The organism is Microvirga arabica, from assembly GCF_016811235.1.
GTDB lineage: Bacteria > Pseudomonadota > Alphaproteobacteria > Rhizobiales > Beijerinckiaceae > Microvirga > Microvirga arabica.
This window is the reverse complement of sequence record NZ_JAFBID010000051.1, coordinates 1-44,170: the sequence shown is the minus strand read 5'-3', so window position 1 is coordinate 44,170 and position 44,170 is coordinate 1. Positions and strand designations below refer to the sequence as shown.

General features: G+C 59.9%; 43 protein-coding genes and 3 pseudogenes. 27 read left to right on the top strand and 19 right to left on the bottom strand.

Annotated features, from left to right (window positions below; translation table 11 throughout):
• Positions 1-3: 3 nt before the first annotated feature.
• Positions 4-561, top strand: coding sequence for a hypothetical protein (locus tag JQC81_RS21460; protein WP_312887562.1), 558 nt, complete (start codon positions 4-6; stop codon positions 559-561).
• Between the two features lie 85 nt (positions 562-646).
• On the opposite strand, the pseudogene JQC81_RS34425 reads toward JQC81_RS21460, so the two are convergent.
• Positions 647-883 (bottom strand): annotated as a pseudogene (locus tag JQC81_RS34425) (GcrA family cell cycle regulator); the annotation flags it as partial.
• 417 nt (positions 884-1,300) lie between these two features.
• Between JQC81_RS34425 and JQC81_RS21450 the strand changes: the two are divergent.
• Together JQC81_RS21450 and JQC81_RS21445 are read left to right on the top strand one after the other, a co-directional pair.
• The gene (locus tag JQC81_RS21450) at positions 1,301-2,269 is read left to right on the top strand and encodes a P-loop NTPase family protein (RefSeq protein WP_203273797.1); all 969 of its coding nucleotides are present in this window, start codon (positions 1,301-1,303) and stop codon (positions 2,267-2,269) included.
• The gene (locus tag JQC81_RS21445; protein ID WP_203273796.1) at positions 2,262-2,774 is read left to right on the top strand and encodes a hypothetical protein; all 513 of its coding nucleotides are present in this window, start codon (positions 2,262-2,264) and stop codon (positions 2,772-2,774) included. Before JQC81_RS21450 ends, JQC81_RS21445 begins: the two co-directional genes overlap by 8 nt.
• A gap of 818 nt (positions 2,775-3,592) precedes the next feature.
• On the opposite strand, the gene JQC81_RS21440 is transcribed toward JQC81_RS21445, so the two are convergent.
• Positions 3,593-4,018 (bottom strand): hypothetical protein, encoded by a 426-nt coding sequence (locus JQC81_RS21440; protein ID WP_203273795.1) that lies wholly within the window; start codon positions 4,016-4,018, stop codon positions 3,593-3,595.
• A gap of 131 nt (positions 4,019-4,149) precedes the next feature.
• On the opposite strand from JQC81_RS21440, the gene JQC81_RS21435 reads away from it, so the two are divergent.
• The 3 genes from JQC81_RS21435 to JQC81_RS21425 all read left to right on the top strand — a co-directional run bounded on the left by JQC81_RS21435 (position 4,150) and on the right by JQC81_RS21425 (position 12,097).
• The gene (locus JQC81_RS21435; RefSeq protein ID WP_203273794.1) at positions 4,150-5,784 is read left to right on the top strand and encodes a MobA/MobL family protein; all 1,635 of its coding nucleotides are present in this window, start codon (positions 4,150-4,152) and stop codon (positions 5,782-5,784) included.
• 142 nt (positions 5,785-5,926) lie between these two features.
• Positions 5,927-10,879: a PDDEXK-like endonuclease domain-containing protein gene (locus tag JQC81_RS21430; RefSeq protein ID WP_203273793.1), complete on the top strand. Its 4,953-nt coding sequence runs from the start codon at positions 5,927-5,929 to the stop codon at positions 10,877-10,879.
• A 162-nt stretch (positions 10,880-11,041) separates the two neighbouring features.
• Positions 11,042-12,097, top strand: a complete 1,056-nt coding sequence (locus JQC81_RS21425) for a type I restriction endonuclease (RefSeq protein WP_246520567.1) — start codon at positions 11,042-11,044, stop codon at positions 12,095-12,097.
• Between the two features lie 59 nt (positions 12,098-12,156).
• On the opposite strand, the gene JQC81_RS21420 is transcribed toward JQC81_RS21425, so the two are convergent.
• Complete coding sequence (locus JQC81_RS21420; protein ID WP_203273792.1) at positions 12,157-13,068, bottom strand: DUF2971 domain-containing protein; 912 nt, start codon at positions 13,066-13,068, stop codon at positions 12,157-12,159.
• Positions 13,069-13,722: 654 nt separating this feature from the next.
• On the opposite strand from JQC81_RS21420, the gene JQC81_RS21415 reads away from it, so the two are divergent.
• Both JQC81_RS21415 and JQC81_RS21410 read left to right on the top strand, forming a co-directional pair.
• Positions 13,723-14,835, top strand: a complete 1,113-nt coding sequence (locus JQC81_RS21415) for an MBL fold metallo-hydrolase (RefSeq protein WP_203273791.1) — start codon at positions 13,723-13,725, stop codon at positions 14,833-14,835.
• On the top strand, positions 14,832-15,503 hold the full coding sequence (locus tag JQC81_RS21410) for a hypothetical protein (RefSeq protein ID WP_203273790.1): 672 nt from the start codon (positions 14,832-14,834) through the stop codon (positions 15,501-15,503). Before JQC81_RS21415 ends, JQC81_RS21410 begins: the two co-directional genes overlap by 4 nt.
• A 651-nt stretch (positions 15,504-16,154) precedes the next feature.
• Here JQC81_RS21410 and JQC81_RS21405 read toward each other — a convergent pair.
• The 3 genes from JQC81_RS21405 to JQC81_RS21395 all read right to left on the bottom strand — a co-directional run bounded on the left by JQC81_RS21405 (position 16,155) and on the right by JQC81_RS21395 (position 19,248).
• Positions 16,155-16,559, bottom strand: coding sequence for a VOC family protein (locus tag JQC81_RS21405; protein WP_203273789.1), 405 nt, complete (start codon positions 16,557-16,559; stop codon positions 16,155-16,157).
• 123 nt (positions 16,560-16,682) lie between these two features.
• Entirely contained in the window at positions 16,683-17,852 is a 1,170-nt protein-coding gene (locus tag JQC81_RS21400) for an MFS transporter (protein WP_203273788.1), read from the bottom strand.
• A gap of 484 nt (positions 17,853-18,336) precedes the next feature.
• On the bottom strand, positions 18,337-19,248 hold the full coding sequence (locus tag JQC81_RS21395; RefSeq protein ID WP_203273787.1) for a LysR family transcriptional regulator: 912 nt from the start codon (positions 19,246-19,248) through the stop codon (positions 18,337-18,339).
• Between the two features lie 104 nt (positions 19,249-19,352).
• Here JQC81_RS21395 and wrbA point away from each other — a divergent pair, with 104 nt between their 5' ends.
• From wrbA to JQC81_RS21340, 11 genes are all read left to right on the top strand, one after another.
• A complete protein-coding gene (wrbA, locus tag JQC81_RS21390; protein ID WP_203273786.1) occupies positions 19,353-19,979 on the top strand; it encodes an NAD(P)H:quinone oxidoreductase in 627 nt (208 codons plus the stop codon).
• Complete coding sequence (locus tag JQC81_RS21385; RefSeq protein WP_203273785.1) at positions 19,979-21,178, top strand: MFS transporter; 1,200 nt, start codon at positions 19,979-19,981, stop codon at positions 21,176-21,178. The genes wrbA and JQC81_RS21385 overlap by 1 nt, the downstream gene beginning before the upstream one ends.
• Positions 21,179-21,201: 23 nt before the next feature.
• Positions 21,202-21,846 carry an MBL fold metallo-hydrolase gene (locus JQC81_RS21380; RefSeq protein WP_203273784.1) on the top strand — a complete coding sequence of 215 codons (645 nt, stop codon included), beginning with the start codon at positions 21,202-21,204 and terminating at the stop codon, positions 21,844-21,846.
• A gap of 122 nt (positions 21,847-21,968) precedes the next feature.
• A complete protein-coding gene (locus JQC81_RS21375) occupies positions 21,969-22,322 on the top strand; it encodes a hypothetical protein (protein WP_203273783.1) in 354 nt (117 codons plus the stop codon).
• Between the two features lie 35 nt (positions 22,323-22,357).
• On the top strand, positions 22,358-22,921 hold the full coding sequence (locus JQC81_RS21370; RefSeq protein WP_203273782.1) for an AAA family ATPase: 564 nt from the start codon (positions 22,358-22,360) through the stop codon (positions 22,919-22,921).
• A gap of 8 nt (positions 22,922-22,929) precedes the next feature.
• Positions 22,930-24,192 (top strand): glycosyltransferase, encoded by a 1,263-nt coding sequence (locus JQC81_RS21365; protein ID WP_203273781.1) that lies wholly within the window; start codon positions 22,930-22,932, stop codon positions 24,190-24,192.
• Positions 24,192-24,641 (top strand): DUF1772 domain-containing protein, encoded by a 450-nt coding sequence (locus JQC81_RS21360; RefSeq protein ID WP_203273780.1) that lies wholly within the window; start codon positions 24,192-24,194, stop codon positions 24,639-24,641. Before JQC81_RS21365 ends, JQC81_RS21360 begins: the two co-directional genes overlap by 1 nt.
• Before the next feature lie 182 nt (positions 24,642-24,823).
• Positions 24,824-25,192: a VOC family protein gene (locus JQC81_RS21355; RefSeq protein WP_203273779.1), complete on the top strand. Its 369-nt coding sequence runs from the start codon at positions 24,824-24,826 to the stop codon at positions 25,190-25,192.
• Between the two features lie 108 nt (positions 25,193-25,300).
• Positions 25,301-26,332, top strand: a complete 1,032-nt coding sequence (gene gap, locus JQC81_RS21350; protein WP_203273778.1) for a type I glyceraldehyde-3-phosphate dehydrogenase — start codon at positions 25,301-25,303, stop codon at positions 26,330-26,332.
• A gap of 699 nt (positions 26,333-27,031) precedes the next feature.
• Positions 27,032-27,496: a carboxymuconolactone decarboxylase family protein gene (locus JQC81_RS21345; protein WP_203273777.1), complete on the top strand. Its 465-nt coding sequence runs from the start codon at positions 27,032-27,034 to the stop codon at positions 27,494-27,496.
• Positions 27,483-28,382: a sigma-70 family RNA polymerase sigma factor gene (locus tag JQC81_RS21340; protein WP_203273776.1), complete on the top strand. Its 900-nt coding sequence runs from the start codon at positions 27,483-27,485 to the stop codon at positions 28,380-28,382. Before JQC81_RS21345 ends, JQC81_RS21340 begins: the two co-directional genes overlap by 14 nt.
• Positions 28,383-28,460: 78 nt before the next feature.
• Here JQC81_RS21340 and JQC81_RS21335 read toward each other — a convergent pair whose 3' ends face one another.
• Together JQC81_RS21335 and cml are read right to left on the bottom strand one after the other, a co-directional pair.
• Positions 28,461-28,790, bottom strand: coding sequence for a cupin domain-containing protein (locus tag JQC81_RS21335; protein WP_203273775.1), 330 nt, complete (start codon positions 28,788-28,790; stop codon positions 28,461-28,463).
• A gap of 401 nt (positions 28,791-29,191) precedes the next feature.
• On the bottom strand, positions 29,192-30,391 hold the full coding sequence (gene cml / locus JQC81_RS21330; RefSeq protein ID WP_203273774.1) for a CmlA/FloR family chloramphenicol efflux MFS transporter: 1,200 nt from the start codon (positions 30,389-30,391) through the stop codon (positions 29,192-29,194).
• A 765-nt stretch (positions 30,392-31,156) separates the two neighbouring features.
• Between cml and JQC81_RS21325 the strand changes: the two are divergent.
• A pseudogene (locus JQC81_RS21325) lies at positions 31,157-31,848 on the top strand (IS6 family transposase).
• 149 nt (positions 31,849-31,997) lie between these two features.
• On the opposite strand, the gene JQC81_RS21320 reads toward JQC81_RS21325, so the two are convergent.
• Together JQC81_RS21320 and JQC81_RS21315 are read right to left on the bottom strand one after the other, a co-directional pair.
• Positions 31,998-32,300: a hypothetical protein gene (locus JQC81_RS21320; protein WP_203273773.1), complete on the bottom strand. Its 303-nt coding sequence runs from the start codon at positions 32,298-32,300 to the stop codon at positions 31,998-32,000.
• 59 nt (positions 32,301-32,359) lie between these two features.
• Positions 32,360-32,617 carry a hypothetical protein gene (locus JQC81_RS21315; RefSeq protein ID WP_203273772.1) on the bottom strand — a complete coding sequence of 86 codons (258 nt, stop codon included), beginning with the start codon at positions 32,615-32,617 and terminating at the stop codon, positions 32,360-32,362.
• Between the two features lie 190 nt (positions 32,618-32,807).
• Between JQC81_RS21315 and JQC81_RS21310 the strand changes: the two genes are divergently transcribed.
• Positions 32,808-33,452: a metallophosphoesterase gene (locus JQC81_RS21310; protein ID WP_203273771.1), complete on the top strand. Its 645-nt coding sequence runs from the start codon at positions 32,808-32,810 to the stop codon at positions 33,450-33,452.
• 163 nt (positions 33,453-33,615) lie between these two features.
• Here JQC81_RS21310 and JQC81_RS21305 read toward each other — a convergent pair whose 3' ends face one another.
• Positions 33,616-34,800: a hypothetical protein gene (locus JQC81_RS21305; protein WP_203273770.1), complete on the bottom strand. Its 1,185-nt coding sequence runs from the start codon at positions 34,798-34,800 to the stop codon at positions 33,616-33,618.
• A 236-nt stretch (positions 34,801-35,036) separates the two neighbouring features.
• Here JQC81_RS21305 and JQC81_RS21300 point away from each other — a divergent pair, with 236 nt between their 5' ends.
• Complete coding sequence (locus JQC81_RS21300; protein WP_203273769.1) at positions 35,037-36,479, top strand: patatin-like phospholipase family protein; 1,443 nt, start codon at positions 35,037-35,039, stop codon at positions 36,477-36,479.
• 202 nt (positions 36,480-36,681) lie between these two features.
• Positions 36,682-36,903 carry a hypothetical protein gene (locus tag JQC81_RS21295; protein ID WP_203273768.1) on the top strand — a complete coding sequence of 74 codons (222 nt, stop codon included), beginning with the start codon at positions 36,682-36,684 and terminating at the stop codon, positions 36,901-36,903.
• 159 nt (positions 36,904-37,062) lie between these two features.
• Here JQC81_RS21295 and JQC81_RS21290 read toward each other — a convergent pair whose 3' ends face one another.
• The 6 genes and pseudogenes from JQC81_RS21290 to JQC81_RS21265 all read right to left on the bottom strand — a co-directional run bounded on the left by JQC81_RS21290 (position 37,063) and on the right by JQC81_RS21265 (position 40,262).
• Positions 37,063-37,281, bottom strand: coding sequence for a hypothetical protein (locus JQC81_RS21290; RefSeq protein ID WP_203273767.1), 219 nt, complete (start codon positions 37,279-37,281; stop codon positions 37,063-37,065).
• The gene (locus tag JQC81_RS34420; protein WP_203273766.1) at positions 37,278-37,580 is read right to left on the bottom strand and encodes a DUF433 domain-containing protein; all 303 of its coding nucleotides are present in this window, start codon (positions 37,578-37,580) and stop codon (positions 37,278-37,280) included. Before JQC81_RS34420 ends, JQC81_RS21290 begins: the two co-directional genes overlap by 4 nt.
• Positions 37,577-37,756: pseudogene (locus JQC81_RS21280) on the bottom strand (MbcA/ParS/Xre antitoxin family protein); the annotation flags it as partial. The gene JQC81_RS34420 and the pseudogene JQC81_RS21280, both read right to left, overlap by 4 nt.
• 136 nt (positions 37,757-37,892) lie before the next feature.
• A complete protein-coding gene (locus JQC81_RS21275) occupies positions 37,893-38,612 on the bottom strand; it encodes a DUF1016 domain-containing protein (protein ID WP_203273765.1) in 720 nt (239 codons plus the stop codon).
• A 13-nt stretch (positions 38,613-38,625) separates the two neighbouring features.
• Entirely contained in the window at positions 38,626-39,792 is a 1,167-nt protein-coding gene (locus JQC81_RS21270) for an ATP-binding protein (protein ID WP_203273764.1), read from the bottom strand.
• An 89-nt stretch (positions 39,793-39,881) separates the two neighbouring features.
• Positions 39,882-40,262 (bottom strand): antitoxin Xre/MbcA/ParS toxin-binding domain-containing protein, encoded by a 381-nt coding sequence (locus JQC81_RS21265; RefSeq protein ID WP_203273763.1) that lies wholly within the window; start codon positions 40,260-40,262, stop codon positions 39,882-39,884.
• A 131-nt stretch (positions 40,263-40,393) separates the two neighbouring features.
• On the opposite strand from JQC81_RS21265, the gene JQC81_RS21260 reads away from it, so the two are divergent.
• Both JQC81_RS21260 and JQC81_RS21255 read left to right on the top strand, forming a co-directional pair.
• Positions 40,394-40,774, top strand: a complete 381-nt coding sequence (locus JQC81_RS21260; protein WP_203273762.1) for a hypothetical protein — start codon at positions 40,394-40,396, stop codon at positions 40,772-40,774.
• A gap of 105 nt (positions 40,775-40,879) precedes the next feature.
• Positions 40,880-41,068 carry a YodC family protein gene (locus JQC81_RS21255; RefSeq protein ID WP_203273761.1) on the top strand — a complete coding sequence of 63 codons (189 nt, stop codon included), beginning with the start codon at positions 40,880-40,882 and terminating at the stop codon, positions 41,066-41,068.
• A 65-nt stretch (positions 41,069-41,133) separates the two neighbouring features.
• Here JQC81_RS21255 and JQC81_RS21250 read toward each other — a convergent pair whose 3' ends face one another.
• Entirely contained in the window at positions 41,134-41,637 is a 504-nt protein-coding gene (locus JQC81_RS21250; RefSeq protein WP_203273760.1) for a Ros/MucR family transcriptional regulator, read from the bottom strand.
• 302 nt (positions 41,638-41,939) lie between these two features.
• Between JQC81_RS21250 and JQC81_RS21245 the strand changes: the two genes are divergently transcribed.
• On the top strand, positions 41,940-42,233 hold the full coding sequence (locus JQC81_RS21245; RefSeq protein WP_203273759.1) for a hypothetical protein: 294 nt from the start codon (positions 41,940-41,942) through the stop codon (positions 42,231-42,233).
• Between the two features lie 117 nt (positions 42,234-42,350).
• On the opposite strand, the gene JQC81_RS21240 is transcribed toward JQC81_RS21245, so the two are convergent.
• On the bottom strand, positions 42,351-43,784 hold the full coding sequence (locus JQC81_RS21240) for a DUF6880 family protein (protein ID WP_203273758.1): 1,434 nt from the start codon (positions 43,782-43,784) through the stop codon (positions 42,351-42,353).
• 191 nt (positions 43,785-43,975) lie between these two features.
• Between JQC81_RS21240 and JQC81_RS21235 the strand changes: the two genes are divergently transcribed.
• The coding region (locus JQC81_RS21235) for a site-specific integrase (RefSeq protein WP_203273757.1) at positions 43,976-44,170 on the top strand (195 nt) is incomplete at its 3' end.

The following is a 44,170-nucleotide window of genomic DNA, read 5'->3' as shown; positions in this document are numbered from 1 at the left end:
ATTGTGAGGGATAAGGATTCGCTTGAACTCGGCCTCCAAGCCGACCGTATGTCAGAGGCCGAAGTGGCCCTGCGCCTGGCCGAGTTCATCCTGTCGCTTCCTCATTCGGGAGCGATGGCAAGTGTCGCGATCGATGGTGCCAGCATCAAGGTTGGCGACCCAATTGTCTTCGACATCGGCCGCTTCATGGCTTGGACTGGATGGGAGCAGATCAGGGAGCCGCAGTTCGGCCGGAGCGCGCGAACTGGCGCTTACCGACGCAACGACAAGACCATCCGGGTGCACTCGCGACCAGGTGAGGGCGACGTCGTCGCCCAATGCAAGAAGGGTCCACTGGTCCGAAAGCCTGGAGGTCTGGAATATGCATTGCTCACCGCCGCACTCGGGCAGGCGCTGTTGTTCGATGTCTCTGCCGATGACATCGTGGTCACAGCGGTTCCCGACACACCTGTCTTCCGCAAGCTCGCGGAGATTTGGCGAAGCCGTCCACTCGTAAGGCGAGCCGGCATCCGCATTGCCCTTGTGGCCCGTGACGGCGCGGTCTCCGGGCTGGATTTGTGACCGGCACAAGATGCGGTGGCGCACGCTGGAGTGAGCTCTCCCTCGCCCTGACCAGATCTCGGAAGGCTCGTTGTGAATTGCTCGCCTACGACGCCAGAGCGTCACGCCGAATTCTGACGGGTTGCGCCTGGACGTAGACGAGCCTCCGGTGCCAGTCGCACCAGCTTGATCCCTCGGGTGTCGGGGCTCCGCAGCAAATCGCATGACGAGGATCATCAGAGACGATGTAGCGGCACTGCCGCATTCCAATCTTGAGCAGTTTCGTCCGTTGCCTGGGATCTGGCTCTTGCATGACGGACATCTTTGCACGCTCGCTTGTCTCAACGGAAGTCGCGTTTTGCTACACGGATGGCGGGCACCTCAGCCTGCTGCTCGGGGATCCCACTAGGAGGCGCATCGACAATCTTCCTCGGCCCGCCGCGCAAGCGATCGCGTCTCCATCGTTCCCGACGAGAGGATGCCCCGGATGGAGTGAAGCCTGCGCATTCGATAGCGGTGCTGCTTGGAAGAGTCCGGGGAAGGGTCATCATCCCGGAAAGACAATCCCGAGAAGAGACGACTCTGAATGTTCGGGTGGGTGAGGCAGGGAACAAGAAAAATCCCAAAAAGGACATGCCACGGTAAGGCGCCACAGCCGGCGCGGCACGGGTCAGTCCGACCTCGTCACAGTGAGCCCAGGACGTTCGTTCCTGACGAGCGCGGGCTCATCATCCATCAAACCACAGACGAAATGAACTCTATGACCACTGGTGAAAACACCACTGAAGCCCGCCTGCAGGCGTTCCTGGCCAAAGCCAAGGACGGCATCTCCGGGCAGGATGCCGCCATCGATGCGCTCGCGGCCGAACTGTCCCGCCGCCTCGAGACCCGCTCCGACCACCGCCCGCTGGCCGTCCTTCTGCTCGCCGGACCGGATCGGTCCGGAACCAAAGCCGACCTTGTGGAGGTGCTGGCTGACGCGCTGGATGTCCCAATTCACCAGTATGACCTCTCCCCACCCTGGGGCGAGGAAGACGCACTCATCTTTGGGCTCAATCCCGGCGTGCCTGCCTGGCTGTCGCTGCAGCAGAGCCTGACCGACCACCCTCGCGCCATCGTGGCGCTCAAGGCCGTCGAGCAGGCGCATCCGACCGTCCTCAGCCGCCTCCAGGCCGCCTGGACCAGCGGTCGTCTGGTAGAGCCGTCCGGCACGGAGGTGGCGACAACCGGGGCCATCTTCATCCTGACCACCGAGCTGGGGCAGGGAGCGGTGGGCCAGCTGGCCCGCCAGGAGACCGATCCGGATCGGCTGCATGTGGCGGCCGTGAAGCTGCTCGCCGATGCGGGCTTTCCCATTCCGGTGCTGCGCAGCATCGATGCGGTGATCGGCCTGAGGAGCCACACGCCAGGGGAGCTGACGCGGGAGTACCGCCGTCAAATTGCAGAGCAGGTCCGCGCGCATGGCCTGGTGCTGGCAGACGGCGGCATTGATGCCCGCATTGTCACCGATCTCATGGCGCCGGCAATCGGTCCCTATGTGGAAGGGGAGTGGGCGGTGAGAGATCGCCTCGATGCGGATCTTGTCCGCGCCAAGGCTGAGGGTGCCGAGACCGTCCGGCTGGTGCTTGGTGATGACGGCATCCTGGTCGTGCCGGTGGACCGGTCGGTTCAGAAGGAGCCACAATCGTCACCGGGCTCGGCCGGTCAGGAGGGCTCGGGCGATGAGTAGGGTAGACCTCGACGCAGCGGCGCGGCTCGAGGCTCATGCCCTCCTCGACCGGCTCGTTGAGGACGGCGAGACCTTCGCGCGTGACGACGCCGTTCGGCTGATCGGGCTGATTCCGGTGGCGCCGCGCCGGCGCTTTTCGTTCACCGGCGTGTTCAAGAGCCGGGGCCCGGGCTTGCGCGGGCAGGCCGCCGGGATCGGCGATGTCGAGGTGGGCGGGGAGGGCAGGGAGAAGCAGGTGTCCTGGAACGCTCCGTCGGTTCACCGGATCGGGGGCTACCGGGTGACCCACACGCCCGGCCAGATCGCGATCGAGCTGATGTGGGCTGTGACGCAGGAGGAGCAGTCGGGCCAGAGCTGTCTGCTCCTGTACGATCCGGCCACCGGAGAGCCGCAGGCGATGCAGATCGCGGTCCAGAAGACCCTGACGCTGCTGTTCATCCGCCTAGCCTATGTGTCCTATGTGCCCTGGAAGAAGCCGGGCGCCGCGCGGGCAGGGCAGGGCTGATCGGCCAATCACCGGCAGGCTGTTTACGGATCTGCCAGAATCGCCATGTCTGGCCGCTTGGTGTCGCCACCGCGTTCCTCCATGTGCCCGCTTAGATGTGGAGCTACGCCTACCGCCGCCTCCGAAAGCACCTGAGGCAGTGGTGAAGGCCTCAGCCTAACCCACTCACACTGAAAGGCGGCTCGTCTCGCGACGGCCGCCTTTCTTGATGGCTGCTCCCTCAAATCTTAGGGAGGGAAGGGTCTGAACCGAAGACGCTCAGGGAAGTTCTTCGGCTCTCCGGCCCAGGACCGGACATCCGGAACCACGTTGGATACTCGTGAAGCAACTTTGTAACTTACATAGCTGAAGGTTGCTCCAGCTCTTGGCGCAGTTGCCCACCCTATAAATGATCTCAGCTTCTCCTGTCATCCAGCTTCTGGGGAGGTCCTCTTGGCGTACCTCGCGCAGGTCGCGTCGGCCACCGTGGGGGTGACGGAGTGGCTGGCTTATTGGTGCTCGGTAATCTCCTGAGTCGCTGCCTCCGTGAACCCATCTATACTGCTGGGTAGATATTGGGATGTTGTTCTCCTTCATCGCCATGCTGGGCTTGATGTGTACCTGCGGTGCGCCACTGGCTTCACTTAGTCTTCCTGCAGGAGGTCGTTTGGCGTACTACCGAGAATGGCGTCTTGGCCGAGACTTGGCTCGACATCAGCCATCACTCTTAGCAATTTGGAATTTTGGGCTCAGATCCCGGCTGCGGGGAGCTTATTCAGTTCACGCTGCCGGGTGTTTTGATTGTGCGAGAATGATGCCGTCGGAGAGGATTGTCCGCTCTAGGAGGGATCCGTTTCGTCTGGGACTACCGGCAAAGTAAGGTCTTTGCCAGTTAGGTCCTTGTAGAGATCCTTCATGACCTCATGATCGCGTGCCGTTGTCCTGCGCTCAATCAGCTTGACCAGGTAGTCTTTGCGGCTCTGGTGTTCACCAACTTCGTCTAAGAACCAAGTGCCGATGAGAAGCTTCTGTCGTATGGCGTCTTTACGCTGCTGGGATCTATCCTGGCCACGCACACGACGCTCAATCGCTAGCCGCTGCTTGCGCAGGGCTTCCTCTTTCTTTTTATAAGCCTCGGCTCGGTCCTTAAGAGAACGAGCTGGCCTCTCCCTGGAAGCCGTTTTCTTTTTAGGCTTGCCTTCCTGGTCTACCGTACCCTCAGGAGATGCGTCGGTATCGCTCTCCCTTCCCCCTTTGTCTGCCATGATCTACTCCCTGCTTGCCAACACTGCTAAGCTTAGCTATTCTAGCCTAAGGGCGCAGTTATGCAAAGTTGTCGGCATGGTACTTAGTTAAAAGGGCATTGCTCGCCATTGAATTCACTCTGGTAAGACGCATGGCTCTCGCTCGCTATGAACTCGGTACTATCTCCCGGTCTGCTGGTCGTTCCGCGACGGCCTCAGCGGCATACATCTCCTGCGGCCTTCTTCGCGATCGGACAACTGGCGAGATCCACGACTATCGCAAGAAGCGGGGACTGTCCTACGACTTCACTATATTGCCCAGTGGCGATAACACGGATCGTGAGGAATTGTGGAATCTCGCTGAAGCGGCTGAGCATCGCAGCAACTCAGTTGTTGCTCGCTCACTCGATATCGCGCTTCCGCATGAGGCCGACGCGGGGGAACGGCAGATCATAGTGTCTGCTCATGCTCTGTATCTCGCGAAGAAGCATTGCGTGGCGGTCGACGTCGCCATTCACGAGCCGCCTGAGGAGGGTGATCCACGAAATTGGCATGCCCATTTTTTGTTCACGACCCGTAAAGTCGAAGTCGCTCCATCGGGCCAGATAAAGTTCGGGAACAAGACGCGTGAGCTGGACGATCGAAAAACCGGTGCCGAACACCTCAATGAGTGGAAGCGAGCGTGGGAAGAAACGGTCAACAAATGGCTGGAAAAGAAAGGTGTCGTGATCTCACTGAAAAGCCTGAAGGACCAAGGCATCGATCGCACGCCGGGCCAACATCATGGTCCAGCACTCACTGCACTTCGCCGCAAGGAACGTAGGCTTCGGAAGGAGCGCCGCAAACTCTATATCACTGATGATAAATCCCGTCGGGTTGAGCTGGCGAAACTCCGCCGTCTTTCTCACAATCCAAGTGTCGAGGCGCCTATCCTGCCAGATGCATTGCCGGAGCCGACGCAAACCCCTGAGCAGCCTCAGGTCCCTGTCAAGCTCGGAACACCGACACTGTTCTGGGATCCGAAGCCGCTGGCTCAGGCTGCAGGATCTGCCACTCCGGCTGTAACCGGAATGACCCCCAAGCCTAGGCCAGAGCCCGCTCCTGTACCGGTTTCGCCTGCTGCGCTACCCAATCAGGCGCCCGCGCCTTCCACAGTGGCGCCCAATCTCGACCTAAATGTGCAGGCTCAAGAAGTTGCGCCAGACATCCAAGAAGCTGTCCCATCCGTCGCTGTAAAGTCAGTGGTAGCCCCCGCTCCTGAAGCAGACCAGACAGTCGATCAAGCACTGGTACATGAGGACCAGGCGCCAACGGCAGCGACGCCTATTCATGAAAAACGGTTTGTTGCGCCTCAATCGCCGGCACAGATTGAGCGTCCACAAATGTCACGCCCGACCACGCCGCCGCAAGTGGAGCGAACTCAGCCCGATCCGGTAGCAGCGCCACCCGTCTCGTCTAGACCAGCTGTCCCGAAGTTTGATCCACTCTGGAATTCAAATCGCAAACCTCGCAGCCTCCAGATGAAGCAAGCTGCTGCAACTATATTGCTGGCGTCGGAGACTGGGAACAATCACCTGCTTCAAGCTGCAGGAGCTTTGATCGTGGCTCTGCTAAAGCTGAAAGCCGTTACTCGTGCGACTGCTTTGAAGGAAATTATTCCTGGTCTTGTCGAGTGGGCTCGAACCAGCGGAGATCGCTCCAAGCTTCCGAGGCCATACACGACACCTGAACAATGTGATGAAGCGCGCAGAAATTTCGAGCGAAACCAAGGTGGCTTTGGCCGTTGAGCCGGCGTCGCTCCGATTGAGCATCCTCCCAGATCCCCGCTCCATGCCGACACATTAGGCTTGACCAGTCTTGGATGTTCAGACGACTTTCTTAGCAATAGAGCTTCGTTCGAGGGGCTAGGAACGAAGCGAAGCAAAGAACATGATGTCTGCACCTGATACCGTCGCACCTGCCGCTGAGCGCCTTCACAATCTTCTGGGATACGTCGAGCAAGTGGTCCGGCTGGATGAGCGGCCGGCCCTGCGGCTGTCTGAGCATCGGCTTCCGACCGGACAGACCTTTGTGCTGCACCAGCACGAACTGCATGCCATGCCTGGGGTCCGTCATGACCTGGTGGACGAGGATGGCCCGGTGTGGCTGGCCGTGGAGCGCCTCCGGCGCAGTGATCCTCCCGCACCGCCAGAACTCGCGGCAGATTGGCTGGAGATCTCCCCTGATCCAGAGCGAGAGCCGAAACTGCGGGAATACCTGCTTCGGACGGTAACGGAGACGGAGCGGGATGAACTTCTGGCCTCCGGAGCCGTGCGACCGGAGGATGTTACAGAGGCCATCAAGAAGGACGAGGCCATTCCGCGCTGGGACGTGCGCTTGCGCCTGGAGGATCGCCCCGACGTTAGGAGCGCCGCCGAGACGTGGATCACCGAACAATGGTTGCCCTGGTCGATGACTGAACGTCCGGTTCGCCGATCACTGGCGTTGTATCAGAGGCTGTTTGAGGTCACCCAACTCGCCGAACTCGGAGGGGGCGACAAATCCTTCGAACTCGTTTGGGGCATGGGGCTCTCTCGCTGGCTCAGGGATGGCAATGAGGTCGACCTGCCTCTGGTTGAGCATCTCGTGGAAATCGAGATCGACGATCTTGCCGGCGGTGAGATCAAGGTTCGCCCCCGGACCGTCACAGCCAGCGTCAACATGCGCCCGTTCGAAGACCTAGGTGTCGAAGGGGCTTCCCTAGCCTTGGACGCATCCCGGCGGGCGATCGCAGCTGTTGATGCGGACGAAGGTGTTTCGCCTTACCGGCGCGAGGGGTTCGAGCCTATCCTTCGGGCCTGTCAGGCCCGTCTGGATGCCGAAGGCGTATATTTGCCCGATCGCCAGGTAGTGGCACCCGATCAGCCTGTGCCTGTGGCCAGCGAACACCTGACCGTCTCCGACCGTTGGGTTCTGTTTGCCCGCAGACGATCCGACAGCTTCATTCTGGCCGACCTCGAGAACCTGAAGAAGTCGGTCGAGAAGGCTGCCGAAGAGGGTTCGTTGCCGGGACCGGCCCAGACCCTCGTGATGGGGCCCTCCACCGCGAAGCCAGATGATATCTGGACTCCACTGGGAAATCGCGTCGGCGAGACCACCGGCGGGACAGCGGAGGCGGCGCCTCAACCTGAGGCTATGGACCTTTTCTTCCCCAAGCCCTTCAACGATGACCAGATCGAGATCGTCCGGCGCTTGGAAGGCACCGATGGCATTGTCGTCCAGGGACCACCCGGCACGGGCAAGACGCACACGATCTCCAACATCATCTGCCACTACATGGCCACCGGCCGGCGGGTTCTGGTGGTGTCGCATGGGGAGCCCGCCCTTGCAGTTCTGCGAAACCAGCTGCCCGAAGGGGTCCGGGATCTCGCGATCAGCATCACGGCCACAGAGCGTGAAGGGTTCAAACAACTCGAGACGGCCGTGCGCCTCCTGCAGTCGGTCGTCGAGAGCATCAAGCCCAGCGAGCAGTCGCGTCTGATCCGTGACCTGGAAGCCTCCGTGGTCGGGCTCCGGACCCGACTTGAGGAGGTCGACAAGGAAATAGAGCGGTTCGCCCTGTTGCAGCTCGCCCCGACCGGAGCTGGTGAGCGGCCTGCGGAGATTGCAAAACGGATTGTTTCCTCGGCAGAGCAATACAGGTGGTTTGAGGATCGCCCAGAGCAGTCCGCGCAGGACGCCGGTCTGTCCGACGACGAGATCTCCGCTCTTCGAGCGGCACGTGTGACCCTGGGTTCCCGGCTCGAGCACCTGGATGTGGTGCTCCCGTCAGTTGAGGATCTGCCCGACGCGGAGGTCATTGCCCGGCTGCATGAGGACCTCGTCCGGTCCGAGCGCTTCGCGGAGGCGGCTGCACGAGATGGTTCGCTGACAATCCGCATCGGATCCGCTGGTGCCATCGCGCAGGCGCTGCGGGGAGCCGAAGCCCTTGAGACCCTCCAGCGTGTTCAGACGCTCACCCAGGCCAATCCCTGGCTTGAGCCAGTGGCTCAGCATGCGATTGCTGGTGAGCGAGGAGCCGGCGCGCTCGATCTGCTCCTTCGGTTTGCGCAGGACGCGAAGCCGATTGTCGAGGAGCGCAAGCGCTACCTGGCCCAGCCGGTGGAACTGCCTGATACCTTCGAGCTTGCGGCCGGTGAGGCGACCCCATTGATTGGCCGCCTCGCTAACGGAGAGGAAGTCTTTGGCTTCTTTGCCTTTCGCGAGAAGGCACTCCGGCCGGTTGTGCAGGCCATCAAGGTGCAAGGGCGCACACCAGCTGCTCGTGAGGACTGGGATCACATTCGCCAGTACCTCATCTGGCGGGATCAAGTCACTTCATTGAGCGTCCGGTGGCGGGCGCTGGCTGAGGAGATTGGTGCTCCGTCTGCAGGGTCGGCGCGGGAGATCGAACAACTCGTTAGTCTCCTTGGTGCTATCCTCGTGGAGGGAGCTGGCGCCATGCGCGCGCTGGAGGAGGTCTTCGGCCAAGTCGTACCTGGGGCGATCTCGCCTCGGGATCTCTGGCGCAATCCTGCTCGGATGGAATATGTCGAGGAGGCGCTTCGGAATGCGGCGGCCTCCGCACAGCTCGCCGCTGCGCGCGTTGAAGTGTCCCGGCTCGAGGGGCTCTTCTCGGATGCATCAGGCAAGATCGGAAAACTGGCTCGTGACCTGCTGGGCGAGGCGATTGGCCGATCCGATATCGAGGTGGAAACCATCGCCCGCCTCTGGGGTGCCTTAAGGCGTCAGATCGATGACCTGAACCAGCACAAGAACCATCTGGCGCTTGTCCGTACCGTGACGGGCCGGATCCGCGAAGCGGGAACTCCTCTCTGGAGCCGTCGGCTGTCCACAGAACCAGTCGAAGGCGAAACGGATGCCTTGATCCCCGTCGACTGGCGTGAGGCATGGGACTGGGCCGCCGCCTCCGCTTATCTGGCGCGGATCGATGACCGGAACCGGCTGCATAGCCTGGCCGAGGAACGGGTCCGCCTTGATGCGGAAATCAGAAAGACCTTCGAACGGGTAGTGCGCGAGCGGACCTTCTATGAGCTCGGCCGGTCCATGTCTGGGCCGGTTCGCTCTGCGCTGATGATGTTTGCCACAGCTCTGCGCAGGACCGGTAAGGGCACCGGCAAGGGGGCTGTCCGGCACCGCCGCGACGCCCGCAGTGCCATGGCCCAGTGCTACGACGCCATTCCGTGCTGGATCATGCCGACATGGCGCGTTGCAGAGCAGCTACCCGGTGAGGTCGGCTCGTTCGACCTCGTCATCATGGACGAGGCCTCCCAATCAGACATTCGTGAGGTCCCGGCACTCCTTCGTGGCAAGAAGATCCTGGTTGTCGGCGACGACAAGCAGGTGAGCCCGACAGCGGCCTTCATTGAGAATGCCAAGATCGACCGCCTGGAGAACGGCTTTCTCAAAGGGCAGCCCTTCAAGACGCTTCTGCTGCCAGGAGCCTCACTCTACGACCTCGCCAAGGTCATGTTTCCAGACAAGCTGGTGATGCTCAAGGAGCACTTCCGCTGCGTCGAGCCGATCATCCGGTTCTCCATGCAGTTCTACCCTGAGCCGTTGGTGCCCTTACGTGTGCCTACAGCGCATGAGCGGCTCGATCCGCCGCTCGTCGACATCTACGTGCCGGACGGGCGCCGCCAGGGCGACAAGCAGAACCCGCGGGAAGCTGAGGTCATCGTCAGTGAGGTCCGCAAGATTGTTGAGGATCCCGCCCTTGCTCGTATTGAGGCCCAGGACCGCTGGCGTACGATCGGCGTGGTGTCGCTGATTGGAGCAAAGCAGGCTGCCCTCATCAACCGCATGCTTCTCGATGAACTTGGGGAAGATCTGATGATGCGCCACCGTATCGCCTGCGGTGACAGCGCCACCTTCCAGGGCAATGAGCGCGATATTGTCTTCCTGTCCATGATCGCAGATCCCAACAGCAAGCAGGCGCAGACCGCAGCCCAGTTCGAGCAGCGCTTCAACGTCGCGCTCTCACGTGCCCGCGACCGTCTCGTGCTCGTTCGGTCAGTGCGTGAGGAGGAGCTCAAGCCTGAGGACCTGAAGGCGCGGGTGATCCGCCATTTCCGTGACCCGATGGCCGGTGCTGCTACGCCGACGGGTGACCTTGAGGCTATGTGTGAGTCGGACTTCGAGCGGGAGGTGCTGCGGCGTCTTCTGGAGCGCGGCTACCGGGTCACTCCGCAGATCGGTGCCATGGGGTACCGCATTGACCTTGTTGTCGAGGGAGCGAACGGACGGCGCCTGGCCGTCGAGTGTGATGGGGATCAGTACCATGGTCCGGAGCGCTGGGCGGACGATATGCGCCGTCAGCGCATCCTGGAGCGGGTCGGGTGGCGCTTCTGGCGCTGCTGGGCGTCGAGTTTCACGCTCGACCCCGATGGTTGCATGCACGATCTGTTCGCGACCCTGGAACGCCATGGAATTGAGCCAAGCGACAGTGCTGCCAGCGGTGGGGTTTTCACAGCCCACATCACGGCACCGGCAGCACAGGCGAAAGGCATTACGTTTGAGCCAGAGGCCGAGCAGCAATCCCCACCTCAGACTCAGACGCGTAGTGAGATAAACGCCAAGAACAATGAAAAACTCGCCGAATCTTCGCATGGAATCCGTGTGGGAGACCGAGTTGTCATCAGATACCTCGACGATAATAAGTCAGCGACATTAACATTGAGCCCTACCCGTGACGATCTGACGAATGGCTTCTTGGCTGTGAATTCTCCGCTGGGGAGGGAATTGGTTGGGCTGACTGAGGAGGATGAGACTGATTTCGAAGTGAACGGTCGTATGAGGCGTGTCCTCATTGTGCGAACCGAGAGGTCAGTCGCAGGTCACTAGATACCTCGATTGGCTTCCCTCCTGAGGGCGTGTCAGCTCTTGCTCTGCCGGTATGTCGCAATGTTTCACTCAATAGGTGCCCCTTTTTGCCTTAGGACTATATTGGCTTGACGAGTTTCGTAGCTAATGATCGTCTGATCCGATCAATTGACTGGGGGCTCCATGAGCGTAGAAGAAAAGCTCCGCATACTTGCGGAAAGGGTTAAGTCTCATTCAAGCGCGATGATCACTGAGGAGGCCGTTAAGACGGCAGTGATTTTGCCATTCTTGAGCGCTTTGGATTACGACGTCTTCAATCCGCATGAGGTCATTCCTGAGTACACGGCGGACGCGGTCGGGAAGAAAGGCGAAAAGGTCGACTACGCTATCAAGGTTGATGGAGCGATTCGGATATTGATCGAATGCAAACCAATCTCCACCAACTTGGATAAGGTCCACCTCGCACAGCTTTACCGGTACTTCTCTGTAACAGAAGCCAGGTTTGCGATCCTAACTAATGGCCGGACCTTCCATTTCCACACAGACCTTGAGGCGCCCAACAAGCTTGATGAAAGACCGTTCTTAACGTTCGACCTCTCCGATCTGCAGGGACAACTGACTCACGAGTTGAAAAAGTTTGCTAAGAGCGAGTTCAGCATCGACAACATCCTGCAGACCGCCCATCAACTAAAATACACCTCGGCGATCAAGAAGGAGATTGTCGCGCTGATGGAGGCACCTTCGGAAGATTTCGTCCGTCTTGTTACTGCGAATCTACAACTTGGACGTTTCACGGCCGCTATTCGTGAACAGTTCACGCCAATGGTGAAAACGGCCTTCAGAGAGATCATTCGTGACTCCGTGCAGGCACGGTTGTCGACTGCACTTGCGGATACGGAAGCGGCCGATGTAGCTGCCGAACCGCCGCCGGTTGAGGCTGATGAAATCATTGCGACGACGGAGGAAGAGCGGGAAGGCTTCATGATCGTGCGCGCGATCATCCGGGATATCCTTAAGCCAGCTCGGGTAGTGATGCGGGATCAAAAGAGCTACTGCGGGATCTTAGTCGACGATAACAATAGACGTCCGCTCGCCCGTCTGCATTTTAACCGGAGTGTCAAGTACATCGGCTTGTTCGATGGAGAGAAGGAAGAGCGGGTCAAGATCGACACGCTAGATGAGATCTACGAACACGCTGAGCGTCTAAGAGCAACGGCTCAAGTTTATAGCGCGCCTTAAAAGACCATAGTTTACCCGGGGCCCGCTTGCTTCGGCTTGCGGGCTTTCTCTCGGCTACATCATTCTGATAGCAACGGCTCAATGGCGAGCTGAAATTGACGCTCGGAAGGCACGACATGTAAAATCTCTGCGTGTGGGTAAAGACGCCGGACCAAGGCAATCGTGGCATGGCGCTTGTCCTGAGGCATGCGGTACCCAAGGATTACACCATCCAGTTCAAGGGGATGGAACCTAACATCCTCGAAGGCCGCCTCTGGATTGCGCCCTGATCCAGACCAGATCCGCCATTCGTGCTCATACGACCAATCAGCAGATTTGGTGTAGATCAACCTGTCCAGAAACGGGCGGGGCTTGAGTTCGTCTCGGCCCGCAAGAAAGTCTGAGAGAAAGTCACCGTTGATCAGGACGGGTATGTCGGCGAGGTAATTTATCGGCCGCGCCATTTTCCAAGGGCTGTCGAGGTCGGGCGCATCGCGGAATCGGAGGGCGATCCCCTGATGGCTCGCCGCATAATGGGCCCACATCAGATTGCTAGTAGGATTGGAGCTCAAGCAGAGAATCTTGCTACTAGTGAGAATTTCTCGGGTCGCCTCTAGTAGGGGAGGCAAGGAATGTTTCATCTGCCCCAAAGTCTGATCGATAGCCTCCCCGATTTCCTGATCGAACTCTTCTCTCGACAATCGAGGGAAAATTCCGCGGACTGCTTTGATGAACGAGCCCAACTTGTTACCGGCCGGCAAGGCAGCCTCGCCGTAATGCTGCTCCCATAGCTTTTCGAGAGCTCGAGCCTTTACATCAGCGGGGTCGATCTCGATCCGTAGGCCGAACTGCATGTCATACGGATCATTCAGTGTGCCAGGCGTGGACCAGCGGAGCGTTCGGTTCTCTAAGACAATGTGCCCGAGATCATAGCCCATGTACTTATAAAGGTTGGCTACAGGCTGAGGCGGGGCGAGTTCAGACTCAGACATGATGGGCGCAGCAATAGGGGAGGGTCAGCGTAAATAACGCATCTTGCCAAGTAGAGGGAGACCCAAGCCGGCGCTAAAGGCAAGCTTGGCAGTTGTGTTTAGATTATAATCCTAAGTAGAGGTGTATCAGTGTTGCCTTATGTTTGGCTGCCTCTGCTGTTTTCGCGTTCTCAGCCGGCCAAGCAAGAGCCGGACCTTCAAACCAGACACAGGCCTTTACATCGGCTTTCCCCTATCCGCCTTCATAAGCAGGACAGGGTGGTTACGTCCGATTGTGCGGACCTCAAGCTTGGGAAACGAATGTTCACGTTCTTAGGTGATGCGGTAGTGATGTCGTTGCTAGCCCATGGTTTGTGCCGGCCCACAACCGGGGCAGTTGATCGTTGTTCGAGGCGCGTACGTCTGTCCTTGTCCGCTGGGCTTGCGATCAGATTCAGCAGGCTGGATAGCCAAGGAGTGGGTGCGATCCGCGGAAGCGACAATCCCAACCACTGCGGCAGCGGGATAGACGACACGCCGCGACTTGGCCGTAGTGCAACCGTGACTCGAGTCGGTGGAAAGTTGCCAAGCCAGCACATACATGCGGTTGGGTAGGGCAATGGCCACCTTGTAACAATGGCAAACGCCGGTGTATTTCGTGCTGGGGGTACATCCATGAATTGTGAGATTGAGTTTCTACCCGTCGGCACGGGATCGAAGGCGGGTGACGCCATCATCCTACGCTATGGATACGAACACGAATATCGGTTGATGCTGGTCGACGGCGGCCATGCAGCGACGGGCGACGAAATAGTCGCGCATCTGCGGAAGCATTTCGGTCCTACTCCCGTGCTGGAGCATGTGGTTCTGACCCATTCCGATGGGGACCACGCGTCCGGTCTGAGGACTGTTCTAAAGGAGATTCCGGTTCGGAATCTGTGGCTTCATATCCCGTGGGCGCATGCGACCGAAACTGTCCACTTGTTCGCCAATAAGCGTTGGACAGTCGTTGGGCTCGAGGCAGCGATAAAGAGGGAATACGATATCGTCGCCGAAATCGTGAACTTAGCACAGGCCGCCGGCTGCACGATTAACGCTGCCTTCCAGGGCGCGGATATCGGTCCGTTCCGGGTCTGCTCGCCGAGCAGGGAGGTCTACAACTACCTCCTGCCGCAATTTGATAGGACTCCCGATCCCGACCAAGCAGCGATCGGGGGCGTGCATATGTGGCTCGGTAAGGAAACGCTCGCTCAGAAGCTCTTCGAAGCAGCACGGGGCGCGGTCCAAAGCTGGACTACGGAAACCTGGGAACATGAGCGTTTGCAGGACGGTGGCATCACGAGCGCAAGCAACGAGTCAAGCGTTATCCTTTACGGCGCATTCGACAACGGCCAGCGTGTGCTTCTGACCGGCGACGCTGGCGTGAATGGCCTTCATTGGGCGGCCTATTACGCCGAGTCTATCGGCTTGCCCCTGCAGCAGTTTTCATTCGTCCAGATTCCACACCATGGCAGCCGGCGAAATGTGGGGCCGTCCGTTCTGACAAGGCTTCTCGGTCCGCCCCAGCGAAAGGATGCAACTCCACGGTTCACGGCGTTTGTGTCAGCGCCGGAGGACGATGCAACCCACCCGCGGCTGATCGTGCTCAACGCCTTCAAGCGACGGGGCGGTCGCGTCCACGCCACGCAGGGCAGGGGCAAAGTCCACTACGGAGGATTTTCAAAGCGCAACGGCTACGGCGATGCGCAAGAGTTGCCTTTCTATGACCGCGTTGAGGAATACACATGAGGGCAGTGCCTCCTAAGTCCCTCAAGGATCATAACCGCTGGCCGCTTTGGCTCACGATCGCGGGGAATTTCGCCGTCTTCTATGCCGTTGCCCAATCCGATGCGTTCATGTCTATTGGGCTTAAGGGCTTCATAACAGGCGCCGCCAATCTCCTGCCGGTCGGGCTTGCCCTCATAGTAACGTCTATTGCGAACGGTCTGCTAGATGCCGGGATGAAGGCTCGACTGGTGTTCTTGCGGTGGAACCATGCGCTTCCAGGCCACCGGGCGTTCAGCAAATATGCCCTCGCCGACCCGCGGATCGATCTTGCCCGCTTGAAGAAGTCCATGGGCAACAAGATGCCCGCGACGCCAGAGGACGAAAATCGTGCCTGGTATCGTATCTACAAAGAGATGGAGACGGATCCAGCCATCGCTCAGATCCACCGGGAGTTCCTATTCACCCGCGACTATAGCGCTTTCGCCTTTTTGTTCTTGATCGGGTTCGGGACCGCATCCTTTTTCCTCGTCGATGCAACGAAGGTGGCGCTCACATACTGCGCGTGCCTGCTGCTTCAATTCGTGATCGTCCGGCAGGCTGCCGCGACATACGGCGTCCGGTTCGTGACGACCGTGCTTGCCCGCAAAGCTGCCAAGGCTGCCCGGGCACTAACGAAGGCAACCAGCTAGCCGTTCGCCGCCGCTTGGTTCTAGAAAAGCGACGCAGTTTGTTAAGCTGCATCGCCTTATTTGGTTTTGGTTACGCCGTATTTACTTAACGGTCCACCGCGCGAGCATGGCGCAAGTCTTGAGCGACTGCCCATCCATTGGCATGGATAAAACTCGCGATGCGGCTCAACAACGTCGCCTATCACACCAGCTCCCAAACGGCGCTCCCCTCAACAAAGAGGCCCTACAGGTGTGAGCTGTGGGGCCTGAAAATGCAAAAGGTCAGTCTAATTGCCTTTCGAAAGCAGTCTATATGCCTGTTTTTAGGGTCTATATGCTTGTCGGGACATGTTCCGAAAACTAAATGTCTGACTCAAAATCAGGCTATCTCCCTGTGGCAGCGCCATCAAAAGACTGACCCTTGTTTCAAAAAAGACTGACTCTTCGGGATCCGTTTCACAGAAAAGCTCGACTCAAAGGGTGTGGTACCAGTCTTAAGAGCGAACGTCTGGTTCCTCGAGGTAAGCGGACCTTCCGATAGATCGGCTCTTCGGCTCGTTCTGACCCAGTGCTGCCCTTTCGCTGACCGTCTCACCAGTCTACGGAGGCGCTCTGATTTTGAACGCCACGTTCCGTAGTTTCCGTTTTTGGGAGATCCTGTCTGCAGGACGCTCAATCCCGATCATCCGTGAATTGAACGAGATCCCACAGGCTGCCGTACAGATCCTCGAACACAGCGACGATGCCGTAGGGAGCCCTCTTTGGCTCGCGAACGAACTTGATGCCCTGCTCAATCATCGCAGCGTAATCCCTCTGAAAGTCATCAGTCCGAAGGAACAGGAAAACGCGGCCACCAGCCTGGTTGCCGATGAATGTCTCCTGGTGGGGAGTGGAGGCGCGCGCCAGAAGCAACGACGTCGTTCCGTCGCCTTGGGGGCGTACGACAACCCAACGCTTGTCCTGCTCCGGCTGGTACGTGTCCTCGACCAGCTCAAACCGGAGCTTGTTGACGTAAAAGTCGATGGCCTCATCGTACTCGCGAACCACGAGAGCGATATGCGCGATGCTCTGCTTCAACTTGATCCCCTTTGTAAGACATATCCCGTTGAATCGGGAGGTTTCGATTTCGACTGGCTCCGAGTTAGCCTATGAGTGTCGTGGCGAGACGGTCCGAGTGTTCCCGAGCCGCCTCCCATCTTTTCAATTCGGCTCCGGCATTTCGGGCAGCAGCAGAAGCAAGCCGACAGACAAGGCATGGATCCCGCAGGTCACCGCGCTGAGGGCCCCCAAACCCTGGTTGATAAAAGGCGCGGCGACCATTGTGCCCAGACTGGTCGCGGCCAGAATGAAGAAGACGATCAGAGCCGAGCCACGAGCGCTGTTGGTGCCGGACGCAACGATCCCGCGATAGAACCCGAGCGGGCCACGAAGTCCCAGGCCGACGTTCATGGGCAGGAACAATGCCGGGAGCAGTGCGCTGTCGTTCCCGCCGGCGAGAGCATAGGCCAGGATCGTTACGGCGCTGGCCAGGGACATGGCCGTCCCGAGATAGATGATGCGCTCGGTGCCCCAGCGCTCGGCGCATCGAGAAGTCAGATTGGCCGCAACGATGAAGCCGAGGACGCCGCTCACCTGCATGGCAATGAAGTGATGCAGGGTGCCGCCCATGGTCCCCACAATCACGGCCGGGGCGCCGAAGACGAAGACAAGCAAGCCGGCCAGTGTCATCGCCTGTGACAGGGCATATCGCATGAACACCGGGTCGAGGAGGAGCGCACCGTAGCTACCCTGCGCACCATCCGCCTTCGGCTGTCGCGGCAGACCCAGCACGAAGATCAGCGCTGCCGCGACGATCGCAACGACACCTACAAGCTCGAACGAGCTTTGCCACCCGAACCTGGCGAGGAGAAAGAGGCCGAGGATCGGCGCGAGGGCAGGAACGAGGGACTCGACGCTGCCGAGAAAGCCAATGGCGCGAACGCCGGCCTTTTCGCTGAAGATCTGTCTGATGATGGCAGGCCCGAAGACAGGTGCGGCTGCCGATGCGGCGCCCTGAACAAAGCGCAGCACGATTAGTGCCCAAATACTCGGTGAGAGGGCGCAAGCCATCGATGCCATCGCAAAAACAACGAGCGAGGACACGACCAGAGTTCGCGGAGTCAGGCGATCCGCCAAGGCCCCGAAGAGCAAGAGCCCTATGGCCGTCCCGGCGACATAGGAGGCCAGCACAAGCTGAGCCGTGGCCTCGCTTGTCGCAAAGATCGCCGGCAGCGCAGGCACGGCCGGCAGGATGAGGTCGGTTCCTGCCAGGGACAGGACCGCGCAGAGCATCATCATGGAGAAGATGATTCCACGACGGGAGACGATCATTGGACCTTCCCGCCGATCTCGAGAAGATGCGAGCATGATCGAAACTGTCTTTGATGTCAGGAAGGCCGCTTGTTGCATCGTCTCCGGGCGGGAGAGGACGGCCTAGCCGAGTCCCGCTGCTATCCGGAGACGCACATAGGGAACGCGCCAGCCGGGCGACCGGCGCACGGAACATTGGCGGCAGCAATGTTCTGGATCAAAGACATTGGGATTAAATACCGAGATCAGGGCGTCGAGACAAGCCCCTATTTATCTGGTCGGCGCAAAGCATCGCGGAAAGCGCATCCGCACACACCGGTGTTCCAGACACAAAGTGTCGAACTCAGAACCCGGGCGCGGGGTTATAGCTTAGCAATTGGGCATTGGCGGCTTACAATCTTCTGGCAGAAGCGGAGTTGCAAAGTATGTCCGAGGCTCTTTCCAACACCATCATCTACCTCGTTGGCCCACCTGGTGTCGGTCAACACCCTTGCCGATCGTTGCATCAACGCGGCACCAGAGCCTGCAGCAATGCGCGGCGGAAGACCTGGGCAGCCGGCCCGAGCGGCTCATCCAGGCGATGGGCGACATAGGCCTCCGAGGTCAGCTGCCCCTTCCGGCCAAGTGTGTTGGTGGCGAGGCGCGTCAAACGGCCCTCGCGGATGTCACGCTCCACCTGCCACACCGGCAGGCGTCCCCACCCAAGGCCCGCCAGGATCATGGCATGCTTGGTGTCCTGGCTGCCGACGCGACAGGTCTGAGGCGAGAGGACGCCGAAGCTGCGCCCCTCCGATAAGGGCGTTGGATCAGACAAAACGATCTGGAGGTGGTCGGCCAGATCGGACACGCTGATTGCATCACCTTTCGGGCGCAGTGCCAACGGATGCCTGGATGAGACGACAGCCACCTGCTCGATGGACCCGATGGCCTCAAGGGCAATCCGCGGATCGCGGAAGTCCTCCCCAACCAGGATGGCCAGCGTGCTGCGCTTCTCAACCAGCGACGCAATGGGACCGCCCAGCGGCTCGACCGCCAAGCGGATGGAGACCGTGGGATACGCAATTCGCATCTCGGCCAGCGCAGCTCCGACAGCCGCAATGGGAAACAGGGTGTCGACAGTCAGGGAGAGTTCGAGTTCCACCCCCTCGCCGATACTGCGGGCACGGGCCCGCATCGCATCGACCCTGAGGAGAATGTCACGGGCGTTAGCCAACAGAGCCTGCCCTTCAGGGGTCAGCACCGGGCGGTGCCCAGCGCGATCAAACAATGCTACCCCGAGTTCAGCTTCCAAATTGGCGATCGCATGGCTGACCGCGGACTGGACCCGCGACAGCCGTGCAGCGCCCGAGCGGAAGCTGCCGCTTTCCGCCACCGTCACGAAGATCCGTAGTTGATCCAGCGTCAACACATCCAGCATGATCTATCCAATCGATCAAACCCATCGATCTTATCTCTCTTCCGCACATCAAGCACAGGCGTATTCTTCCCGCAACTCACCCGAGAAGCAGCAGAGGAAGAGCAATGACGAAGGTGCTGGTGCTGTACTACTCGTCCTACGGCCACATCGAGACCATGGCCCAAGCCGTTGCCGACGGTGTGCGGGACGCTGGAGCCATCGCCGTGATCAAGCGCGTGCCGGAACTCGTCCCGGGTCACGTCGCCGAGAGGGCCGGGTACAAGCGCGATCAGCCGGCCGAGATCGCGACCGTTGCGGAGCTGCCCGACTACGACGCGATCATCGTCGGCACGCCCACGCGCTTCGGGAACATGGCCTCGCAAATGAAGAACTTCCTCGACCAGTGCGGAGGCCTGTGGTTCGAGAACAAGCTCGTAGGCAAGGTCGGCAGTGTCTTCACCTCCACCGGCAGCCAGCATGGGGGCCAGGAAAGCACGATCCTGTCTGTCCATACCGTTCTGTTCCATCTCGGCATGGTGGTGGTCGGACTGCCGTACACCTTCAAGGGCCAGAGCCGGATGGACGAGATCACCGGCGGCTCGCCCTACGGCGCCTCGACACTGGCCGATGACGGCAACGGCGGGGATCGCCAGCCCAGCGCCAACGAACTGGAAGGGGCAAGCTTTCAGGGCTACCACGTGGCCGAGATCGCTCGCGCCCTGGCCGCAGCCCGGCTGAAGGAGGCGGCCTGATGGCCACCGCAGCTTACGCCCGAACCCTGCACCACACCCACTGGGGTGTCGTTGGCGTCGTGGTGGGGGCTGGCATTGTCACTGCCCTGCAGGTTGGCAAGGCGGCCATCGCCACGCCAATGCTGCAGTCGGATATGGGTCTTGATCTCGCGGCGGCCGGCTGGCTGACGGGGATCTTCGCCGTTCTTGGGCTTGTCGGCGGTATTCCCGCTGGAGCGCTGGTCACCGCCGCCGGTGACCGTCGGATGCTGATCCTCGGCCTTGGGGCAATCGTTCTGGGCACCGTCATCGGCGCGACGGCGCCAGGGTTCCCCGTGCTCCTAGCCTCGCGGGTCCTGGAAGGCTTCGGCTTTCTTCTGGTCACCGTCGCCGGCCCTGCCATCCTCCACCGGGTGGTGCAATCCGGGCAGCGCGATCTCGCCTTTGCCCTGTGGAGTTGTTTCATGCCGGCCGGCGTGGCGCTTGCCATGGTCGCTGGACCGCTGTTCAGCGACTGGCGCATGCTCTGGTGGGGCAATGCTGGTCTGGCGGCAGCAGCCATCGTGGCAGGGCTGGCGATCGTCCCGGCTGCAACCGCACGCGTGTCAGTCTCGTGGAGGAGCGCGGCGTCCGATAGCCTGCGCGTGCTGACAAGCAGGGAGCCCATTCTCCTGGCGGCGTGTTTTGCCTCCTACAGCCTGATGTTCTTCGCCCTGTTCAGCTTTCTCCCGGTGCTGCTGATGGAGCAGATGGCGATCGCACATGGTACCGCCGGGCTGCTCAGTTCCGTTGCCACCGGCGCGAACATCATCGGCAACCTCGCGGCGGGCTACCTGCTGGCGCGCGGCATCAGTCGCCCTGCGCTCCTCGCTGGGGCGTACCTGATCATGGGCCTCGTCAGCCCGGGGATTTTCCTGCCGTTCTTTGCTGACACGCCCACGTTCCTGCTGTGCGTCCTGTTCTCCGGCATTGGCGGTATGATCCCGGCCACCCTGATCTCGTCAGCGCCGCTGCTTGCATGGTCCCCGGCGCTCGCCCCAGTGGTCATCGGCCTGGTGATGCAGGGCAGCAATCTGGGTCAGGTAATCGGTCCTGTCGCAGTCGGCGGTGCAACCGAAGCCTACAGCTGGGTGGCGGCCGCTGGGATCGTCCTGATTGCAGGCGTGATTGCCGCCATCACCGCGCTCGCCATCGACTTCAGCGACCGCCGAAGCCGCTGACGGTGAGGATGAGGAGAAAATCCATGGAGTACATGTTCGATCATCTCTATGCGGTTGGAACGGAGACACTGAGCTTTGCTCCAACCTTCCAGGGCCGAGCCTTTCTGCTGCGGCGACGAGACGGCAATCTCCTGATCTACAGCTCCGGACGGCTGAAAGAGGAGGCTGACACCCTTCTGAGCCAGGGCGGAGTCATGCGCCAGTACCTCAATCACCGGCACCAGGCGATGACATCCTGCAACTGGGTCTCGGATCGTTTCGCGGCCCGCCTGTTCGTGCCAAAGCTGGAGGAACCTGCAATTGCCGCAATCTGCCATGTCGGTGGCACGTTCGAACAGCGCGAGTTCCATTTTCCTGATTTCGAGGTGATCCCGACGCCGGGGCATACGGAGGGCTCAACCTGCTTCCTCGGGGATGACGGGCAACGGCGCTATCTGTTCACCGGCGACACCATCTATCTCAAGGATGGGGAGTGGGTTGCGGCCGTACTCAGGGTGAGCGATCGAGCGGCCTACCTCCAGTCGCTCGCTCTGATCAGCCAACTGGAATTCGATGTTATTGTCCCCAGTATGGCGCGTGGACCCGCCTACCAGGTGAGGGATCGCGCAGAGATCCGCAGACGCGTTGCTGCGATTGCCGAGCGTCTCGAGCGGGGAGAAGCAGCCTGAGGGTGTTCTTGGCTCGTTCTCATCCGAAGCCAAAAAAGTCACGCACCTTGTCACACCGGTCGTCTGGATCTCGTCTCAGGGCCTTAGTCGCGTTCATCATTTTTGATTTTTTGGAGAATGGAATGATGCTTGCCCGTGCTCAGCAGAAGCTTGGCTTTCGCACCCTTGAGCTCTGTCCGGACCTGATCGAACAACGGATTATTTGTGCCTATATCGGCCTTCTGTTCACACCGCAGGTTGGCGGGTGCCGGGTCACCACAGTGGGTTGGCTGGGCGCTCGTGAGGTGCGTCTGACCGAGACAACCCGGCATGATGCCCCTGCCGGGACGCCGCCCTTCTGGTTGGAGATCTATTGCCATGCCAGTGGCAGGATTCTCGATAGCTGCGGCTGCTTTGAATTCGACGACGATGAGCTCGAGTCAATCGTGACGCTTGTGATGGACGTCGGGCGCGACTCCCGAGAGGGCCTTCACTAACTTGGGTTGGCAACAGAACGCGGAGACAGGAGCAAATGGAGCAATTTGTCGTCATTTCCGGCTGTTCGGGCGGGGGAAAGTCCACATTGCTCGCCGAACTCTGCAGGCGCGGCCACTCCATTGTAGAGGAACCAGGCCGGCGGATCGTCAAGCAAGAGTTGCAAGACGGCGGATTGGCGCTTCCCTGGATTGACGCGGCTGCATTCGCGCGTCGTGCCATTGCTGTGGCCCTTGAGGACCGAGCATCAGCAGCCGCTCTAAGTGGGTGGGTGTTCTTCGACAGGGGCTTGGTTGATGCTGCCGCGGCGCTCCAGCACCTGACGGGTGAACCGGCTCTGGCCGCACTCGCTCAGGAGCACCGCTATCACCGAATGGTCTTTCTGACGCCGCCTTGGCCCGAGATCTACAGAAATGATCCGGAGCGGCGTCACGGTATTGAGGATGCGGAAGCGGAGTATTTTCGCCTGTCGAAAGCCTATCTGGCGCTTGGTTACGAAGTCTCCGTCCTCCCCACGGTCAGTGTTTCGGAACGTGCCGATCTTATCGAGCGGGCTTTGCTCGGCTCCGAATCCTTGAGAAACCTTGAGGCTTCGCATTGAGGGGCACTATGCGTGTGGCGATCCAGACCCTCGGAACGAGAGGCGACGTCCAACCCTACATCGCACTGGCCCTCGGGCTGATTGAGCGCGGGCACGAGGTGCAGATCGCGGCTCCTGTCCAGTTTGAGGCGATGATCACCGGGCACGACATCGCGTTTGCACCGCTTCCCGGCGAGTTCCTGGCGCTGATCGATACGCCTGAAGGCAAAGCCGCACTCGCGGGCAGCCAGGGCTTTGGCGCCGGGCTCAAGCTACTCAAGCATGTGCGTCCGTTGATGCGGTCCCTGCTGGACGCGGAATGGGCGGCTGTCAGGGCTTTCGCGCCGGATGTCATCGTCGGCCATCCCAAGTCGCTTGCAGCACCCCACATGGCCGAAGCGCTTGGATGTTCCTACTTCCTGGCATCCCCGTTGCCGGGGTTTACGCCGACCGCGACCTTTCCGTCCCCGATGTTGCCGTTCGCGTCCTTGGGGCCGCTTAACCGGGCCAGCCATACCCTGGTCATCCGGGGATCGGAGTTGCTGTTCGGGAAGTTGGTCGGCGCGTGGCGGGAGCAGGTGCTCGACCTGGCTCGCCGCCGCTCCTCTGCCAGATCGCGGTCAGGTACGCTCTATGCCTACAGCCCGCAGGTTGTCCCGGTCCCCCCTGATTGGGGTAACGACGTCCTCGTTAGTGGGTACTGGTTCCTCGACGGAGAGGAATGGCAGCCCTCCGCGGCCCTTGCAGCCTTCCTTGAGGCGGGCGAGCCGCCAGTCTATGTTGGCTTCGGCAGTATGCCTGGCCTTGATCCGCAAGGCATTACGGCGACCGTCGTCGAGGCATTGGCAAAGACCGGCAAGCGCGGGTTGCTGGCGACCGGCGGCGGTGCGCTTGGAGCGGAAAGCACGCCTGACAACGTCCATGTCATAGCGGGAGCCCCGCACGATCGGCTGTTCCCTCGGGTCGCGGCGACCATCCATCACGGCGGCGCGGGAACAACCGCGGCCTCGTTGCGTGCGAGCAAGCCTACCGCGGTTTGTTCGTTCTTCGGTGACCAGCCATTCTGGGGCAGGCGCGTCGCGGAACTCGGCGTTGGGCCGGCACCCCTCGATCGGAATTCCCTGACAGTCGACGCTCTGGCCGCGGCTATCATGGCGACGGATGACCCGATCATGTGCAGTCGAGCAGCGGCCTTGGGTGCTGCGATCAGGAATGAGGACGGCGTCGCGACCGCCGTGGGGTTCATCGAGCGCAGGGCCGCCGGAAAACTGCCAAGCCAGGAGGTTGTTTGATGTTTCTCAGACTGCTGACGCTTGCCCTGACAGCTGTGGTCCTGGTGCCCAGCGGGGCGCACTTGTTCGAGATGCCCGGTAAGATCGGACTTGATCGCGAGGCGTATTTTACAGTCCAGGCAATCTATGCCGGCTGGGCCTGGTTCGCCATTCCGATCATCGCAGCGATTGTCTTCAATGGAGCACTGTTCGTGGCGGAGCACAGGCGAAATCGTGCTTCAGCGCGAGCGGCGCTGATCTCGGCCATGCTGATAGTCGCAAGCCTCGGCGTCTTCTTTGTCTGGGTTTTCCCGGCCAACCAAGCAACAGCGAATTGGACGCAGGTGCCGGACAACTGGCAGGAACTTCGGCGTCATTGGGAGTATGGCCATGCCGTTAACGCATTGCTCGTCTTCGCGGCGCTACTTGCGACTTGCCGCGCAATCATTGGACAATCCCTAAGTAAATGAGACATGGCACAGCAAATGAGACTAACTCAGCGCAGCACCTGTCGGCGGCATAGCAGGGCAATGCACAGTCGCTGTCAGGCGCCTACCTCGGAGCCACATGGATCAATTCTGTGCCCCTAAGCCCGCTGATGTACATCAGCGGGCATGGGCCTCACGCAGGACCACACACTTCAGGAGAACTCATGTTTGACCACGTCAAGTTCGGAGTCAGAGACTTTGCCGCGAGCAAAGCGTTCTACCTCAAGGCCCTCGAACCGCTTGGTGTAGCTGTCATCGCGGAGAGGCCGTTGGGTATCGAGTTTAGCCCAAAAGGTAAGGCTTCATTGTGCCTGTACCAAACGGAGGAGAAACCGGCGCATCTTCACTTGGCATTCACGGCCGAGACTCGTCAGCAGGTCGATGCGTTCTATCAGGCCGCTCTGGAGGCGGGTGGCAAAGACAATGGCGGGCCTGGTGTGCGCCCGCACTACCACGCCAATTACTATGCCGCCTTCGCCATTGACCCGGACGGGCACAACATCGAGATGGTTTGCCACGAACCCGACGCGTAGCCCTTCCTCTCACTACAGACTGCACGAGTGAGGTGCCTCTTGTGACGACTGAAACATCAGAAACCATCTACAGGCAGCTTGTGTCCGCCCCGGCAAATAGGGCAATCAATGACTGATAAAATCCGCATCGGCATTAACGGGTTCGGCCGCATTGGCCGGACCGTTCTACGGGCCGCGATGGGGCGCGATGACATCGAGATCGTCGCGGTCAACGACCTGCTGCCAACCGATCATCTCGCTTACCTCCTCAAATACGACAGCGTGCATGGCGGCTTCAGGGGCAGCGTATTCCCCGCGGAGGACGCGCTTAATATCAGTGGCGTCAAGGTCAGGGCCTTCAGCGAACAGGAACCGAGTGCGATCGGTTGGGACGAGGTGGGTGTCGATTTGGTTATCGAGTCAACTGGCCGCTTCCTGACAAAGGAGGTGGCGCTAGAACACCTCGCTGCTGGCGCTGGTCAGGTACTGCTCTCGGCACCGCCGGAGGACGACACACCAGTTTTCGTGATGGGTGTCAACGCGACCGACTATGCCGGTGAAAGTATTGTTTCAAACGCCTCGTGCACGACTAATTGTGTCGCGCCGCTGGCCAAAGCGTTGAACGATGCCTTCGGCCTTGAAGAAGCGCTGATGCTGACAGTTCACGCGACGACTTCGAGTCAGAACACGGTCGATGGTGTGGCGCGAAAGGATTGGCGTTTCGGGCGTGGCATCCTCGATAATATCATTCCGGCTACGACCGGTGCGGCGCGCATGGTCGGCAAGGTGGTTCCCGAACTGAATGGACGGATCAACGGCATGGCGGTTCGCGTGCCGGTGTCCGACGTATCGATGATAGATCTCACATGCCGGCTGCGTACCAAACCATCCTACGCCGAGATCTGCGAGGCCATTCGGGAGGCAGCAGCGGGTGCGTATCAGGGCATTCTCGCCTATTGCGACGAGCCCATCGTATCGACCGACATGCGCGGTAATCCGCATTCGTCGATCTTCGACGCGCTCGCCGGCATGCAGACGGAGGGCGGGTTGACCAAGCTCATTGCCTGGTACGACAACGAATGGGGCTATGCCGCCCGGTGTTTGGATCTGGCGGCTCATATCGCACGCATGGGACAGAACCGCGACAGGCGAAGCCACTGATGGTTTTGTTCGGTTCTGTCCCAAACTCGAAGCACAGGCGTTTTTCCAGTGCCGGTTTACGGCCTGGTAGAGGCTGATTTGGCAGAAGCCGGCGAGCGCCAGTTCACCGATATAGACAAGTATAAAACGAGTGCCCGACAGATCCCCCGGGATTGCCTGTCACAATCACGTATCTCGCTTCGTCGAAGTGGATGATCCTAAGCGTCCCAAGTCCTTCGACCGTCGATTGTGGACTGCTTGAGAGGCCTTCTTCAACACCTCAACCATGATTGGCAGACATGACCACCCTCGTCCTTCGATACTTTGCTTTGCGCTGGCGCCAGATCCGGTTCTTCAAGCACCGCGAACACCGCCGGAGTTGTGTTCATAACCTCAATGTACATCTGCGTCGCGACATCGGAATCGATCACGCTCACAAGGAGTGATCAAAGCTTCCCTGATGCCAAGTCAACCAAGATGAGGAGCCCACATGCTTGCACCCAGTTCAAGAACTCAGGGAGGTCACATCCTCTGACATCGGCCGTGATCTCCCACCAGGCGGGTGTTCGGCACTTTGATGTCTGACCAACATCCCCGCCGAACAGTCGAGATAGTGCCTTGTTTGGATGTCGTGGGGCACCGCAATTTGATGTCGAAACATGTCACAATGGGCAGATCGGCCTCGTCCAGATCGCGGAACCCCAACCATAGGAACGTGACATGACCCCGAGACTGAACCCGATGACGACTGCCCCCAAGCTCATGCAGGCCATGCTGGAGCTTGAGCATAAGGTGAGCGGCAGCGGGCTGGAAAAGAGCCTGATGGGCCTCGTGAAGGTCCGCGCCTCCCAGATCAACGGCTGCGCCTTCTGTATCAACATGCATGCGAAGGAGGCGCGGGCCCATGGCGAGAGCGAGGAGCGGATCTACCTCCTGAATGCGTGGCGTGAGGCGCCCTGCTACTCCGAGCGCGAGCGGGCGGCGCTGGCCTGGACCGAGGCCCTGACGCTGCTGCCGGAGACACATGCGCCGGATGCTGATTACGAGGCGATGAAGGCCCAGTTCAGCGAGGAGGAGCAGGTCAAGCTGACGCTGCTGATTGCCACCATCAACTCCTGGAACCGGATTGTCGTCGGCTTCCGCACCGTGCCAGAGGTTGGAGGCTCACCCCATGGCCACCGGTGAGGAACTCCGGATCTTCGAGGAATCCCGGCCGCGGCTGCTGCGGATCGCCTATCTCATGCTCGGCTCCCTCGCCGAAGCCGAGGACGTGGTCCAGGATGCCTGGCTGCGCTGGAGCAAGGCGGACCGAGAAGACGTGCACAACCCGATGGCGTTCCTCAGCCGTACGGTGACCCGCCTGTGCCTGGACCGCATGAAGTCGGCCCGGGCCCGGCGTGAGAGCTATGTCGGCTCGTGGCTACCCGAGCCCCTGATCGAACTGACCGGCCCGGGTGAGGACGAACCGGAGGACATCACCTTGACTCTGATGATGGCATTGGAGCGGCTCTCGCCGCTCGAGCGGGCTGCCTTTCTCCTGCACGACGTCTTCGACATGCCATTCGAGGAGGTCAGCAAAGCGATCGGGCGCGAGGCAGCGGCCTGCCGGCAGCTGGCATCCCGCGCCCGAGCCCATGTGCGGTCCCAACGTCCCCGCTATCCGGTGAGCGACGAGGAGGGGGAGGCGATCGCCCGTGCCTTCTTCATGGCGTCTGCCAGTGGCGATGTTGGTCAGCTCCAGGCGCTGCTGGCTGAGAACGTCGTGGCCTACTCCGATGGCGGCGGCAAGAGAAAGACCCACACCAATCCGGTCTATGGACGCGATAGGGTTGTGCGAATGCTCGCCGGCTTGGCTTCCAAGTTCGGAGCACTGACGCCGCGCTGGGTCTGGTCGGTGCGGATCGACGGCCTGCCCGGTTACATCGCCTATGATCACTGGGGCAATCTTCAGACCATGGCGCTGGTGATCGAGAACGGCAGGATCATCGCCTACTACACCGTACGAAACCCTGACAAGCTGACGCACGTCGAGCGGTTGATCGATAAGCCGAACGAAGCGCGCCTGCGTTGACGCGCACTCGGTATTGCAATCGCCACGTATTGAGGCATGGCGAACGGCGGAGTTGCTCCCTGGCAAGTCCGGCCTCAGTCAATCGATCATGGATACCGGTGGAGCACCGGGTTCGAGGACCAGTATGGCAAGCACCTCGAGGGCATCCGTGCGGCTCCTGTTAGTCATGGCCTTGGTGGCTCCTGCCGGCACCTGTACGATCGTTCCCCTGCCTAGGTCCGATGCCTTGCCGTCGATGTCGATCTGCCCCGAGCCCGCCAGGACATAGATGATCTCCAGTCCGGGATGCCGATGCCTGGGCTCCGTCCTGCCGGGCGCAACGACAGCGTGGACGATCGATAGTGACTTCGAGCCCTCAATTAGGGCCTGGAGTTGCGGCTCGACTCTGACGGCATCACTGGCACCCACCGGTTTTGCAGGCCGGCTCTCGTGACTACCTCCCGAGGAGGAGGTGGACAGAGAGACGAGAACGGAAAGTAAGAAGACAGGGAGTGACAACATGCGCCGCGGCCCTGGAGATTGGGAGCTGACCATGATCGACCGTCCTTTGTGTTATCGTGGGCAAGGACGAAGCGTGCCGGCCATTCGTGACATGCGCTTGTACATTCTACGATCGTTAACCGACCTCTCCCCGTCTTCGACAGAAAGCGCCAGTGGTGAGAGGTTTGAGCATCGGCCGGGCTGCGTTGCGCGGACCGACCTAGGCAGGTGTCAGCCGATCTAGCTTCGCCATCGATTATATTGCTCCCCGTCTGGGTCTCGCGGGAGCCGGGCAGAGCGGCATGACCGACGCTCGGCTCCCGATCTTGTTAGGTTTGCAAACGGCTTCGATGCCGCAACGACCCCAATGCGATCAGGACGATGATGGCCATAACCGAAGAGAAGGTCGCAAGCGGCCATGCCGTGTCACCTTGCAACCAAACCACGGCCACAGTTCCGCCGATGCTCACGATGAGGCTCTGCACGCAGAAATGAAGCGCCACCGCCGACCCGGCGATGTCTCCGAACTTTTCAAGCGCGCCGTTCGCCGTCACCGACCCGGTGAAGATAATGCCGATCGCCATGACCCACATGGGGACGATGAACGTCCAAAAGGATGGGGGCCCGAACACCTCCCCCAGGCTTAGGAGCACTGCGCCCAGGAGCAGCATCCCCATGCCTCTCGAGAGACTGCCGGCGTTCCTCCACCGGCTAACGAAACGCTTGGTGAAGCGCGTCGTGATGATCATCACGACCGCTGCCGTGGCAAAGACAAAGCTGAACCCCAGCTCGGAGTATCCAGCCCTGTCGATGAGGACACGAGGGGCAGTCGAGAAGAACACGAAGAATGTCCCCATAGCGGCACTGAACCCGAGCGTGTAGGTCCAGAACGCAAGGCTGCGGAGGATCGGCAGGACCGAGCGCCGTGACATGACGGTTGTCCTCGGCCGAGTTTCGTGCCATCGCGACAGCGCGTGCATGCCCGCGAGAACGGCAAGAACACCCAGCGTGACGAAGATCGAACGCCAGCCGAACCTGTCCGCGAGCAGCGCCCCGGCAATTGGTCCTAACGCAGGCACGAAGGACAGCATGGAACTGAACAGGCTGTAGATGACCACACTTTCCGGACGATGGGCATAGACGTCGCGGACGGTCGCAAAGGTGGCCACCATGACTGCTGAGGCCCCCACCGCCTGCAGGAAGCGAAGGGCAACAAAGGGAACGGCGGTCGAGGATGCAGCTAGGCAGAATGATGCCGCCGCAAACAGGATCGCGCCTCCGATCAGAACGGGCCGCCGCCCGACGCGGTCGGAGAGCGGTCCGAAGATGATCTGGCCGAGGCCGAGCATCACCATATAGAGGCTCAGCGTGAGCTGGACGGTGGCCGGACTTGTGCCGAGAATGCCCGGCATGGCGGGAACGATGGGAAGGTAGATATCCATCGCCAGGGAGGCGAGGATGTCAAAGGGCACCATCTGCAGGAGCGCTGTCGGCAACGAGTAGGCCCACAGGGAGGGCTTTGAAGACATAGTAAGGCATCCGCTCAAATGAGAATCATTCGGCGGCGATCTGCCTGTCAGCATGGGCTGGGATCGGTTCGACAGACGCCGCAACAACAAGGAAAGCGTTGTTGCGGCTTACTTGTCTGACGAGGGCTGGGCTCCCATGCCACGGCTCCAAAGCTATACGAGGTGAGAAGACGGCCCGTTAATTACCATGTTGGTCTGGAGCAGACAATCCTATCCAGATATTCCAGACGAATGGGGACATCGTCGGGTTAAGTGGCTGTTATCGGCATCAATATACGCGCCATCGCGAAGCTGTATGCTGGTGTATTACACCCGTGTTCAGAAAACTTAATGTCTGACTCAGATTCAGATCATCTGCTTCCGTTCAAACTCTGCAACGCCGCTGGGAAGGTTTGAGTCAGACTTCCGTGCAAGATGAGTCTATCTTTTCCGCAATTGAGTCAACCTTATAGGTACTCAGACAGGACAACAACTGTCCATTAACCGGACAACGCCCGCGAGTGCGTTCTGCTGGATTAACTCGCGGCAGGGTTCCACCACGTCGCCCATGAAGAGCCGGAATGGCGGTACCTAACGAATGCTCAATCGGCCGGGTAGGGAACCTGGTTCGAATTTCCCGTTCAGATGACTGCAGGAACGGGGAGGGGGCTCACCACATCGGTGACGGATTAGGGCGCTAAGCCAAAACCATAAGGCTCGGCTAGGAGCACTGTCGCGTTAACCTTGGCAGTGTAGCGAGGGATGGCTAATTGAGGTGCCATCCTGTTGTCTCTGTTTAAGCGCCATCGCTTTCCAGCCGAGATCATCCTGTTATGCGTGCGCTGGTACTGCAAGTACAGCATCAGCTATCGCGATCTGGCCGAGATGATGCAGGAGCGTGGTGTCGAGGTCGACCCGTCTACGATCTTTCGCTGGGTCCAGCACTCTGCGCCAGAGATCGAGAAGCGGGTCCGCTAATATCAGGGAGTCCGTTCCGGATCGTAGCGTGTGGACGAGACATACGTGCGGGTTAGCGGGCGCTGGAAGTATCTGTTCAGAGCGGTCGACAAGCACGGGCAGTTGATCGACTTCATACTGTCGGATCGCCGCAATTCCCGAGCCGCTTATCGCTCCTTGCGCAAAGCCCTCAACATGATGGGCAATTATCCTCGATCACGACCGACAGACTAGCCTCGTATCCGAAGGACATCCGACGCTTACAAAGCGAAGGGCTGCTGTCGGAAAATGTCGAGCACCGGACCTCGAGATATCTGAACAATGTCATCGGGGCAGATCATGGCGCCCTCAAGCGCGTGATCCGCCCAGCCCGTGGGTTCCAGAGGATGAAGACAGCCTCCGCGACCCTGAGAGGGTTTGAGGTCATGCGCATGATCCGTCGTGGTCACTGCGGCCTGCCTCAGCCCGGTGTGACAGGCCAAATCCGCCTGGTGAACCAGCTCTTCGGTCTTGCCGCCTGAGCAATCCATTCCGGCTGGGTCCGTCGTGCCGTTTCAAGTTAATGCAACGGAGCCAGACAACTCGCCCCTGGACCGGCGAGGCGCCGTTTCTCGGGCACGAGATCAAGCAGGCTTGAGAATGGCGCCGGCGCTGCCGGCGTCTATCTGGTTTAGCCTAGGTCATCCCACGGCACCGTGAACGTCGGGCCGCTGCCATCGGATGACTGGGTGACGCTCACATGCTCGACCCCAGTGGCTTGCGTGTCTTCGCGCGCCAACCCGTAGTCGTAATGCGGCGAGATAAAGACCTTCTCACCAGCCGACGCGATTTTCTCGCCGTTGATGATCCGGTTGTTGAGAAGGAAATACTTCGGTGGAGGTGGCGGTGGCGGAGCCTCCCAGCCTTCCGGCAACGGGAACGGAACTTGGGCAAATTCTGTCAAGTCGGAATCTTGTTCTTTTTTCAAGGTCATTTCGTAACTCGATGTTGATTTCAGGTTATACAACAAGGTCCTTACCCCTAATAAGCTTATCACTGAGCTAACGCCATCAGAAAGGAGGCACTAGCTTTCGGATCAGGTCGCCCTCCCAATGCCCGAAGCTGGCGCGCCAATCTCAGGCGGCGCTGCTTGATTGTGTTCTCAAGCATAATTGTGAGGCCCCGCGGGTTGCAGGCGTACCAGGTTCGTCGGCGGTGGCGGGCTATCAGCAGATGCCAGAACACCCCGAGCGCCTTGCCGTGCGGGCTGTAGACGAGCGCGTAGATCATCTCATGCGTGAAGTTGCCCAAGCTCTCAGGCTCGATCTGCAGCCGTCCGACAATCGGCTTCCAGCGCCAAGCGCACCTAGGGGCAAGTCGACCAAGTTTTTGACATGACCGAACGACCCATAGGTGTTCGCATAAGCAAAATGTTACAGGAAGCCGGCTGCCGGCCTGGAGGGGGGCCGCACAGAACTGTGCCGATGTTAAAGGAGCACAGATGAGTCAAGAATCACCATTGATCAGGATTGCGTTGATCTCCGATCTTCACCTTGATGAGCGCAATGACCCGCCGCTGCTCGGGACCCCGCCTGGGATGTTCCAGGTCCATGGCAGCCTCTCGCTCCCTCGTGAGCTCGATGCCGATGTCATGGTGATCGCTGGCGATATGCATCCCGATCCTGAGATCCGCATTCAGGTGCTGGAAAGAATTGAGGATGAACTCGGCTTGCCCATCATCCACGTCAACGGAAACCACGATTACTACGGCGGCTCATTCCCGAAGGACCTGGGTGATCTGGTCACGATGGGCGGGATCCGGTTCGCCGTGGCAACGCTCTGGACCTTTCTGGATGATGTCGGGCGGCGTGAGGCTGCCCGCTTCCCGGCCCTCGTTAAGATCCAGGGCGTGACCGTCGGCAGGTGGAACGACCTGCACCTGGCGCAGCTCACGTTTCTCGAGCAGGCCAAGGCCGACGTGATTGTCTCGCATCACGCTCCCTTTCCTGGATCGATCCACCCTGACTTCCAGGAGGATGCTCAGAACGCATTCTTCGTGAACAACCTCGATCCGGAGCGCTTTCCCAAGACCCGGCTCTGGATCCATGGTCACGTTCGACTATCTGCTGCCGACCGGCGATCATGAGATGCGGGTTGTCTGCAACCCTCTGGGCTACCCGATGACCCGGGCCCGGCGACGGGTCGGGATCAAGGTGGTCGAGATCCCGACTTGAGGCAAGCCGAACCAATGGGCCTCGGGAAGCTGTGGTCTGAGGCTCGCGCGCCCGCACATTGTTCGACGATCAGCCTCACGTCTGTCGACGTCCTCCTGTCAGGCGCAGCGATCCGTCAGCGCTGGTGACCTTCGGCTGGTCAAGATTGAGGTTTCCGAGCTTCCAAGATTGGAGGACAACACAGGTGCTCCCAACCGCCTTAGGCTTTACGCCCCCCTCAGCCACACGCTCAATCGTGAGCGCCTTGCCGCTCCAGTCCAGCAGCAGACGGTCGTTCGGGCCGAAGCCAGCCTGGTCCCACAGATCCCGCGGCAGGCGGATGGAGGTGTAGAACCGGTCCGAACGCTTCGCGTCGGGGATCGACTTGATCACAAGGGGTCCGGAGCCAGTCTGACGAACTTGGTCCTTAGTCTCCGTCGAACGCTGACCCGCTCTCGAGCGCGCTTTCGCCTTGGACGCCTTCCGAGGTTCTGGCTCTGAGCTGAGCTCTGGATCCTGCTGTTCGACCGGTTCAGCCTCTGGCGTAAGCGGCTCTTCTGCCTTGGAGGGCTCTCGCTCAGGAGGGGAGGCGCTCGGGATGGACTGGATCGCGCTGACAACATCCCGAAGGCCGCCGGAGATCCCGTCAGCCGATTGAACCATCAGGGGTGTGAGCCGCGCGATGGCCTCCAGCTGCTGACCGCCGAGAGCCACCAGCTTGCCCATCTGCTCCGCCATGAGTTCCATGGTCGAGCGAAGGTCCTTCAGTTCTGCGGCCATTCCCGTCAAGGCCTGTTCCACCTCGCGTGACAGGGCAGGGGCTGATCCGGTCTGCGGGGGCGCCTCCGGAGCGGAGGAGCGAGGGGACTGCACGGGCTTGGGACGGAAGACCTCGGCAGCGAGCGCTTCAGGCTTGCCCAGGTGGCGGGCCAGGATGTCAGCGGTGTCCCGGGATCGCTTGTCCGCTGGGGCGCTCACGCCACCTGAAGGCTTGGCCGCCTCTGGCGACCTTTGGGAGCCTGCGTCATTGGACAGCCGAGGCTGCTGAACCGCTCGGGGTTTTGCCAGGCAGGACGGACACAGATCATAGGCCCGGTCGCGGCCGAGAAGCCAGCCGCGCTCCTTGAAGTAGCCTTTGACGAACTCATCACCAGCAGGCTTGCTGGCCTCGTAGGTGTCTGTCTTGGGGCACCCGGAACACCGGGCGGTGAAACGGTACTTGGACGGGGCGCCACCGGTACGGGTGATCTGCGGCTCGAACTGACGTGCGATGCCGGGCATGTGTCTTGTCCTATGCTAATCGTAACGAGCTTTCCGGCGGAGAATGGGTCTCACGCCCGGGTGTCAACCTCTGACAGGAAAGCGACTGAGAGAATGCAGGAGCACATAATACCTCGCCGGAGATTTTCCAAGCGGAAGCGACTGTTTGTTTGAAGTGATGTTTTTACCGAGTCCTGCTAGCTACAGGCCGTCCAAACCTATTGAAGCAGCGTGTCCCGAGGCAAGGCGATAGATTGATGATCCAGGAGGACGAGCCTGCCGAGGACAGGACTGTTGATCGCGTGTTCGTCGCATTCGAAGGGGGAGGCGCAAAAGGCCTTGTCCATATCGGTGCACTGAAGGCGCTTGACAAGGAATATGGAGCCAACATCTGCGGGCTCGCAGGAACCTCAGCAGGCGCCATCATTGCAGCCTTGCGAGCGACCGGAATGCATGCCGATGATATGGCTGATCCCGTCCGTGGCACAACACTGCTGCCGTTGCTTGGTCCGAAATTCCGAGCGGCAACCGACATTTTCGGCCGGGGAGGATGGGCGCGGATTGCTGCTCTACGTTCTGCTGCAATAGCCTTCTCCGGTCGCCGCCGGGTTGCATCAGTTGGCTTGCTGCTTCTCGCCCTGTTTGGCTCTTTGTGTGTCGCCCATGATTACGGCCGATGGGCTGTCGCACTCGCAGTGGCTTTTTGGATTAGTGTCGGTGTGACCGGAGGCCTCTGGCTGCTCAGTGGTCTGTCGAGTGTGCATATCTTTCGGGACGCCTTGCGGAAGCTGTTGCAGGAGCGCCTTTTTCCCACTGAACCGGGACGGGATGTTCTCTTCTCCGATTTCGGCGTTGATGGCCGGCCAACCCTGAAGATTGTCGCCACCGACCTGAATGCACGTCAGCTCAGGCTGTTCTCACCCGAGCAAACACCCGATACCCTGGTTGCCGATGCTGTGGCGGCCTCGATTTGCCTCCCTGTGATCTTCCGCCCCTTCGAATTCGGATCGTCGGTGTTTCTGGACGGTGGCCTCGTGTCCAATCTGCCAGCGTGGCCCTTCGACGAGGAGCGTGCGCTCGATCCCGACGCGTTGACGATAGCCGTCGAAATCATCGATACCACCTCGAACGCTCCGGTTTCCCCGACAGGATGGCTTGGAGCTGCCGTGAAAACGGCGATCTTCGGTTCCTCCGTTTTGAACAAACGGGCGGTCGGCCGGCTCGAAGTGGTCCCGATGGAAACCCAGCTGAAGGTGTTGGACTTCGATATCGGAGCGGATGCCGCGCTAAGGGCAGTCGCGGAGGCTACCAATTATGCCCGAGCCCGCATTGTGCAGCGGCTTCTGGAGGGGCCAGGTGTTCTGCGAGAGGCCACCCGGGATGTGTATGAACTCACCCGTGCCGTACTGGAAGAGCAGCGAAGCATCTTCGTCTCGGGTACTTTGACGGGCCGTATACGGATCGCTCTCGCCATCAAAGAGGCCGGGTTGTACCGCTCCCTCAGGCTCCGGCATGGGATCGGCTACAAGGAGCATACCGATGAGGCGATGCTCGTACCGATGGAAGGCTCGCTTACTGGCCGAACCTGGTTGGGACGAGAGCCCATCTTTACAGAAATCGTCCAGGTGGCCGGGTTGCTTTACGATGCGGAGGGTACGGAAATCCTTCCAGGTCCGGCGAACCGCCAGCGCCCCGCCTGATCTGGCCGGAACTCGCATGGTCGCTGTGCGTTCCGGTGTTCACGGCCGGGCAGGATGAGCCCGCCTTTATCGTTGTCGTGGAGGGCGAGGAGCGCCTGGCCGCAGAGGCCCCGGACCTGGAGAGCGTCATCAACTTGCTCTCTGAGGGAATTAACACCATATTTGAAGAGCCGCTTAAGCGGTTAGCAAGGCTTGGTTATTCATGGGCGTGAAAATCCTTCGTGGCGCAGCCGCCACCAGATCCGCAGGCTCAACTGGCCAGCGCAATACGCTCGACCCGAGCTTCGTTGAACGGGTGCGGGCGAAAGCGGCTGCAAGCAGCCGGGCGCTCACGGCCAAGGCTCAGCGGATTGTTGAGGAGCATGACCGCAATCTGGCCCGGATTACGGATCCGAAGCTGAAGGCGAGTGCTCTGAAGCGGTAAGGGCGCCCCCCAGATATCTTTATAATATAACATTTCGCATAAGGAGACTTTTGACAAGAAGTCTGCTGATGGCTGACAGCGTGACCCCTCGCACTCGCTGTGGCCGACGTGCAACAAAGCCCTCGGTTGCCTCGATACGTAGATGGTCCTGGCAAACGGCTATCGCGTGAGAGCCTCGATCTCGACATCGGTCAGCCGGCGCTCATATCCGTCGGGCATCATCACACACAAGCAACCCGCACCGTCCGTGAAGTACACAGGATTTCCTGCTTTTTGATGCTCGATGACTGCTGCAGCGATAGCTTCTCGAACCGCGCTCCTGAGTTGTTCGGACCATTCACGTCCTCCGTACTCAAGATCCTGAGGCTCGGCGATCATCGCTTCCTCCGCGACATCTGCCCGGACTTCACCAGAGTTGCACTTGGCCACGGTGACAGCCTGCGGGTCCGGCGCTGCAATGGATTAGCTTCTGCAAAAGCTACAGCCGCGTCCAGATGGTGCTCGTTGATGGTCGGATACGACGCCAGAATGCGATCCCGTGGGATTCCCTCCTGAACCGATGCCGCCAAGTCGTAGACTGGGACGCGTGTGCCCTTGATAACCGGGATGCCACCCAGGATCTCGGGATCGGTCGTGACAAGGTCGCGTGCCAGATTCGCAAGCCTTCTCTGATTCATGCATAGACGCCGGATTGTACGGCCTCCAGATAGGCTAAGACCTGGTCTGCCTTACCCTCATGGACGAGGTCAGAAGCTGTCTTTCCACCCCAGCCCGGAATCGGCTGATGCTTGAACCAGGTCGCAGCCCGCTGCTCGCTGCCGGTTATTTCTTCAGCTAGCGTGAGAATCCGGAGCGTCGCATCATCCATCATGAGCCGTCCAACCGAGATTTACAGCGGCCAGAATATGCCAAAGCCAACGCCGAGACCATCCCCATGGCCGATAGAATCGGGATCGGTATGTCCCCTGGGTAAAATTCTCATTGGGTGGTCAACGGCTGTCCAAGTGCTTCAGTGTCTCCAAGAGCCGCGTGCCAACCTCTATGGCTTGCTCTGCTGCGTCTGGATCAACATCGAGGCCGTGTGAGGCCTGGTTCATCGCCTGCAATGCGACTTCAAACTCACCCACGCCTTCCAGGGCGATGCCATTCCGCTCCACCTCCTGGAGCATGGGACCGGTCCCCAAACTGCCCGTGCTTCGGCCGCGTGCTTGCAACAGCAAGCGCAACTCGCGCTCGATCTCAATCCGGAGCTTCGCAGCCGACATCAGGGGGAGCTCGCGGGCCAACTCCTCGGCAGTCGGCAGGTTCCCTTGAAGCTGACTCGGAAGCGAGGGGGAGAGCCGATACTCAGCGACACCCATTGGTTTGGCGGAGTCACGCAAGGCATACTCCACCACCACCGCATTCTTTCCCTTGCAGAGGATGATCCCAATGCTCGGTCCGTCAGTTTCGTGGCGAAGCTGATCATCGACGGCTGAGAGATAGAAGTTCATCTTGCCGGCGAACTCCGGCTTGAACTCCTCGATCTTGAGCTCGAGAACAACAAAACAGCGCAGGCGCAGATGATAGAAAAGCAGATCGAGGTAGTAGTCCTGGCCACCCACCTCGAGCGGATATTGGCTGCCGACGAACGCAAAGCCTTTGCCCAGTTCAAGAATGAGGGAACGGAGATGGTCCAGGAGGCTGCGCTCGAGTTTCCGCTCCGACATGTCTGGATTTAGTTTATTCCGCCGTCAACAGTGCCTGGCCGAGGGCTGGTAATGGCATCACCTCAATGTCATCCTTTAGAGGAAAAGACTCGGTTCCCGGATAGACGACGATGCGGCGTTCAGGTTTGAGGTCCTCACAGGCGTGATGGAAACCCTTCTCGACCTTTGGTGCCAGACTACGCTTGATCTCAATGGCCCACGAGCGACGACCAGGCAAGGTGAGGAGTAAGTCAATTTCCGCGCCTGCGGACGTTCGGTAGAAGTTTGCCTGCGTGTCGGAGGGAGCGGCGGCGATCAGGGATTCGATGACAAATCCCTCCCAACTAGCTCCGGCCACAGGGTGGCCCAGCACATCATCCTGCGTTGCAAGCCCGAGCAGGGTATGGGTGATGCCGCTGTCTCGGACATAGATGCGCGGGGACCTCACGAGGCGTTTGCCCACGTTGGCATGCCATGGCTCCAAGCGCCGCACGAGCAGCAGGTCGACCAACAGATCGAGGTAGGAGGCTACGGTCTTTCCGTCCACGCCCAGTGCACGGGCGAATTCGGCGGCATTGAGGAGCCCGGATTGGTGGTGCGCCAGCATGGTCCAGAAGCGACGCAAGGTCTCGGCGGGAATACGAGGCCCCAGCAGGGGGATGTCGCGTTCCAGGTAGGTTCGGATGAAGTCCTGTCGCCATCGTTGGCTGATACGATCACTGGTGGCCAAGTAGCTGTCCGGGAAGCCACCACGCACCCACAACCTGTTCAAGTCAGGGGCCGGAACCTCCAATCCATCGATCGGGTGCATTTCGAGATAGGCGATCCGCCCGGCCAAGCTTTCGCCGGATTGCTTCAGGAGATCGAGTGACGCGGATCCGAGCAGCAGGAAGCGGCCCGCCCTTCGCCCCTTGCGGCGCCCGCGGTCGATCAGACCGCGTAAGTTCTGAAACAGGCCGGGAAACCGCTGGACCTCATCCAGAATGACAAGCTTGTCTTCATGTTCGGCCAGATAGAGCTCTGGTTCTGACAGCTTGGCGCGATCAGCATCGGCCTCCAGATCAAGATAGATCGAAGGACGCTGCTCACCGATGCTATGGGCCAGAGTCGTTTTGCCGACCTGCCGCGGGCCCAGGAGGGCGACAGCTGGATAGCTGTCGAGCAATTCGTCCAGTTCGGTGGTAATTCGACGTTCGATCATCCTTGCATTTATGGAATAGAACTCCACAAATGCAAGGTCAATCTGCTATCGAGGCTTCGGTGTCTAGCATCTGGTAGCTGTTTCTGCCCTCATGGGTATATTCCATGTTCAATCTGAATAAGGAGCCGGAGGACTGGATCGATCTTGCCTTGGGAGATTAGGTCCAAAGGAGTAGCCTGCAGCACCTGGTTAGGCCGTACCAGCCATAGCACGCCCAGATTACCGAAGACCTCGTGGGTTCTCCCAATCACGGTGGCGATCTCCGGCCCGGCTCCTTTGAGTGACATGAGTTGCTTAATCTTTTCTTCGAGATGGGCGATCGCCTGGTCGACCATGGGATTGACCTTCTCCGCCGTGTAGGGGGTGAACGCTTGGTCTCCATCGTCAGTTATCTGCGTCATGAAGGGCGCGCCTCTGTCCGTCAGCTGGAAACCAGAATAATCCGATTTGATCGGTGTGGTCAGCAGCAACGTTCGTTATTATCTTATTAACCATCCCGGGCGGAAGATAGCCGGAGCTGCAAGGCAGGCGGGGAGTGCGCGGATGTACCGCCTCCTCGCCTTTTGGCTTTTGGCAGCGTTGTCACCTCAAGGAGCCAAGCGTGAACGCGATCCTGAAAGAGCGCATTGGAGAACGGGTAAGCGCTCTCAAGATCTCGTGGCGCAGGGCCTCCCTGGAAGCAGGCTTTGAGGCGGGGTTCATCCAGGACATCATTACGGGTCGTTCGCAGCATCCAGGAGAAGATGCCTTGGCGAGCCTTGCTTCCGTGCTCAAGTGCAGCCCGGCCTATCTTGCGGGCCAAAGCGATGATCTCGCTGGAGCATCAACAACGCGCGGTACCATGGTATCGGCTTCAGACCCTGTACAGCGGCCTGATGCGGTGATGGCGCTTAGGATTGTCGACGAACTCTTGGCCGGAGGGCACGTTGAGGCGGCTCGCGTTGCTGTCAGGCGTGCCCTCAAAGCCATTGCTGTCGAATAGGAGACCCAGCCTGAGTTGTCCCAGGCGATATAGGGGAATGAGCCGGTGTCTTACCGGCTGTCCATCGGCTGGCTACACTCTCGTGATGGAGAGCAGGAGCGAACCATGCAGTTTAGCGTTGGCGATATCGTGCATCTGATTGCTTATCCCTCTCATCGAATGACCGTTGTTGAGGTCGATGGCTGCGAGATCACCTGCAGATGGTTTGAAGGAGCTGCAGTCAAAGAAGGCATATTTCCGTTGCACATCATCGCAAAGGAGTTTCAGACTCAGACGCCTACCGTTCCTGCTTAGGGACAATTCACGACCCTCATCTCCGATAGCGCCAGGAGTGACCAAGCCTTGGCCTGAGAGCGTGCTTACTTGCCAGCCGCTTTCTTCGAAGGTGTACGGCGCTTCGGCTTTGCCGCCTCAGCCGGTGCCGCGACTTTCTCATCCGGGGAGGCTGCTTTCGCGGCATTCTTCCTCCGCATCTGGCCGAGGCCGCTGCTCCTGGCGAGCTCGGATCGCTTGGCAGCATAGCTGGGTGCAACCATCGGGTAATCGGCCGGGAGACCCCACTTTGCACGGTACTCCTCGGCTGTCAGCCCGAGCTTGCCGAGGTGGCGCTTGAGTGTCTTGTACTGCTTGCCGTCCTCGAGACTGATCAGGAAGTCGGGCGTGATAGACTTCTTGATCGAAATGCGTGGCTCTGGCTTCTCAGGTTCTGCCTGCTTCGGAGCAGCGAGACCTTGCAGGGCAGCGTGCACGGATGCAATCACGTTAGGCAAATCGCCCCGATGAACCGAGTTGTTCGCAACGTAAGACGAAACGATGTCGGCGGTGATGCTGGCGAAATCTAGCGGCTGTTCGGGCTGATCCATAACTCATCCAATACTCGGTAAGGTAATGCGCGATCAGTTAGCCGATTACATTGCGGCGTCAAGCCGCCCGGGCAGGTGCGGGAGCAAACCAGCCGAGGGATTTTGCCGAGAGGACGCTCTATGCCAAGCTATGATTGCCTGGCGCAGTGGTCCATCTGCTCCACCGGTCAACGTTTGGATCTGGGTTGCTGCCTTTTTGTTGGGAAACTGGCAGAGGAAGCGCTTGGATGTGAAGCTTCGTTCTGGATGAAGTAGGTATTGATCAGAGCCACAATCTTTCGGCCCAGCGCCTGGTCATTTTCATGGCTGCCTGTGTCGAGGATCTCGAGCCGGATCTCGAAATCAGGGTCACAAATGAGAATGGCCGAATCCTGCTCGTCACTGTCTCCCGGGCTGTCCAGGAACCAGCCCTCATCCGGATTAGGGTCTTCTACCTCAAGACCTGCATTGAGGCTCTCGACAACATACTTGGCCAGACGATCGTTGATCCTCGTGCCATCATCCTCGCCGAAGATGATCCGGGGCTCGCCTCTGGGATCCCGAATGACGTGCTGTCGATCTCGTCCGGGACGGGCGATGAAGAGGGTCCAGTGTGACGATGGGCTCATGCGCTATTCTTTATCGCAAACTTCGTTGAAGACCTGAGCAAAGCTGTGTTTCTGCGTCAAGCATCGACCCGGCACAGTTACTTCAGACACTGATTTCGCACCCTTTCACACAACCAAGCTCCAGAAAGAGCTTTTGCGGCCATGGTGAGCTTTGAGGCGCCTCACGTAGGCGTCATGAGCCTCGAACCTGCCGAAATCCTCAATCCGGTCAGCAAGGTTCTCGCACTCCTCAAGGTGACGAGCAGCGTGCTGGTACCGCTTGGTCCGGTTCCGCTCCAAGGCAAAGTCAATCAAAGCCCGGCGGAGAATGGTGGCGGCAAGAGGATGTTTTGCCTCCAGTGCAGCCGCGGCCGGCGCCAGGATTTCGTAGAAGTCACCGTTGAGTTCGTCCGCACGGGCAAGCACCAGATGCGCGGCTTGGTCCAGCGCCGGCCAAGTCACCAGAAAACCTAAGGCATGGTGCATGCTCGGGTGGCTCAGGGCATGAGCGATGGCCCGCTCCTCAGCCTCAAGATCCTCAAAATCGGGCAGGCGCTTGAGATAGGTGCGCAGGTGCTCCGGGTTGAGCGAGCGCTCAAAGCAGGCCCATCGGAACGCCTGCGCCTCATCGGCGCGCCCGAGGGCCTCAAGAACCGCAAGCCGCGTCTGCTCCCATTCAACGGGAATCCAGCCAGGTCTGTCCTGATCGACGGCGTTGATGGCGGCCCACGCTTCTTCCATGCGGCCTGCAGCCAAGAGCCGTTGCGCGATCTCCACAGCAACACTGGGAACGCCTCGTGCCTTCTCACTTTGCTGTGCAATAAAGGCGTCCACATCGCCCTGCGCATCCGCAATCGCTTCCAGTGCTAGTCGAACAATGCTGCTGCGATGCCGTTCAGCCAAGTCATCGGCGTACAAAGGACCACCCGTACCCCAGCCGACGACCTTCCGGTCTTCAGCACGAGGCTTCTGCCGCGGCTCCTGTGACAGGTTGAGAATGAGTTGCTTGAGGTGGTCGAGGCCTGTCGCGCCGAGGACCGGGGTCAGGGCCTTAATCAGGCCGTCGTACTGTCCATACTCGTTCTCAATCAAAGCACGGTAAGCCTGCTCAGCTAGCACGATAGGGGCCGCATTCGCCGCTATGGCAATGTCACCAAGATCACGGCAGCCAACACGAAAAACTGCGATCACGCTGCCACTGCTGTCATCACAGCGGTTGAAGATCGAATTGGCCAGCGCCATGAAGCGCCAGAGAAGGTCCAGTGCTTCACCTGCATCGACTTTGGCGACCTGAGCAATGGCCTGTCTCTGGGTCTCGAGATCCGCGACAAGAGCCTTGCGCTGGTGCCAATCGACGAAGGACCGGGAGCGGGCAATGGAGGTGAGGCGCTTGCGGATCTCCTGCGCCATATCGGCAGGGCTGGCGGCGCCGGCCAGTTCCAAGCGTAGGCGGCGCTGGGCTGCTGCATTGCCCCGGCTGATCTCGATCAACAGCTCAGCTAAGCGCTCGGCTCCAAGTGCCTCGAGGTTCTTTGCGTTCAGTGTCTTGCGTGAGGCCATGTCGCATCCAGGTGCGTTCAGGGCTCTCATGTATGGGTCAGACGGATCATGATCAATCAGTGGTGGTTTAATCCGGAGAAGGGGGCCCGAGTGGCCGTTATCAGGCTATTATAACATTTCGCATAAGATACGTTTTGACAAGAAGTCTGTAACCAGTGCCGTGCCATGCTCCTCCCAACCAAGAGGATCGCATGCGAACCAATCAGCGCCTGGCGCAGCTGTGGCTCGATGCACTCGCCACAGAGCTGGGTGCCGCAGCCGGTACCATCAACACCTACACCGATGATCTCAATTGCTATCTCACCTGGCTGAGCGAGAAAAGCCTCGGATTGGACGATGTTGGGCTTGAGCAGGTCCGTGACTACATCGCCGGTCTCGATCAACGC

Bases quoted from the DNA above. Each gene is read 5' to 3' on its own strand.
- JQC81_RS21450 (WP_203273797.1), top strand. From the start codon at position 1,301: ATGACCACTGGTGAAAACACCACTGAAGCCCGCCTGCAGGCGTTCCTG.
- JQC81_RS21445 (WP_203273796.1), top strand. From the start codon at position 2,262: ATGAGTAGGGTAGACCTCGACGCAGCGGCGCGGCTCGAGGCTCATGCC.
- JQC81_RS21440 (WP_203273795.1), bottom strand. From the start codon at position 4,018: ATGGCAGACAAAGGGGGAAGGGAGAGCGATACCGACGCATCTCCTGAG.
- JQC81_RS21435 (WP_203273794.1), top strand. From the start codon at position 4,150: ATGGCTCTCGCTCGCTATGAACTCGGTACTATCTCCCGGTCTGCTGGT.
- JQC81_RS21430 (WP_203273793.1), top strand. From the start codon at position 5,927: ATGATGTCTGCACCTGATACCGTCGCACCTGCCGCTGAGCGCCTTCAC.
- JQC81_RS21425 (WP_246520567.1), top strand. From the start codon at position 11,042: ATGAGCGTAGAAGAAAAGCTCCGCATACTTGCGGAAAGGGTTAAGTCT.
- JQC81_RS21420 (WP_203273792.1), bottom strand. From the start codon at position 13,068: ATGTCTGAGTCTGAACTCGCCCCGCCTCAGCCTGTAGCCAACCTTTAT.
- JQC81_RS21415 (WP_203273791.1), top strand. From the start codon at position 13,723: ATGAATTGTGAGATTGAGTTTCTACCCGTCGGCACGGGATCGAAGGCG.
- JQC81_RS21410 (WP_203273790.1), top strand. From the start codon at position 14,832: ATGAGGGCAGTGCCTCCTAAGTCCCTCAAGGATCATAACCGCTGGCCG.
- JQC81_RS21400 (WP_203273788.1), bottom strand. From the start codon at position 17,852: ATGATCGTCTCCCGTCGTGGAATCATCTTCTCCATGATGATGCTCTGC.
- JQC81_RS21395 (WP_203273787.1), bottom strand. From the start codon at position 19,248: ATGCTGGATGTGTTGACGCTGGATCAACTACGGATCTTCGTGACGGTG.
- wrbA (WP_203273786.1), top strand. From the start codon at position 19,353: ATGACGAAGGTGCTGGTGCTGTACTACTCGTCCTACGGCCACATCGAG.
- JQC81_RS21385 (WP_203273785.1), top strand. From the start codon at position 19,979: ATGGCCACCGCAGCTTACGCCCGAACCCTGCACCACACCCACTGGGGT.
- JQC81_RS21380 (WP_203273784.1), top strand. From the start codon at position 21,202: ATGGAGTACATGTTCGATCATCTCTATGCGGTTGGAACGGAGACACTG.
- JQC81_RS21375 (WP_203273783.1), top strand. From the start codon at position 21,969: ATGATGCTTGCCCGTGCTCAGCAGAAGCTTGGCTTTCGCACCCTTGAG.
- JQC81_RS21370 (WP_203273782.1), top strand. From the start codon at position 22,358: ATGGAGCAATTTGTCGTCATTTCCGGCTGTTCGGGCGGGGGAAAGTCC.
- JQC81_RS21365 (WP_203273781.1), top strand. From the start codon at position 22,930: ATGCGTGTGGCGATCCAGACCCTCGGAACGAGAGGCGACGTCCAACCC.
- JQC81_RS21360 (WP_203273780.1), top strand. From the start codon at position 24,192: ATGTTTCTCAGACTGCTGACGCTTGCCCTGACAGCTGTGGTCCTGGTG.
- JQC81_RS21355 (WP_203273779.1), top strand. From the start codon at position 24,824: ATGTTTGACCACGTCAAGTTCGGAGTCAGAGACTTTGCCGCGAGCAAA.
- gap (WP_203273778.1), top strand. From the start codon at position 25,301: ATGACTGATAAAATCCGCATCGGCATTAACGGGTTCGGCCGCATTGGC.
- JQC81_RS21345 (WP_203273777.1), top strand. From the start codon at position 27,032: ATGACCCCGAGACTGAACCCGATGACGACTGCCCCCAAGCTCATGCAG.
- JQC81_RS21340 (WP_203273776.1), top strand. From the start codon at position 27,483: ATGGCCACCGGTGAGGAACTCCGGATCTTCGAGGAATCCCGGCCGCGG.
- cml (WP_203273774.1), bottom strand. From the start codon at position 30,391: ATGTCTTCAAAGCCCTCCCTGTGGGCCTACTCGTTGCCGACAGCGCTC.
- JQC81_RS21320 (WP_203273773.1), bottom strand. From the start codon at position 32,300: ATGACCTTGAAAAAAGAACAAGATTCCGACTTGACAGAATTTGCCCAA.
- JQC81_RS21310 (WP_203273771.1), top strand. From the start codon at position 32,808: ATGAGTCAAGAATCACCATTGATCAGGATTGCGTTGATCTCCGATCTT.
- JQC81_RS21305 (WP_203273770.1), bottom strand. From the start codon at position 34,800: ATGCCCGGCATCGCACGTCAGTTCGAGCCGCAGATCACCCGTACCGGT.
- JQC81_RS21300 (WP_203273769.1), top strand. From the start codon at position 35,037: ATGATCCAGGAGGACGAGCCTGCCGAGGACAGGACTGTTGATCGCGTG.
- JQC81_RS21295 (WP_203273768.1), top strand. From the start codon at position 36,682: ATGGGCGTGAAAATCCTTCGTGGCGCAGCCGCCACCAGATCCGCAGGC.
- JQC81_RS21290 (WP_203273767.1), bottom strand. From the start codon at position 37,281: ATGATCGCCGAGCCTCAGGATCTTGAGTACGGAGGACGTGAATGGTCC.
- JQC81_RS34420 (WP_203273766.1), bottom strand. From the start codon at position 37,580: ATGAATCAGAGAAGGCTTGCGAATCTGGCACGCGACCTTGTCACGACC.
- JQC81_RS21275 (WP_203273765.1), bottom strand. From the start codon at position 38,612: ATGTCGGAGCGGAAACTCGAGCGCAGCCTCCTGGACCATCTCCGTTCC.
- JQC81_RS21270 (WP_203273764.1), bottom strand. From the start codon at position 39,792: ATGATCGAACGTCGAATTACCACCGAACTGGACGAATTGCTCGACAGC.
- JQC81_RS21255 (WP_203273761.1), top strand. From the start codon at position 40,880: ATGCAGTTTAGCGTTGGCGATATCGTGCATCTGATTGCTTATCCCTCT.
- JQC81_RS21250 (WP_203273760.1), bottom strand. From the start codon at position 41,637: ATGGATCAGCCCGAACAGCCGCTAGATTTCGCCAGCATCACCGCCGAC.
- JQC81_RS21245 (WP_203273759.1), top strand. From the start codon at position 41,940: ATGGCTGCCTGTGTCGAGGATCTCGAGCCGGATCTCGAAATCAGGGTC.
- JQC81_RS21240 (WP_203273758.1), bottom strand. From the start codon at position 43,784: ATGGCCTCACGCAAGACACTGAACGCAAAGAACCTCGAGGCACTTGGA.